Raw genomic sequence first — 56,443 nt, forward strand, 5'->3', positions numbered from 1 at the left:
GATTCACGCCAAGATAGCCAACCGCCGAAAAGACGAAATTCACAAGTTCACAACGAACCTTGTAAAAAACAACGCCGCCATTTTCGTGGGCGACGTGGCCAGTGCAAAACTTGTCAAAACCAGCATAGCCAAAAGCACGCTGGACGCGGGCTGGTCGTCATTGAAAACCGCTTTGGAATACAAGTGCCATCAGGCCGGAGTGGTTTTTGAGGAAGTGAACGAAGCGTATTCAACCCAGACCTGTTCGGCTTGTGGCGCGTTGCCACAGTCGAGGCCCAAAGGTATCGCAGGTCTTGGAATAAGAGAATGGACGTGCAGCGACTGCGGGGCGGTACACGAGCGCGACGTGAACGCAGCACGCAACATTCTCGCGGCAGGGCATTGCCGTCTCGCAGGAGGAATCTCATGCCTTTAGGCAGGGGAGGATGTCAAGTATCACCAGAGCGTGTCATCATGAAGGCGGGTGCCAGAACCTGCGGTTCACCTCGCGTTCGCATTGCACCATTTGGGGTTGCCACGACCACCAGAATAATGCACCACAAATGGGCGTTGTCCACACGGGTATATTCTCGGCTCCAAAACGGTGCAAGACCTCTGGGGCGGGATGGCCGAACGGATTGCGATGCCCAGCCTGCACCACCGCCACCGAAGGGCGCACCAAACGGATGAAACGGGCCGATGAGGAGCCACGGCTGCCGTGGTGTGGCACCAGCAGAAAATCTGCCCGCAAGCCGCTGGGGTGGCGCAAACCCAGGTCAAGCTCCTGCACATGGCCGATGTCGCCGGTCAGCAAGGCCACGGTTCCCGATGCCGCGCGTATCTGCAACACACAGCTTTGGGCATTGTCCGCAGTGGCCTGTTCGCTGGCATGCCGAGGCGGCTGGCCGGGTTGCCACGGCAGGGAAAGCGCGGCGGCAAAAGAGGCAGGCGCAATCCAGTCCTGCCACCGTTGTCCTGGCGGCAGAGGGTGCAGCACCGTGAACTGCACGCCATCCCACTCCCACTGCACGCGGGTGTCGCAGCCGGATGGGGCCGGTGCCTCCGGTCGGGACATGGCAGCAAAGTCGGGGGATACAAAAGGAGCCATCAACTGGGTGCGGGCAAAAGCCGTCAGTACATCGGCTGCACCGCCTGCGTGATCGGTGTCGCTGTGGCTCAAGACCAGCATATCGGGGGATTCGCCCAGGGCACGCAACAGCGGAACCAGCACGCGATTGCCAGCGTTGCTGTCGCTGCCTGCACTGCCACCATAGCGCGGACCGCTGTCGTACAACAGGCTGTGCTGCCGGGTTTGCACCAGCACGGCACTGCCCTGCCCCACGTCGGCGGCCAGCAACTGGAATTCACCACGCGCGGGTCGGGCCGGTTGCCAGAACCACAGCATGGCCAGCACCGGTACGGCCTGCGCCCGCCAATACCAGGGAGCAGGCAACACCAGCGCAATGGCTGCCCCCAATGACACGGCGGCCAGCGGCCACGGTACCCTTGGCAGATGCTGCATGGCTCCTGGCCAGTGCGCCATCCATTCCAGCACCACGCCCAGCCACTGCATGGCATGGGCGGCTCCCGTCCAGGCCAGCGGCAACACACTGCCCAACATGGCCCATGGCGTAATCACAAAGGTCACGACCGGAATCGCCAGCACATTCGCCAGCAAACCCACGATGGAAACCTGACCGAACAGCCATACCGTCAGCGGTGCAAGCACCAGCGAAATGCGCCATTGCAAACGCACCAGATCGGCCAGCCACTGCCCCACCGCCTGGCCGCCGCGCCACCATGCGGGTGCCTGCGGTTCCTGTGCCACGGCCTGTACCTGTGCAGGCAATGGGCGTTCGGCCATGACCAGCAACACTGCCACCGCCACAAAACTGAGCCAGAACCCCGCCTGCAAGAGTGCCAGCGGCTGCCAGACCACCACGGCCACCGCAGCCAGCAACAAGGTGCCGTGCCAGGGCCAGCGCACCCCTGCCAGATGCAGACACGCCCAACACGCCAGCATCAGGGTGGTGCGCTGGGCAGGCACGCCCCAGCCGCTGAAGATGGCATAGGTACTCGCCAGCAACACCCCGCCCAGCACGGCGGCCGTCGGCGCAGCCAGCCACTGCATCAGGCGGCGACTGCCACGCCACAGCCGCCCCACCAGTTGCATGGCCAGCCAGGCGAACATGGTGATGTGCAGGCCGGAAATGGCCATCAGGTGCGCCACGCCGGTGGTGCGAAACACCTCCCAGTCCTGTGCATCGATCAAACGCTGGTCGCCCGTCACCAGTGCCGCGACCACACCGCTGGCGCGTTGCCACTGTGCCGCATCCTGACCCGGCCCATTCTCGGCCAGATGCGCCAGAATCGCATCGCGCATGCGTTGCCGCGCACGCTCCACCTGCCAGTCCCATCGCCACCACGGCGGTGACTGCTGCCACACCGGCGGCTGCACCGCCTCGCCCAGGCGCACATACGCCGTGGCGTGAATCCCCTGCTCCCACAGCCAGAGCGCGTGGTCAAACCCGTGGGGGTTGAAGCTGCCGTGGGGTTCCCGCAACCGCACGGTCATCTCCCAGCGGTCGCCCGCCAGCAAGGCCGGGGGCATGGCCAGTGCGTCGGTCGGTGGCTGCTGCATGAAGCGGCTGCTGGCATACCAGCCTACATCCACCCGACGCGGCACAGCCACTGCCGTGGCATTGTCCACCCGACGCGCTTCTTGCACCGCCAGCCGAAACCGCACCCCATCGGGCTGTACGCGCGGCAAGGCATCCACCACACCGACGATGCGCACATCCACGCCTTCGAGTGCCGGGTCCAGGCGTTCCTGAGACTCCCCATGCGCACGCCAGCCAGCCCAGGCAAACAACAGCAGAGCACCCACCAGAAATGCCAGCACCCCGCTCCACGCCACAGACGGCTTGTGCTTGCGCCCCCACCATAACCATGCCACCCACACTACCAGCGCAACCCATGCCAGCACAGCATAGGTCGCCGCCGACCACAGTTGCGGCTGGCGCATCTGCCACAAGGCACCGGCCAGCACCCCCAGCCCCATGCCATAGCCTGCCACACCACGGGCTGCAAACCGTGCCTGCCAATCCTCCATGTGCCCCCATTGCCTTTCCCGGATGGGCCTGCTTGGCCATCCGACCAAATCCACACCTCCGCACATACCAGCCACGCATGATATAAAAGAAGCATTCGATCATTCTCAAGAAAGCCCGCCATGAGCATTTACGACAAACTCAACGAACTGAATATCCAGCTCCCCCCCGTCGCCACCCCGGCCGCTGCCTATGTGCCTTTTGTGCAGAGCGGCAATCTGGTGTTTTTGAGTGGCCATATCTCCCGCAGGGACGGCAAGCCCTGGGTGGGCAAGCTGGGGCAGGAGTTGAGCACCGAAGAAGGCCAGCAGGCCGCCCGCGCCACCGCCATCGACCTGCTGGGCACGCTGCACGCTGCCACGGGCGGCAACCTCGACCGCGTGGAACGGATTGTCAAAGTGCTCAGCCTGGTCAATTCCGCACCAGACTACACCGAACACCATCTGGTCACCAATGGTGCGAGCGAGCTGATCGCCCAGGTCTTCGGCGAGAAAGGCTCACATGCCCGCAGTGCCTTCGGCGTGGCCCAACTGCCACTGGGCGTGGCCGTGGAAATCGAGCTGATCGCCCAGTTGTCGCCCGAAACCCCGGCCTGACCGCCCACGGCATCCCCGCGAAGCAATTTCACACACTCCCGGCGAGATGCTGTCAAAATAGACCCCGATATTGTTTCTGTTTCAAACGAGTAAAAGAGTAGAAAAATGGCAAGTGAACTCATCAAACACGTCAGCGAAGACAGCTTCCAGAGCGACGTTCTGGACTCCAACGTTCCCGTCCTGCTGGACTTCTGGGCCGAATGGTGCGGCCCCTGCCGCCAGATCGCACCGGTTCTGGACGAACTGGCTGCCCTTTATGAAGGCAGGCTGCAAATCGCCAAGATCAACGTCGATGAAAACCGCGATATTCCCGCCCAGTACGGCATTCGCGGCATCCCTACACTGATCCTGTTCAAGAACGGCAAGCCCGCAGCCACCAAAGTGGGCGCGCAGAACAAGGCACAATTGACGGCATTCATTGATGGCGCACTGGCCTGAGTCTCGCACTCGTCTCATTTAAACCACAAACCGACCATTGCCAGCGGCTTCCCAGCCTCGCGGCAATGGTCTTTGGGTACCTTCATGGGGTTCACAGCCGCCAAAAACCAACCAATGGCTGCTGAAACGCAGCAACAGGGGCTGAACACACCCCAGCAGCGCAAAAACATGGCGAACGGAAAACATTTCCTGTCATAATTACCCCCCAGAATCAGCCAGACGCCACTCTCTCACCTCGCTGATCTCCCGGCAGTTCACGCATTCTCCCCACGCCAGCCGTTGCGGAACCTGCCAAAAACGCCTTCTTACCTGCATTCGCAGCGTCCGGGCATCCCCCCTTTTCAAGACTTTCTGTATTTTTCTTCTACATCCCCTCCAAGGGAGTCTTTTTCATGCACTTGAACGAACTCAAGGCACTGCACGTGTCTGAAGTATTGAAGCAGGCCGAAGCACTCGGCATCGAAAACACCGGACGCATGCGCAAACAGGAACTGATGTTTGCCATCATCAAGAAACGCGCCAAGGAAGGCGAACAGGTCTTTGCCGATGGCGTGCTGGAAATCCTGCCCGACGGTTTCGGTTTCCTGCGCAGCCCCGACACCAGCTTCACCGCCAGCACCGACGACATCTACATCTCCCCCAGCCAGGTGCGCCGCTTCAACCTGCACACCGGTGACATGATCGAAGGCGAAGTGCGCACCCCCAAGGACGGAGAACGCTACTTTGCCCTGACCAAGCTCGACAAGGTCAATGGCGGCCCGCCGGAGCAGAACAAGCACAAGGTCATGTTCGAGAACCTCACGCCGCTGTTCCCCAAAGAGCAGATGCGGCTGGAGCGCGACATTCGCGCCGAGGAGAACATCACCGGCCGCGTCATCGACATCATCGCGCCCATCGGCCGGGGCCAGCGCGCGCTGATCGTCGCGCCACCCAAGAGCGGCAAGACCATGCTGATGCAGCACATTGCCCACTCCATCACCGCCAACTACCCGGACGTGCACCTGATGGTGCTGCTGGTGGACGAGCGGCCCGAAGAAGTGACGGAAATGCAGCGCACCGTCAAGGGCGAGATCATCGCCTCCACCTTCGATGAACCGGCCACCCGCCACGTCCATGTGGCAGAAATGGTCATCGAACGCGCCAAACGTCTGGTGGAACTGAAAAAGGACGTGGTGATTCTGCTCGATTCCATCACCCGCCTGGCACGCGCCTACAACACCGTGGTGCCTTCATCGGGCAAGGTGCTCTCCGGCGGTGTGGATGCCAACGCCCTGCATCGCCCCAAACGCTTCTTCGGTGCGGCCCGCAACGTGGAAGAAGGCGGCTCGCTGAGCATCATCGCCACCGCACTGGTCGATACCGGCAGCCGCATGGACGAGGTGATCTTTGAAGAATTCAAGGGCACGGGCAACAGCGAAATCCACCTCAGCCGCCGCCTCTACGAGAAGCGCGTGTTCCCCGCCATCGACCTCTCCAAGAGCGGCACACGCCGCGAGGAACTGCTGCTGGCACCGGAAGTGTTGCAAAAATCACGCATCCTGCGCCAGTTCCTGTTCAACATGGACGAGATCGAATCCATGGAGCTGATGCTCAAGAACATGAAGCAAACCAAGAACAACTCCGAGTTCTTCGACATGATGCGCCGGGGCGGCTGAATTTCAACCAGGATTCAAACCATCCAGACACTACAATGCGCGGTGTTCTCATCCATCCACCCAGATTTCAAGTACAGGAGTTGAACCGACATGTCCGAAAACAAAGACAGTGAAACACGCATCGCCCTTTTGGTGGTATCCGCCTTGATCGCCGCCGTGGTGATCGGCGTGGTCTGGTTCGGGGCTGCACAAAGCTCCAAAGGCCAGAACCCGGCAGCAGTGGCTCTGCCTGCCGACGCACCGCCGCCCGTGGTGGCAGTGGAGTCCGTTACCGTGGTCACCGTTACAGAAGAAGCTCCCGTGGCACAGGCCGAAGAGGCCCGCGCAGATGAAGCCTATGTGGTGGTGGAAGATGCCGTCGTCAAGTTCTACTTTGCCACCGGCAAGGCCGAAATTCCAGCCAACGCCGCAGAAGCCCTGCTGGATATTGTGGCTGCCGCCAACTCCGGCAAGAAGATCGTGATTTCCGGCTTCACCGATGCCACCGGCAATGTTGAATTGAATGAAGAACTGGCCAAGCAACGTGCCTTCGCGGTGCGTGATGCCCTGACCGGACTGAATGTGCCCGAAGAAACCCTGGAACTGCGCAAGCCAGAAAACCTGACCGGCACCGGCAATCCAGCAGAAGCACGCCGCGTGGAAGTGCGCGTGACCGACTGAAGCGGTATGCGCTGATACCGATGGCGGACAGAGAGTGAATCACTCTCTTGCGCCACGCAGCAAACCAAAGAGCAAACCAAAGAAAAAGGCGGGTTCATCACCCGCCTTTTTCTTTGGCAACCTTTTGACAGATCATGCACATGGACTGCGGCCCGCGCAGTCCATGTGCAGTGCCATCAGCGGCCCACCATGTTTTCAGGCACGACCCACTGATCGAACTGCTCTGCCGTCAGGTGGCCAGATGCCACGGCGGCTTCGCGCAGGCTGCTGCCTTCCTTGTGGGCTTTCTTCGCAATGAAGGCCGCCTTGTCGTAGCCAATGTGTGGGTTCAGTGCCGTCACCAGCATCAGGGAGCTTTTCACCAACTGGTCGATGCGGGCAATGTTCGGCTCGATGCCCACCGCGCAGTTGTTGTTGAAGCTGATGATGCCATCGGCCAGCAGGCGCACACTTTGCAGGAAGTTGTGGGCCACCACCGGGCGGAACACGTTCAGCTCGAAATTGCCGGACGCGCCGCTGAAGTTGATGGCCACGTCGTTGCCGAACACCTGGGCGGACAGCATGGTTACAGCTTCGCTCTGGGTCGGATTGACCTTGCCGGGCATGATCGAGGAGCCAGGCTCGTTCTCGGGGATGGTCAGCTCGCCGATGCCGCTGCGCGGGCCGCTGGCCAGCCAGCGCACATCGTTGGCAATCTTGGTCAGGCTGGCGGCCAGCGTCTTGAGCGCGCCGTGGGCATGTACCAGCGCATCCTGCGAGGCCAGCGACTCGAACTTGTTGGGCGAGGTGATGAATGGCAGGCCGGTGATCCTGGCCAGTTCATCGGCCACCCCCACGGCATAGCCCTTGGGGGCGTTCAGGCCGGTGCCGACGGCCGTGCCGCCCAGTGCCAGTTCGTAGAGGTGCGGCAGTGCATCCTGCACATGCTTCTTGCCGTGTTCCAGTTGCGCCACCCAGCCGGAAATCTCCTGCCCCAGCGTCAGCGGCGTGGCATCCTGCAAGTGGGTGCGGCCAATCTTGACGATGTGATCGAACTCCTTGGCTTTCTGTGCCAGCGTGTTCTTGAGCACGTCAATGGCAGGCAGCAGCTTGTTGGTCAGGGCATCCACGGCCGCAACGTGCGAAGCGGTGGGGAACACATCGTTGGAAGACTGGCTTTTGTTCACGTCGTCATTGGGGTGTACCAGACGGCTTTCGCCCCGCTCGCCGCCCAGCAGTTCGCTGGCGCGGTTGGCAATGACTTCGTTCAGGTTCATGTTCGACTGGGTGCCGGAGCCGGTTTGCCAGACCACCAGCGGGAATTCATCGGGGTGCTGACCTTCGATGACTTCCTGTGCAGCGGCAATGATGGCATTGGTTTTCTTCTCGTCGAGCAGCCCCAGCGCGTGATTGACGGCAGCCGAAGCGCGCTTGACCTGTGCCAGTGCCTTGATGATTTCCTTGGGTTGCTTTTCGCCGGAGATATCGAAGTTTTGCAGCGAACGCTGGGTCTGCGCACCCCAGAGTTTGTCGGCAGGGACTTCGATGGGGCCGAAGGTGTCTTTTTCGATGCGGACGGCTTGCGTACTCATGGTTGGTTTGTCTCTTGGAAGTGGAACGAAATCAGGAGGAGGACGGCCTTTGCCCGCTCCTGCCATGCAGCAGGCGGCACAACAACGCGCCAGCCGGTGGCGGGCGCGTTGTGGTTCTGGGCGAGGTCATCCCGTGAGTCCGGTGGGGAGGAGCGACCTGATCCTTGCTGTGGGCTTCGGAGGATTCTCGCACCGGGGGTTGCAGGCTACGCACCAGAGAATGGCTGGCACAGAGTCCCTGCAACAGGTGTATGGTAATAAAAAAAGTTTGTGTTTCCACGCTGCCACGGGCTGTTTTGCAGAAATGCTGGCTGCGGCCCTTTGCTTTTTCACGATATGACAAATTTTTGCCAATTTGGCAAAGGTCCTGGTCTTTTACCTCAGAAATTCTATAATTAACGGCTTATTTCAATTTCGCTCGTGTTTGTGAGCCTGCCCGATGGGCGCAAGCACGAACCTTTCAACCGCCATGCACTGCGTTTTCTGCGCAGGCATGGACACCCCGATGGTCGTGTTTTCTCGACCCGATGCCCGGCGACTGCTGCGGTGCGTTGTGTTCAACGCCTTTCACAGCAATCGCTTGTGTGGCTTCAGATGCTTTCTGATGCCACCCGGCAGCCAGATTCCTTGCCGCTTCTGCGAAGAACGGCGGGTTTTTGACTGAAGGCTTTCGCTTGTTTTAGCGTCTTTTCTTCGCTGGCGTTTCCGTCGGCTCCCTGCTCCTGTTGGCTTGTTCATGCAGTCACAGGGTCTGCCACGGGGCGTGTGCTGCCAGAGGCATTGTGGCCTGCCTGCATTCGATGCGGCAGGCCCAGTGCGCGTATGCGTGCTGCATTTTCCACAGAAAGGAATGCTGAACGTGGCCAAAAGTATCCAGATCGAACATGTCTTCAAGGTCTTTGGCGAGCACCCGGAGCAGGCCTTAGCACTGGCGCGGCAAGGGCTGGACAAGAGCACCATCCTTGAAAAAACCGGCCATTCGATTGGTGTGTACGACGCACACTTCACCATTGAGGCCGGCGAGATTTTCGTCATCATGGGCCTGTCCGGTTCGGGCAAATCCACCCTGGTGCGCATGCTCAACCGCCTGATCGAACCCAGCAGCGGAGCCATCCGCGTGGAGGGCGAAGACATCCATTCCCTCAACGAGCGCGAATTGCGCGCACTGCGGCGCAAGGACATCAGCATGGTGTTCCAGTCGTTCGCCCTGATGCCACACATGAGTGTGCTGGACAACACCGCGCTGGGACTGGAGCTGGCCGGTGTGGACAAGGCCACGCGGCAGGCTGCCGCACAGGACGCGCTGGAGCAGGTGGGACTGGGCGGCTGGGCGGCCAGCTACCCGGACGAACTCTCGGGCGGGATGCAGCAGCGTGTGGGGCTGGCCCGCGCGCTGGCGGCAGACCCGTCGATCTTGCTGATGGACGAGGCGTTTTCGGCCCTCGACCCCATCATCCGCACCGAAATGCAGTCCGAATTGCTGCGTTTGCAGGAAATCCGCCAGCGCACCATCGTGTTCATCTCGCACGATCTGGACGAGGCCATGCGCATCGGCAACCGCATTGCCATCATGAAGGACGGCCATGTGGTGCAGGTGGGCACGCCGGAGGAAATTCTGCGCCAGCCTGCCAACGAGTATGTGCGCCACTTCATCAAGGGCGTGGATGCCTCGGTGGTGTTCAAGGCGGGCGACATTGTCAGCGGGGCGCACCCCGTCATGCAGGAGCAGGCCGGACACGGTGCGCGTGCCGCGCTGCGCATGTTGCAGGATCGGGATCGGGAATTTGCCTATGTGGTCTCGGCAGGCCACCGCTTCCGGGGCATCGTCTCCACCGATTCGCTGCGCAGTGCGCTGGAAGGGCACGAAGGGCCGCTGGCCTTGCAGCACGCCTTCCTGCCCGATGTCGCGCCAGTGCAAAGCGACGAGCTGGTGGCCGATCTGCTGGGGCGCGCTGCCACCCATGCCTACCCGTTGCCGGTAGTGGCTGGCGATGGCCGCTTTCAGGGGGCAATCAGCCGCACCCGATTGCTGCGTTTTCTGGATCGGGACACTCCACCCATTCCCCCCGGAGGTTTCGATGCCGCACACGCCGCCCCTGTTTCCGCTGAGAAAGGTTTCGCATGAGTTCTGCCATTTCCCCTGAATCCGCCCCCGCCGCGACGACCGACAATCCGTGGCTGTCGGCCAATACACCGGCCCCGTTTGACGATGCGGCGGGCAGCAATCCCTGGGGCAGCATGGCCGATGCCTCGAACGAACAGGCAAACACCCCGGCCACCAGCAACCCCTGGGGCACGGCCAGCGACACGCCAGCCACGCCCTCTGCCGATGCAGGAGCAGACTGGCTGTCTGCCGCGCCCGATCACACGCCTGCCGCAACCGGCTTTCAGTGGAGCCAGCTCTGGGATGGCAGCCTGCCGGTGCAGGACTGGATCAACCAGGCACTGGAATGGTTTGTGGCGCAGTTCCGCCCCTTCTTCCAGGCTGTGCGCGCCCCCATCGATGCCACCCTGGGCGGCATTCAGGACGCGCTGCTGTTTGCCCCCGCACCGTGGATGATCGCCCTGCTCACGCTGATTGCCTGGCAACTGGCCGGGCGCGGCATTGCCATCGGCTCGCTGCTGTCGTTGCTGGTGATTGCCGCGCTGGGCATCTGGCCGCAAGCCATGATTACCCTGGCACTGGTGCTGACCTCCCTGCTGTTCTGTCTGGCCCTGGGCCTGCCGCTGGGCATGGTGCTGGCACGCAGCGACCGGGCCGAGAAAATCGCCCGCCCCTTTCTGGATGCCATGCAGACCACTCCCGCCTTCGTCTATCTGGTGCCGGTGGTGATGCTGTTCGGCATCGGCAACGTACCGGGCGTGATCGTCACCATCGTGTTCGCACTGCCCCCGCTGGTGCGCCTGACCAGCCTGGGCATCCGGCAGGTACGGCCCGATCTGATCGAGGCTGCCAAGGCTTACGGCGCATCACCCTGGCAAATGCTGGTGAAAGTGCAGTTGCCACTGGCCATGCCCTCCATCATGGCGGGCATCAACCAGTCGCTGATGCTGTCGCTATCGATGGTGGTAATCGCTTCGATGATCGCCGTAGGCGGCCTGGGCCAGATGGTGTTGCGCGGCATTGGTCGCCTCGACATGGGGCTGGCGACCGTGGGCGGCGTGGGCATCGTGCTGCTGGCCGTCATGCTCGACCGCATCACCCAGAGTATGGGCCAGGCCCGGCGTGGCAGTGCAGCGCAACGCTGGTACCACAGCGGCCCGGTCGGGCTGGTGCGCCGCCTCCTGCAACGCGGCACTACCTCTACCAAGACCACCACACGTTGAATCCTCCCTTTTTCTTTCCTCTCGACCTTGCAAGGAGCCATTCCATGAAATTGCCATTTTCCCTTCGCCCGCTGCTTTCTTCCACCCTGCTGGCCGCCAGCCTCATCGGGCTGGGCGGTGCTGCCACAGCGCAGACCGCCACGGCTCTGCCCGGCAAGGGCATCACCGTGCAGCCCATCCAGAGTTCAGTGGCAGAGGAGACTTTTCAGACCCTGCTGGTCGCTCGCGCACTGGAGCGGCTGGGCTATACGGTATCGGGCATTCAGGAGACCGAATACGTCACCGGTTTTCTGGCCATTGCCAATGGCGATGCCACGTTCATGGCCGTGAACTGGCGGCCCCTGCACGACGACTTCTACCGCAATGCCGGTGGCGACGACAAGTTCTACCGCAAGGGCACCTACATCACCAATGCCCTGCAAGGCTATCTGATTGACCGCAAGACCGCCCAAGCGCACAAGATCAGCAACATCCAGCAACTCAAGGAGCCAGCGATTGCCAAACTGTTCGATGCCAACGGCGACGGCAAGGCCGACCTGACCGGCTGCAACCCCGGCTGGGGCTGCGAGGCCGTGGTGGAACACCATCTGGATGCCTACGGCCTGCGCGCCACCGTCAGCCACAACCAGGGCAGCTATTCCGCGCTGATTGCCGACACCATCAGCCGCTACCGCGCGGGCCAGCCAGTGCTGTACTACACTTGGGCACCGTACTGGGTCAGCGGTGTGCTCAAGCCCGGCTCCGACGTGGTCTGGCTGCAAGTGCCATTCTCCAGCCTGCCCGGCGAGCAAAAGGACATCCACACCGCCCTGCCGGATGGCTCCAACTACGGCTTCCCCATCAACACCCAGCACATCGTCGCCAACAAGGACTTTGCCGCGAAAAACCCCGCTGCAGCGAAATTGTTTGAAGTCATGCAACTGCCCATTGGCGACGTGAACGCCCAGAACCTGCGCATGCAGCAGGGCGAAAACAGCAGCGCGGCCATTGCCCGCCATGTGGACGGCTGGATCAAGGCCAACCAGGCCACTTTCGATGGCTGGATTGCCCAGGCACAGCAGGCCGGGCAATAACTCAGAACAGTTCGTGCTTCACGCGCTGTTCCAGCAACAGGTTCTGCACGAAGGTGTGGGCCTGTTCGTCGTCCAGTCCGCCGGACTGGCGGGCGATGTCGTGCAGGGCCTGCTCCACGGCCTGACCCAAATACGCCTTGTTGCCACAGACATAGACGCGTGCACCCTTGGACAGCAATGCCCAGAGGGAGTCGGCATGTTCCAGCATGGCGTGCTGGACATAGCGGCGCGGGGTGGCGGTGGCGGCACTGCTGGCCTGCCCCCCGGCATCCGTGGGGCTGTCGCCGCGTGAAAATGCCGTCACCACAGACTGGAGGATGCCCTGCCCTTGCCATTGCTCCAGTCGCTCCCGGTAGAGAAAATCGCTGTCGGCATGGCGGTCGCCAAAGAACAGGCTGGTGTGCGGTATGGGCTGGCCCTGAACGTGTGTCTGCTCCAGTTGCGCCAGAAAGCCAATGAATGGGGCAATGCCTACGCCGGTTCCGACCAGAATCAATGGTGCAGTATCGGTGGGCAGGTGAAAAGATGGATTGCTCTGGGTGAACACGCCCAGCGTGTCGCCCACCTGCACATGGCCGAGGTGGCCGGTGGCAATGCCCTGGTAGTCGCGCCCGCGTGCGTGGTAGGCGACATCGCGCACGCACAGGTCAATGTGGTCGGGGTCGCTGCTGGCAATCGAATAGGCGCGGGGCAGGCATTCGGGCAGCAGACGCACCAGATCGTTGAGGCGCACGGTGTCGGGCGAGCAGAAGTCTTGCAGCACGTCCAGTACATCGCGGCCATACAGGTAGGCATCGAGCTGTTTTTTCTGGCTGATTTTCAGCAGTTCCTTCAGCTCCTCGTTGCCGGACAGGCGAGCGAGTTCGCGCAGGCTGGCGCGGCCCAACTGGCGCAGCTCACGCCCGGCCAATGCCGTGCGATTGCGGTCATCGGGCAATGGCTGGGCTGAAGCATCCGGCTCCAGCCAAAAGAGGATGCGTTCGATGAGTTCGGGTGGGTTGTCCGGCACGACGTAGAGGGTGTCACCGGGACGGTAGAACATGCCACTGCCGCTGATGTCCAGCCGCAGGTGCGAAGCCAGTGGCGCGCGGCGATTCAGGGTTTCCCGCTGTACCACCACAGCCGGATAGCTGTTGTTCTCGCTGTAGGCCATGACCCGCAGATTCAATGCCTTGCCCGCCTTGGCATCGCCTTGCAGCACCTTGAACAGGGTTTCCCGCCAGAGCGGAAAAAAGACTTCATAGCTGGAGTCGGCATCGACGCGGTTCACGAAGGCGGTGGCGGCGCGGCTTTCCAGCGTTTCGTCCAGATCCTTGCTGAATCCGCAGAAGGTGGGATAGGCGGTATCGCCCAGCCCGAAGATGGCGTAATGCAGCTCGTGCAGGACATCGGCCATGCGCACGGCATCGAGAAAGTCGCTGGCATTGGCCGGCGGCTCGCCATCACCGAAGGAACTGGTGATGATGATGAGCCGGTCTTGCACCCCCAGACCATGGGGATCCACCATGCCAAGCTCCTGTAGCTCGACGCGTTCGCCCAGTGCCTGCATGAATGGCTCCTGTGCCAGGCGTTGCGCCAGATGCTGGGAGTTGCCCGATTCAGAACCGTAGCCGATGACGATGCGCCCGGTTGCCGTGACTTGACCGATGGATGCTGACATGCTGAAGTCTCTTATGCCTTGTCGTAATAGTTGTCGAACTGTTCCTTGGCAAACTCGACGGATTCAAAATCGGACATCAGGTCGTTGATGACGCGACGAATGCTGATGTAGGAGGTGATTTCGCCCTGTTCGTTGCGAAGGGGCTGCACGGTAGTGTCCACCACATAGAGTGCACCGCCCTTGCCACGGTTGGGAATGATTCCCGTCCATGTATTGCCTGCCTTGATAGTATCCCACATCTGCTTGTACACGGGCTTGGGCACGGAAGGATCGCGCACAATGCTGTGCGGCTGGCCCAGCAACTCTTCGCGGCTGTAGCCGGTGAGCTGACAGAACAGATCGTTCACGTAGGTGATGTGGCCTTGCAGGTCGGTGGTGGAGATCACCATGACTTTGTCAAGGGAGGCGAGAAGGGTCTGGGAGTCGAGGTTGCTCATGGCCGTAATCCTATGGAAAAAAACAGAAAAACCACATGCCCTACGCGATTCATGGGTCTATCGACATAAGGTACATTTATTGTACATCTTAAAAAAACACAGCCGAGACAAAAGATATAAATTCCGCACACCTTCAAGCATGAAACTGACACTTCGCACCGATTACGCACTGCGTACCCTGATGTACCTGGGTATGCAGCCTGAACGCATGGCCTCGATCCGGGAGATCGCAGCGGCCTATGGCATTTCAGAAAACCACATGGTGAAGGTGGTGCATGAGCTGGGGCGTGGCGGCTTTATCGAAACGGTGCGCGGCAAGGGCGGCGGCATCCGCCTGGGGCGAGCTGCCGAGAGTATCCACATTGGTGATGTGGTGCGCTGGATGGAGGAGGACATGGCCCTGGTGGCCTGTTTTGCGTCCAATGGCGCAGCGGACGCGGCCACAGGCAAGCACGCTGCCGTGCCCTGTGTGCTGGAGAATGCCTGTTCACTGCAATACCTGTTGCAGCGTGCGTTGGCCGCGTTTCTGGAAGTGCTCGATACGCACACGCTGGCCGATCTGCTGCACACCACGCACGGCGCAACCACCAGGAAACGGCAGGCAACGGAAGTGCTGCTGCAACGCCTGCAAATCGCCCCGGTCAGGGTTGAGCAGAAGTGACGATCTGCTCCAGCGGCCAGCGCGGGCGCACATCGAAAGCATAGTCGGTATCGGGCTGCTGCTGGCCTGCCTGTATGCGCATGGCTGCGGCCAGTGCGATCATGGCCCCGTTGTCGGTGCACAGGTGCAGCTCCGGGTAATGCACGCGCACCCCGGCACGCTGGCAACGCTGGTTCAACTGGCGGCGCAGTTCGCGGTTGGCTCCCACGCCACCGGCGACCACCAGACGCTTCAGCCCGGTGTGTTGCAGGGCCAGCATGGATTTTTTCACCAGCACTTCGACGATGGCCGCCTGGGTGCTGGCAGCCAGATCGGCCTTGTGTGGCTCCAGTGCCTCCGGGGTTTGGCCCAGTTTGCGGGTTTGGGTGAGCACGGCGGTTTTCAGGCCGGCGAAGGAGAAGTCCAGGTTCTTGCCCTTGAGCAGCGGGCGCGGCAAATCGAATGCCTGCGGGTTGCCCTGTTCGGCCAGGCGCGAGAGAATCGGCCCGCCCGGATACGGCAGGCCGAGCAGCTTGGCAGATTTGTCGAAAGCCTCGCCTGCGGCATCGTCAATGGTTTCGCCCAGCAGTTCATACTGCCCCACGCCCTCGACGCGCATCAGTTGCGTATGCCCCCCGGACACCAGCAGGGCAACGAACGGGAACTGCGGTGGGTCGGCACTGAGGAAAGGCGAGAGCAGATGCCCTTCCAGATGATGCACGCCCAGCACGGGTTTGCGCAATGCCATGGCCAGCGAACAGGCCACGCCCGCACCGACCAGCAGCGCACCCGCCAATCCGGGGCCTTTGGTGAAGGCAATGACATCAATCTGCTCCAGCGACACGGCGGCATCGGCCAGTACCTGGCGGGTCAGCGGCAGCACGCGGCGAATGTGGTCGCGGCTGGCCAACTCCGGCACCACTCCGCCATACAGGCGGTGCATGTCGATCTGGCTGTAGAGGGCGTGCGCCAGCAACTGCGGCACGGCAGGCTGCGCGGTGGTAGGGCCTGCCGTGGCTTCGTATTGCACCAGGGCCACGCCGGTCTCGTCGCAGGAAGATTCGATGCCCAGCACCCGCACGAGTCTGCCGCCCGGCCCGGCATCGATGGTGCTGGCAGCGAGTGAGGCAGCGGCAAGCGTCATGGCTTCACACCCTGGCGTTGCCCCGCCCAGAACCAGATGGCGGCACCGCCCACGATCATCGGCACGCACAGCCATTGTCCCATGCTCATGTTCAGCGGCAACAGGCCCAGGAAGCTGTCAGGCTCCCGGAAGAATTCGGCAATGAAGCGCAGTACCCCATAGCCCATCAGGAACACGGCGGCAACACGGCCCTGTGCCCGTTCCTTGCGGGAATACACCCACAGCAGAACGAACAACATCACACCTTCCAGCATGAACTGGTAGAGCTGCGAGGGATGGCGCGGCAACAGACTGCCGCTGTGTGGAAACACCATGCCCCAGGGCAGATCGGGCGGGGCGAAACGTCCCCAGAGTTCGCCATTGATGAAGTTGCCGATGCGCCCCGAGGCAAAGCCCAGCGGCACGCAGGGTGCGACGAAATCCGCCACCTGCCAGAACGGGCGTTTGCGCGTCAGCGCGAAGAACAGAATGGCGAAAATCGAGCCAATCAATGCGCCGTGGAAGCTCATGCCACCTGTCCATATCTGCACGATTTCCAGCGGATTCGAGAGGTAATAGCCTGGCTTGTAGAAGAATACATAGCCCAGCCTGCCCCCAATCAGGATGCACAGCACGCCAATGAACAGCAGGTCTTCCACATCGCTGCGCGTCCACACGCCCTGCTGCACCAGCCGGTCATACGGCGGCCGCCCAAGGCGCAAACGCCCCAGCACGATGAACAGCACGAAGCCGACGATGTAGGTCAGGCCATACCAGTGGATGGCCAGCGGCCCCAGTTGCAGGGCAATGGGGTTGATGTCAGGGTAGGTCAGCATGTTTCAATCCGTGCCCGTGCGGGCCGGGCGACAAGTGCGGGGGAGGAGGGGATTTCTGATAAAAGCACGACAATCGGCAAGCGCGTGAATCAGCGTCCCGTAGCCCAGAGTTGTTCCAGCGTTTGCAGTTCCGCATCGTACATGCTGTCGATGCGCTGTTGTTCGGTCTGCTGGTTGGCGATGAGTTTTTCCTGTTCGGCAATGTCCTGGCGGTTCTCGTCGAGCCTGCGTCGCAGTGCCGCCGGAGCCTTGCTGGCATCCCCGGCATAGAACTCCAGCTCCTGCTGGAACTTCTGTTGCAGCTGGTGCAATTCCTCCAGCCTTGTTTCAGCTGTGGCCACCACCTGTCCCACCTGTTCCTTGGCAGCAGTGCGTGCGCGATCATGGCTGGTCTTGTCGGGGTAGCGCATCAGCAGAATGCGGTGCCGCTGGCGCAGATCCCGTTCCTCCCGCTGCCGCTCCAGCCGCTCTTGTTCTTCTCTGCGCAATTGCGCACGCTCTTCTTCGGTATAACTGGGCGGCAACACGCCTTTTTCATGCCCCGTCTCGGCCCCCAGAATACGCTGTGGACGGTCAATGCAGGCGAGGATGGGCCGGTCGGAGGTCAAGGTACGTCCCTGTGCATCCACACAAGTGTAGATCACCCCAGTGGTAGCATGAACCAGCATTGGCAAGGACAGCACCAGCCCCACACCACCCGCCCGCACCGCACGCCATGTCATCGACAAGACGGGCTGGTGAAGGCATGTAGGAGCCGTGCTGCTTGCCACCATCCGCACTCCTGTTCTTGCAGTCACACGCCATCCACCCCGTAACGCTGGCGATACGCCTGCACCTGCTCGCGGTAAGGATGCAGCGGCGGCGCAGTGGCAGTGTCTGTCTGTACCGCCTGCAAATACCCCAGCACATCGGTCAGTGTGGCAATCGCGCACACTTGCAGGCCCATTTGCCTGCGGGCGTACTGCACGGCACTGTAGGGCACGTCCTGGCCGTTTTCAGTGGCTTTTTCCTGGCGATCCAGCGCAATGGCCAGTGCGTGCGGCGTAGCCCCGGCCGCGCGGATCAGGGCCATCGATTCGCGCACGGCCGTGCCGGCGGAAATGACATCGTCCACGATCAGCACCCGACCTTGCAGGGGCGCACCCACCAGCAGGCCGCCCTCGCCGTGATCCTTGGCTTCCTTGCGGTTGTAAGCAAATGGCACACTGCGGCCCTGGCGGGCCAGTTCTGCGGTGACAATCGCGGCCAGCGGAATGCCTTTGTAGGCGGGGCCGAAAACCATGTCGAACTCGACTGCGCCTTGCAGGATGGCATTTGCATAGAATTGCCCCAGGCGCACCAGTTGATGGCCCTGGTTGAACAGCCCGGCATTGAAGAAATACGGGCTTTTGCGCCCCGCCTTGGTGATGAACTCACCAAAACGCAGCACGCCGCTTTCGATGGCAAACTGCACGAAGTCCTGTGCCTGCGGCAACGGTTGCGGGGTGTGGGAATCGGTCATATTGTTTGGGAGTTTCATGAATCAATCGCTTTTCCGTCTCACCAGCCTGAACCTCAACGGCATTCGCTCCGCAGTCAGCAAGGGGTTGCCACAGTGGCTGGAACAGCATCGCCCCGATTGTATGTGCGTCCAGGAGGTCAAGGCGCAAGAGCCTGACCTGCGCAAAGCGCAACTGCTGCAACTGGGCGACATGCAGGGCTATTTTCAACTGGCGGACAAAAAAGGCTATTCGGGTGTGGGCATCTACACCCGCCATGCCCCCAGCGATGTGATCTATGGCTGGGACGGCAGCGAGTTCGATGCCGAAGGCCGCTGCATCGAACTGCGCTTCGATACCCCGCAGCGCAAGCTCTCCATCATCAGTGCCTACTTTCCCAGCGGCTCCTCTGGCGAAGAGCGGCAGCAGGCCAAGTTCCGGTTTCTGGACGGCTTTTTCCCCTATCTCGATGCACTGCAACGCCAGCGCGAGTTCATTCTGTGCGGTGACATCAACATCGCCCACCAGGCCATCGACCTGAAGAACTGGCGCGGCAACCAGAAAAACAGCGGCTTTCTGCCCGAAGAACGCGACTGGATGAGCCGCCTGCTCGGCGACAGCACCCACAGCCGCATCCCGCTGGTGGATGTCTATCGCCAGCTCCAGCCCGATGCCACCGATGCCTGCTACACCTGGTGGAGCAACCGGGGCCAAGCCTATGCCAACAACGTGGGATGGCGGCTCGATTATCATCTGGCCACCCCGGCACTGGCCACGCTGGCGCGCCACGAGCACATCTACAAAGAACAGAAATTCTCCGACCACGCCCCGATCACCATTGGCTATGACTTCCACCTGTGATGCGCACTCCCCTCTCCCTTCAGACCGACCACGCGCCTGACCGCCGCCTGTTCCTGCACCACGCCCTGCGCACCACTGCCGCCGCTGGCGCGTTGCTGCTGGGCGGCTGCGCCCTGCGCCCCGATACCGCCATGACCGACTCCCGCACTTTCTCCCCGCTGCCAACATCCCCGCTGGCCGACCACCCCATGCACCCCACGCAACTGCCCCTGTCGGGCTGGCTGGACTGGGAAGACCCGCGCTCCGGCCACACCTGGCGCGTCTGGCTGCAAATGCCGGAATTCCCGGCCCCGCCCGAGGGTTATCCCGCACTGGTGGTGATGGATGGCAATGCCATCTTTCCGCTGGCAGCACAATGGGCACGCTTGCAGCAGACCCGCCCGGTCTATGTACGCGGCGAACCCTGCGTCATCATCGGCATTGGCCATCCCGGTGACGCACTCTTTCACAGCGACAGCCGCAAGCGCGACTTCACCCCGCCCGCCCCGGATGTCAAGCCCCCCGAAGGCGGGGCCGATGTGCTGCTGGACTTTCTGCAAAACGTGTTGCTGGCCGACTGGATGGCACGCATTCCACTGAACCCGCAACGCCTGGGCCTGTACGGCCACTCCCTCAGCGGATTGTTCGTGCTGCACGCCCTGTTCACCCGCCCCGCGCTGTTCACCGATTACTACGCGGTCAGCCCCTCCATCTGGTGGCACGATGCCTGGCTGCTGCAAGAGCAGGCCCACTTCATCGCCAGCCAGCCGAACCATTATCGGCAAGGTGCAGACCAGCGTGCCAACGTCTTTCTCTACGCCGGATCGCTGGAAGAACCCAGCGGCGAACGCCCGGCCAATGCCCCGCCCACCGGCCAACGCCACACCGTGCGCCTGCAAATCACCCGTACACGCGAGATGGCGCAACAGCTCCAGGCCCTGCAATGGCCACAGCTCCAGTCCAGCTTCCACCTCTGGCCCGACCTGACCCACGGCGACACCATGATGCCCTCGCTGATGCAGGCCGTTGGCAACATGAGCATGCCCAAGGCCTGGAAAGATGCCGACTACGGCCTGCGCCGCGAATAACACCCTCACTACATCACACCCATCACCCCATGCTGAAACACCACACCATCCCCGTCACTCCCTTCCAGCAGAACTGCACGCTCGTCTGGGACGATGCGACGCTGCAAGCCGCCGTCATCGACCCCGGTGGCGAACTGCCGCGCATCCTGGCCGCCGTGCAGAAACTGGGACTGAAGCTCGAACAGATCTGGCTCACCCACGCCCACATCGACCATGCGGGTGCGGCCGGTGAACTGGCGCAAAGCCTGCAACTGCCCATCATCGGCCCGCACCCGCAAGACCAGTTCCTCATCGACAGCCTGCCCCAGCAAAGCATCTCCTACGGATTCCCACTGGCACAGAGCTTCACCCCCACCCGCTGGCTGGACGAAGGCGACACCGTGCAGATCGGCAGCGAAGTGCTGCATGTGCGCCACACCCCTGGCCACACCCCCGGCCACGTCATCTTCCACGCCCCGCAAATCCGCCATGCCTTCGTCGGCGACGTACTCTTTGCCGGCAGCATCGGCCGCACCGACTTCCCGCGTGGGGATCACGACCAGCTCATCGACAGCATCATCCACAAACTCTGGCCGCTGGGCGACGACACCCGCTTCACCCCCGGCCACGGCCCCGACAGCGACTTTGCCCGCGAACGCGCCAGCAACCCCTTCGTGCGCGGCACCTGAAGGCCCCAGGCAATGAACCCAAGCCAGCGTGTTCAAGTCGCCACCAGCAGGCTGCTGTGGATGGCGGTGGTGATCCTCTCGATCCCGCTGATCGCCATTTCTGCGATTCGGTTTCAGGCCCCACACCTGCTCATGCAAAGCAAGGTGCTGACCGATTTCGATGCCTTCCACATTGCCGGAACCATGGCCAACCAGGGGCAGGCGCATGCGACCTATCAGGCAGCCGCCACATTCGCCGCACAGCAGGAAATCACAGGCACCCAGAACTTCATGCCCTGGACCTACCCGCCCCCGGCCCTGCTGCTCACCCAAGGGCTGGCATCGTTGCCGATTGGTGTGGCCTATGCCCTGTTCATTTCGGCCAGTTTCTGCTGCTACCTGCTGGTATTGCGCCAGATGGCCAAGGAGTATCTGCCCGGTGTGCTGATCGCCACGATTCCCACGCTGGTGTTGACCCTGCGCACCGGCCAGAACTCCTTTCTGATTGCCGCGCTCGCGGGCAGTTTTCTGCTGGGTTTTCTCCGCCAACGCCCGGTCGCAGGCATTCCCCTGGGCCTGATGGTCATCAAGCCGCATCTTGCGGCGGGCTTTGCCCTGCTTTCGCTGCTGGGCCAACGCTGGAGCAGCATGCTGTGGGCTGCCTTGACCGTCATCCTGTCGCTGGCCATTGCCACCATCGCGCTGGGTACCGGCATCTGGCCCGCCTTTCTGGGAGGTGTTCGTGAAGCCGGTCAATTTCTGAGCGAAGGCTATTACCCTTTGTTCAGAATGATCTCCCTGTACGCTTTTTTCCGCTCCCTGGGAACTCCCGCTGATATCGCCTTTGCACTGCATGCCGTGGGAACCGTGCTGGCATTGGTCATGTTGGCCATCACATGGCGCAGTTCATTGCCGCCTCGCATGGTCGCGGCCACCGCATGCGTGGCTTCGCTGTTTGTCAGCCCCTATGGCTATGACTACGACCTGACGCTGCTGGGACTGGCCATGGCCCTGGTGATGCGCGACATCATCGAATACGCCACCTCCCGGGAACTGATCGCCCTGCTCCTGCTGTCGTGGTGGGCCACCGGCTATGGCTTCTTTTTCGGTGCATTCCAAGAATTGTCATCATCAGGCATCAACCACCTGGAACCATCCACCGAATGGTCATTGGCTGCGCCCGCGCTGCTTGCACTGGTCATCGGCAGTGCGCGCGTGCTGCGGCGAGCCACCCCCAGACCGATACCGGACGATCATCAGGCACGGCTACCCACCAAGGAAAGTTTGCCAAATTCTTGAGGCAAGCCCGCACCCGCCGGGGAAATGCAGCCCAGGTGGGATTTGGCAGACCTTCCCTCACCAGTTCCCAGACTGTACCCACCCCTGCCAAGGCCATGGACTACCCCACGGTCGGACTGTCGGAACGTCCATATAATGCGCGATTGGTTTTGACCAACATCGCACCTTGCGTGCCGGCTCCCTCCAGCAGTCCATCTCCGGGGTTATGCCAGCATTGCATCCAGAAAAATGACAGGTCTTTCGTGACACCAGCAGCCAACACCCAGCACAGCACCAGCACCCCGGAGACCGGGCTTCATCTGATTGCAGCAGACATGCAGGCGGTGGACGCGGTGATTGCCCAGCGGCTCACCACCAGCGTCCCCCTGATCGGGCAGGTGGCGCACTACATCATCTCTGCGGGCGGCAAACGCCTGCGCCCCGCCATGCTGCTGCTGGTGGCCAATGCCCTGGGTTATCAGGGTAGCCAGCACCACGCGATGGCCGCCGTCATCGAATTCATCCACACCGCCACCCTGCTGCACGACGACGTGGTCGATGAGTCCACCATGCGCCGCAGCAAACCCACCGCCAACTACACGTTCGGCAACCCCGCCAGCGTGCTGGTGGGCGACTTCCTGCACTCCCGTGCCTTCGAGATGATGGTGGCCACGCGCGAATTGCGCGTCATGGAAGTGGTGGCCGCTGCCACCAACATCATTGCCGAAGGCGAAGTGCAGCAACTGCTGAACATGCACGATGCCGCGCTGGACGAGCAGGGCTATCTGCACGTCATCCGCTCGAAGACCGCCAAGCTGTTCGAGGCCAGCACCCAGGTCGCGGCCATCCTCACCCAGTCCCCTCCTGCCCTGGAAGCCGCCGCCGCCACCTATGGGCAGGCACTGGGCACGGCCTTCCAGATCATCGACGACGTGCTGGACTACGACGGCGCGCCCGCCGAAATGGGCAAGAACGTGGGCGACGACCTGCGCGAAGGCAAGGCCACCCTGCCGCTGATTGCCGCCATGCAGCACGGCACAGCCGGGCAGGCCGCCATCGTCCGCCATGCCATCGAACAGGGCGAGACCGAACAGTTGCAGGCCATCATCCAAATCGTGCGCGAGACCGGAGCCATCGACCTGGCCCGCGAAGCCGCCCACCGCGAAGCCGAACGCGCCATTGCGGCCCTGGCTGCATTCCCGGACAATCCCTACAGTCAGACCCTGCGGGAATTGCCCGCACAGTTGCTGTTGCGGCGCAAGTGAGCAGGCAGTCTGGCAGGAACCCCGGCACACCGTCCGAACTCCATAGTGCATTCATTTCCACCAGCCGATTGACCCCTGTACCGACGAGGTAACACCATGTCCCTGCACTTTCCCTCTGCCAAAGCCTTCTGGAGCACCACTGCCGCTGTCGCGCTGGCCGCCTGCGCCAGCACCGCAGCATTTGCCGAAACCCTCAAGGGCCGGGTGGATGTGGTGAACCAGGGCAACAAAACGCTGGTCGTGGCCGGAATCACCTTCCAGACCACCGCAGAGACCCGCTACAACGAGGCACTGCAAACCTTCACCAACCTCAAGCAAGGCCAGAAAGTCACCGTCGAATTCGACCGCTCCGGCAGCAACCTCTACACCGCCAAGGCCATCGCACTGGAGCCTTGACGCAGGCTTTTGAGCCGCATATCGGCGGCGGTTGAAACGCATGGAATCCTCCGTGATCTTGACCGGTGCGGTAGTGGCCGCAACCATCGCCCTGTGGGCCACCGGCAGGTTGCCCGAATATCTGACCGCGCTGCTGTTCTTCGCCCTGGCCATGGTGCTGGGACTGGCTCCACCATCGGTGGTGTTTTCCGGTTTTGCATCGGCGGCGTTCTGGCTGGTGCTCAGCGGCTATGTCATCGGCCTGGCCATCAGCAAAACGGGGCTGGCTGCGCGCATGGCAGGGGTCTTCGCGGGAAGGCTGACTGTGTCGTACCCGGTCATGGTGCTGGGGGTGGTCGGGCTGGCCTACGCACTGGCTTTCGTCATGCCCTCGAACATGGGGCGCATCGCCTTGCTGATGCCCATCGTGCTGGCCCTGGCCGACCGCGTGGGGCTGACAGCGGGCCGTCCGGGCCGCACCGGAATGGCACTGGCGGTAGGCTTCGGCACCTTCCAGCTCTCTGCCTCCATCCTGCCCGCCAATGTGCCCAATCTGGTCATGGCAGGAGCCATTGAGGCCAACTATGGCCTGCACCTCTCCTACCTGCCCTACCTGATGCTGCACGCGCCGGTGCTGGGTGTGCTCAAGGGCATCGCGCTGTGGCTGTCCATCGTCTGGCTGTTCCATGACCGTCTGTCGGCACCCTCCATTGATGCGCCTGCCAAGCCGTGGACATGGGCCGAGAAGCGTCTGGCCTGCTTGCTGGTGGTGACGCTGGGGCTTTGGCTGACCGAGAGCCTGCATGGCATTGCACCGGCGTGGGTCGGGCTGGCGGCGGCATGTCTGTGCCTGCTGCCCTCCATCGGCTTTGTCAGTGGCGAGGCGTTCGGCAAGGAAGTCAATCACCGCATGACCCTCTATGTCGCCGCCATCCTCGGTCTGGCGGCACTGGTCGGGCACAGCGGACTGGGAGAGGCCATCGGTCAGGCATTGTTGCGCATGGCCCCGCTCGACCCACAGGCTCCGTTCACCAGCTTTGCCGCGATCACCGGCATCACGGCCCTGCTGAACTTCGTCGTCACGGCCAATGGCGTGCCCGCCATATTCTCGCCGCTCGCCCAATCCCTGGCCGATGCTGCGGGCCTGCCGCTGATGACCGTGCTGATGATTCAGGTGCTGGGCTTTGCCACCCCACTGCTGCCCTACCAGGCATCGCCCATCATCGTGGCCATGGGGCTGGGCGGCATCCCGCTCGCTGCCGCATTGCGCCTGGGACTGGTGTTGGCAGCCATCACCTTCGTATTGCTGCTGCCTTTGCAATACTGGTGGTTCCAAGCCTTGGGCTGGTTATAGAGAAGACCAAGTCATGCGCCATGCCAGGCACTCGCCAGTTCGCGGGCGGCCTGCTGCGCATCGGTTGCGGCGCAAATCGCACCAATCACCGCCACGCCATCGGCCCCGCTCTGGCGCAGACGCGGCACATCGGCCACAGTGATGCCGCCAATGGCCACAGCGGGCAGGTGCGTCTGCTGGCGCAGGCGTGCCCAGGCTTCATGCCCCAGCGGGGCGTAGGCATCGGCCTTGGAAGCGGTGGCGTGCAGCGGGCCGATGCCCACATAGTCCAGCCATGCCGCATATTGGTTAGCAATCAGCAGTTCCGAATCGCTGTCTGCCGTCAGGCCGACGATGGCCTGTTCGCCCACCAGTTGCCGCACCACCGGCACCGGAAATTCCGACTGCCCCACATGCACGCCATGCACCCGCGCGCCCTGCGCCCGTGCGGCCAGATACACGTCCACGCGGTCGTTCACCAGCAGCGTGACATGGGCAGGCAGCTGCTGGGCCAGAGCCAGCACCAGTTCCAGAAAATCCCGCGCAGTGGCAGTTTTTTCGCGCACCTGCACGGTGGTCACGCCCCCGGCCACGGCCTGCTGCACGGTGTGCAGCACACTGCGCCCCGCACGCTGGCACTTGGCGGTATCGGTGACGAGGTAGAGGGACAAATCCAGTGGAGAACGGGCAGGCATGGTCATGGTGTGGAGCATGGGTGAGAAACGACTTCAGGCGACGCGGATGTCCGCCCACTGGCGCAGATGCGAGGCTTGCACGCTGGCAAGTGCATCGAGAAACTGCACGGCAAAGCTGCCGGGGCGGTCTGCCTGTGCGGCGGCCATCTGCGCGGCTACCGTGTAAACCAGCACCGCTGCCACGCTGCTGGCCAGCCGGTCTTCGTGCAGCGCGGCAAAGGCCGCCAGCACCGCGCCCAGCGCGCAGCCACCGCCGGTCACACGGGTCAGCAAGGGTGTGCCATTGGCCAGACGCACCTGCCGCTGGCCATCGGTGAGAAAGTCCACGGCCCCGGATACCGCCACCACACTGCCGTACTGTTGCGCGAGTGCCATAGCAGCCTGCTCGGCCTGTGCCACCGAGTGGGTGGCATCCACACCCCGGCCACCCTGCCCCTGTCCGGCCAGTGCGAGAATTTCCGAGGGGTTGCCCCGGATGATGTCGGGGCGCAACTCCAGCAGTTGCCGCGCCAGTGCCGTGCGAATGGGCAGAACACCCACGGCCACCGGGTCCAGCACCCAGGGCGTACCGGCAGCACGGGCCGCCTGTGCCGCTTCCAGCGCAGCTTCGGCCTGCACCGGTGTGGGAGTGCCCAGATTGACCAGCAGGCACGATGCCATCTGCGCAAAAAGTCCAGCCTCGCCCGGAATGTCCGTCATGGCCGGGGTCGCTCCCAATGCCAGCAGCGCGTTGGCGGTGAAGTTGGTGACGACGTTGTTGGTGATGCAGTGCACCAGCGGAACCTGCTGGCGCAATTGCGTGAGTGCCGCTGTGGCGTGGTCGAGATAGGTGTTTGTTGTCATGTGACAATCCCTTCGCTAGTGCGAGATAGATCAGGTTCAACGGGTCTGCTCTCAGCTTTACCAGATGACGCATCCGGTAAGGCACCCCGTGTCACGGTCAATGGAAATCAGGCCAGGGCTGCGCGGTGGCGGGCAATCTGCGCACGCACCTGCGCCGGAGCCGTGCCGCCCAGGGTGTTGCGGGCATGCAGCGAGCCGTGCAGCGACAGCACCTCGAAGACATCGGCCTCGATGGCCGGGTTGAATTTTTGCAGATCGGCCAGAGCCAGTTCGCTCAAGTCCACCCCCTGCTCGATGGCAATGCGCACCGCATGTGCCACGGTTTCGTGGGCATCGCGGAATGGCAGTCCTTTCTTGACGAGGTAATCGGCCAGATCGGTGGCGGTGGCATAGCCGCGCAATGCCGCCTGCTGCATGGCTTCGGCATGGACGGTGATGCCGCCCTCCTTCTGGCCGGTCTGTGCATTGGGCTGGCCGCCAATCATTTCGGCGAAGATACGCAAGGTATCGCGCAGTGTATCGACGGTGTCGAACAGCGGCTCCTTGTCTTCCTGGTTGTCCTTGTTGTAGGCCAGCGGCTGGCCCTTCATCAGGGTAATCAGGCCCATCAGATGCCCGATCACGCGCCCGCTCTTGCCCCGCGCCAGTTCCGGCACGTCGGGGTTTTTCTTTTGCGGCATGATGGAGCTGCCGGTGGTGAAGCGGTCGGCAATGCGGATGAAGGCGAAGTTCTGGCTCATCCAGACAATCAGCTCTTCCGACAGGCGGCTGACGTGCACCATCACCAGCGCGGCGGCAGCGGCGAATTCGATGGCAAAGTCGCGGTCACTGACGGCATCGAGGCTGTTCTGGCAGATTTGTGGCTCGCCCTGCGCGTCCACCATGCCCAGAATCCGCGCCACCTGCGCCCGGTCCAGCGGGTAGCTGGTTCCCGCCAGCGCGGCCGAACCCAGCGGCAGCACATTGGTGCGGCGGCGCACGTCCTGCATGCGCTGCACGTCGCGGCCAAACATCTCCACATAGGCCAGCAGGTGGTGGGCAAAGCTCACCGGCTGCGCCACCTGCAAGTGGGTGAAGCCGGGCAGGATGACCTCGACGTTCTGCTCGGCCACGTCCACCAGCGCGGTCTGCACCTGCCGCAACAGGCCAATGATGCCGTCGATCTCGCCGCGCAACCACAGCCGCACATCGGTGGCCACCTGGTCGTTGCGGCTGCGGCCGGTGTGCAGGCGTTTGCCCGCATCGCCAATGAGCTGGGTCAGGCGTGCCTCGATGTTCAGGTGCACGTCTTCCAGATCAAGCTTCCACTCGAACTGCCCGGCCTCGATCTCCTGGGTAATCTGCGACAGACCATGCTGGATGTCGGCCTCGTCCTGTGCCGACAGAATGCCCACGCTGTGCAGCATCTGCGCATGGGCACGGCTGCCCGCAATGTCGGCCTGCCACAGCCGCTGATCGAAGAAAACGCTGGATGTGTAGCGTTTGACCAGATCGCTCATCGGCTCGGTGAACAGGGCGGACCAGCCCTGGGCCTTGCTGTCGAGTTGGTTGGCGGACGGGGAAGAAGCGTGATGGTCGGACATGCGCGAAGGGATAATAAGAGAATCAAAAGGCTGGATTCTAGCCCCCTGCCCCACTCGCCTGCGGCAATCTGGCCGTCATCCCTCTGCCACCCATGACACTTTCTCCCGCCCGCTCCCTGCTGTTCGATGCCTGCCAGATCGGCGTGGTGCTGCGTGCCATCGCCCTGGTGCAGGCCACCGTGGGGCTGGCTGGCCTGTTCGGCAGTACCGATCTGGACGACTGGCTGGGCCGCTTCGCCCTGCACACCGCAACCGCCCTGCCTGCCCTGCTGGCCTGGCTGCTGCTGGCCTGCGCCCTGAAGCGGCCCCTGCACCGGCTGCACCCGCCACTGCAATGGAGCGTAGGGCTGGCTCTGGGGCTGGCATGCGGGCTGATGGCCTGCGCCCTGTACCAGGCCATCATTGCCCAGCCGGTGCAACCCCTGAGCTGGCTGGCCAGCGCGCTGGCCGGCGTGGCACTGGCAGCCCTGCTGGTGAACATGCTGGCCCTGCGCCAGCGCGCGCAGTTGCCCGCCGAAACCACAGCCCGGCTGGCCGAACTGCAAGCGCGCATCCGCCCGCACTTTCTGTTCAACACCCTCAATACCGCCATTGCCCTGGTGGGCGAAGACCCGGCCCAGGCCGAGCGGGTGCTGGAAGACCTCAGCGACCTGTTCCGCCACGCCCTGCGCGATGGTGGCCGCAACCAATCCACGCTGGGCGAAGAAGTGCAAATTGCCCGCCAATATCTGGGCATCGAACAGATCCGCTTTGGCGAGCGGTTGCGCGTGGCCTGGAGCCTGGACGAAGATGCACTGACCGCCAGCGTACCGCCGCTGCTGCTGCAACCGCTGGTGGAAAACGCCATCCGGCATGGCATCGAACCCAGCCCCGATGGGGGAACCGTGCATGTGCTGGTGCGGCGCAAAGGCACACGCGTGCATGTGCGCATCAGCAACAGCCTGCCAGCCACACCTGCTGCGGCCCGCTCCGGTGGCCACGGCATGGCACTGCACAATGTACGCACCCGGCTGCGCCTGTTGCACGACCTGGAAACCGAATTGCAGACACGCAGCAGAAACGGCCTGTTTGAAGTTGCCTTCAGCCTGCCTGTTCGACCCACCCCCCGAAGCCCCAAGCCATGAATATCCTGCTCGCTGACGACGAGGCCCTGGCACGCAAACGCCTGCGCCACCTGCTGGAACAATGCTCCGGCATCACCCGCCTGCATGAAGCCGTCTCGGCAGAGCAGGTGCTGGAGCGGCTGCGCCAATCGGCCAGCGATCCGGTGGACATCCTGCTGCTGGACATCCACATGCCCGGCATGAATGGCGTGGGGCTGGCACGGCAACTGCGCGACAGCGACCACGCGCCCGTGGTGGTATTCGTCACCGCCGACCCCGATTTTGCCGTGCAGGCATTCGATCTGGCCGCCGCCGATTACCTGACCAAACCCGTGCGGCTGGAGCGGCTGCAACAGGCCCTGCAACGGGCCGCGCTGCTGCGCGGTGTGGCACAACGCCCTTCGGCCCGCGCCCCTACCGGACAGCACTTCATCCCCGTGCACCAGCATGGGGGCACCGAACGGGTCGCACTCGACAGCGTGCTGTTCTGCAAGGCAGAGCAAAAATACGTCAGCATTCACACGCCCCACAAAGCCTATCTGTACGATGGCTCGCTCAATGAGCTGGAAGCGGCCCACCCCCAGCTTTTCCTGCGCATCCACCGCAATGCACTGGCGACCCGGCAGGCCCTGCGCGCACTGCATCGCACTGTCGATGGCAACGACACCTGGCTGCTGAGCCTGCACGGCACCGAAGAATGCCTGAGCGTTTCGCGACGGCAACTGCCTGCCGTGCGTGCGGCCATTCAGGAGCGCACGCCCTGACATCCGCCCCATTGGCAACAGGGATTGCGCACGATGGTATAAACCCTTAGGGCATGTCATCATTGAGATTCGCCCACTCCACCGATTTTTTCACGCCCATGTTGATCTACCACTGCATCGAAAACTACCACGCCATTGCCCATCAGGTCTCCTGGCTGTCCACGCTGTGCCGGATCGACCTGAGCAACCCGGCCGTGCTGGACGCGGTCATCGACGGCGATGCGGCATTGCGCCAGGGCAATCCCGAAGCTTTCGACAAGATGCGCGGCCTGCTGGTGCTGGCCTTCCAGTTGGTGGAACGCTCGTCCCAGCTCCACGGCAGCACCCGCACTGCGGAATTCGTCGTCGCCACCATCACGGAAATCGAGAAGCGGCGCGCAGGCCACTGACCGGATGGTGAGTGCCGACCTTCCCTATGCCACGCGGCTGCGGGACTTCAGGCGGCGGTACAGGGTCTGGCGGCTGATGCCCAATTGCCGCGCGGCCTCGCTCATATTGCCCTGAGTGCGTTGCAGGGCCTGCACGATGGCCTGTTGGGAAAGGCTCTGCAAGTCCTGCACCAGCGGACGTGAGGCAAAAGCAGTTGCCGCAGTGGCCGCAGTGGTCGTTGCGGCAGGGGCATCACAGGTGCAATGAATGGCGCAGTGGCCGCTGCCAACCGCTGCGGCGGTTGTGCCACTGATCGGCTCGCAGTCCCCCACAGGCGGCTGCAATGCGCGTGGCGGGCGGCGCAGTTCATACAGCACATCGTCGGCCAGATGCTGCCAGTCGATGCAGGTTTCGCCCGGCTCCAGCATGGCGCAGGCGGTTTGCAGCACGCTGTTGAGCTGGCGCAGATTGCCCGGCCAATGGTAGCCCTGCAAGGCTTGCAACAAGGCTGGCTGCACTGCCGGAGGCTGCCGGGGGCAGGCATGTTCGAGAATCTTGGCGCACAGCAGCCCGAAATCATCGCGCTCGCGCAGGGCGGGCAACTGCACGGTCAGGCCATTGAGCCGGTAGTACAGGTCGCCACGAAACTGGCCGCGTGCCACAGCATCCTTGAGCTGGCAATGGGTGGCGGAGATGAGCGCGAAGTCTACCTCGACGGGCCGCCCGCCGCCCAGCGGCGTGACCTGGCGTTCCTGCAACACCCGCAACAACCGCGCCTGCATGGCCAGTGGCATGTCGCCAATCTCGTCCAGAAACAGCGTGCCCCCATGCGCCTGCCGCAACAGGCCGGGGCTGCCCTCGCGGCGCGCACCACTGAAGGCCCCCGGCGCGTAGCCGAACAGTTCGGCTTCAATGAGGCTTTCGGGAATGGCCGCGCAGTTGATGGCGACGAACGCCTGGCCCTTGCGCGGGCCGCTTTCATGCGCAGCGCGGGCGAACAATTCCTTGCCGGAGCCGGACTCGCCCTGAATCAGCAGGGCAATCGGTTTGTCCAGCACGCGCCGCGTTTTCTGCGCTGCCAGATGCCAGCGGCTGTCGCCGGTGTCCAGCAGTTCAAGTGCATCCCCTGCTGGTCTGTGTGGCGGCAGGGGAGGGATGCTGTGCGTGGATGCTCCGGCACTGCCTGCTGCCCGCCGTGCACTCGAGGCCGTGGTGGAAGCCGCATGCCAGACCGCTGGCGGATTCGCCACCTTGCTGCCACGCAGGCGCGCATGAAAGAACTGACCGTTCTCGTGCCGCAGACGCAGTGTGTTGCCCTGCTGGTGCTGAAGCTGCTCCAGAAGGCGCGGCCACGGCAGCTCGAACAGATGGCTCAGGTGCAGGCAGTCCAGATCGCTTCGCTCCAGCCCCAGCATGCGCATGGCTTCCGGGTTGGCCCCCATGAGAATGCCTTCGACCGAAGCCACCACAATGCCTTCGGCCACGGTGTCCAGCCCCTGCGGCTGGGGGTGCAGGTGCAGACGGATGTGGTGGCGGAAGTCCGATGCGATCCAGCGGTTCTCGATCATGCGGGCCGCCATGCGCACCAGCCCCAGCGCGTGGGCGTGATCCTGCCCGGTGTCGCCGGAAATGTCCAGAATGCCGACCACCGCACCCCGCGCCGACAGAATGGGTGCGGCCACACAGTGCAGAAAGCCATTGCGCTCCAGAAAATGCTCCCCACCGTGAACGCGGATGGGCTTCTGCTCGGCCAGGGCCAGCCCAACGGCGTTGGTGCCCCGGCTGTGCTCGTGCCAACTGGCCCCCGGACTGAGGGCCACGCGCTGGGCTTTTTCCAGAAAGGTGGGAGCACCCAGTGTATGCAGCAGGGTGCAGTCGCGGTCGGCCAGCACCATCATGCTGTGGCTCTGGCTGATCTGCTCGCCCAGGTAGTCCATCACGGGCTGGGCGTGTGCCAGCAGGTCATGGTTCTGGTCGCGCACCTGACGCAACTCGGCCAGGCTCAATGGCTCGGGGACACGGGCAGTATGGATGGGTTGCAGACCGGCACCCAGACTGCGCTGCCAAGACTGCGCCAACGGCTCCTGCAACATGCCGGGCAGGCATTCGCCAAATTCCAGCAGATGCCTGCGTGCGATTCGTATCACCTGCTCGGTTGCAACATGATGGCCCATTGGGTGTCTCCGTGCCGCTGTGGCTGCCTGCGGCTTATGGCTGATGGCTTGTGGTTTGATGACAGTTCTGCGACTGATTCAGGCCGATTATAGGGAGCCTGCCCACGATGCCGCCACGGCACTAACCCCTTGTTCGCCCAAGCCTTGCCATCGAGGCCAGACACTGTCACAACCAGTACGCGCCACCGTCTCAGGCTGTGACACCACAGTGTTCCACTCTGCAACACCCCGCCCAACGGCAATCCTCATCTCCATTTTTACTTATTCAAAATCAAATACTTGCATATCACCCCAAGTTGGCACGCAACTTGATTGTCTTCAGGCAACCGGCGCAGCAGACTGCACCCTCTGGCCGGTTCTTATCCCCTACAACGATCAAGGAGACCAACATGGCAGTATATGCAGCACCCGGCACCGACGGTGCCAAAGTGGCCTACAAGGCCCGCTACGACAACTTCATTGGCGGCAAATGGGTCGCCCCGGTCAAGGGACAGTATTTTGATGTGCTCACGCCCACCACCGGCGCGGTCTATACCCAGGCAGCCCGCTCCACCGCCGAAGACATCGAGCTGGCACTGGATGCCGCACACGCAGCCGCCGACAAGTGGGGACAGGCCTCGCCCACGGAACGCGCCAACGTGCTGCTGAAGATTGCCGACCGCATCGAGCAGCACCTGGAAACGATTGCATGGGCCGAGACCGTGGACAACGGCAAGCCCATCCGCGAAACGCTCAATGCCGACATTCCGCTGACCATCGACCACTTCCGCTACTTTGCCGGGGCCATCCGCGCCCAGGAAGGCGGCATCAGCGAGATCGACGCACAAACCTACGCCTACCATTTCCACGAGCCGCTGGGCGTGGTCGGGCAGATCATCCCGTGGAACTTTCCGATCCTGATGGCCGCCTGGAAGTTGGCCCCGGCACTGGCCGCCGGCAACACCGTGGTGCTCAAGCCCGCCGAGCAAACCCCCATCAGCCTGCTGATTCTGGTGGAGTTGATTCAGGACCTGCTGCCACCGGGCGTGCTAAACATCGTCAATGGCTTTGGCCGTGAAGCCGGTGTGCCGCTGGCCACCAGCAAGCGCATTGCCAAGATCGCCTTCACCGGCTCCACCAGCACCGGGCGGGTGATTGCCCAGGCCGCCGCCAACAACCTGATTCCGGCCACACTGGAGCTGGGCGGCAAGTCCCCCAACATCTTCTTTGAAAGCGTGCTGGATGCCGACGACGGCTACCTCGACAAGGCCATCGAAGGGCTGGTGCTGTTCGCGTTCAACCAGGGCGAAGTCTGCACCTGCCCATCGCGCGCACTGATTCAGGAATCCATCTACGACCGCTTCATCGAGCGCGTGCTGCCGCGCGTGGCAGCCATCAAGCAGGGCAATCCGCTGGATACCGAAACGCAGATCGGCGCGCAAGCCTCCAACGAACAGCTCACCAAGATTCTCTCCTACCTCGACCTGGGCCAGCAGGAAGGCGCAGAAGTGCTGATTGGCGGCGCACAGGCCCGGTTCGGCAACGAGCTGGATCAGGGCTTCTATGTGCAGCCCACGCTGTTCAAGGGCCACAACAAGATGCGCATCTTCCAGGAGGAAATCTTCGGCCCGGTGCTGGCCGTCACCACCTTCAAGGACGAAGCCGAAGCCCTGGCCATTGCCAACGACACCCTCTACGGCCTGGGCGCAGGCGTGTGGAGCCGCAACGGCAACCAGGCATTCCGCCTGGGCCGCGCCATCAAGGCCGGGCGCGTCTGGACGAACTGCTACCACCACTATCCGGCACACGCCGCCTTCGGTGGCTACAAGGAGTCGGGCATCGGGCGGGAGAACCACCTCATGATGCTCAACCACTACCAGCAAACCAAGAACCTGCTGGTGAGCTACAGCGAAAGCAAGCTGGGCTTCTTCTGAGGAACCCCCTCATCCCTTCACACAACCTGCCACAAGGAGACAAAGATGACACAGACCATGAAAGCCGCCGTGGTGCGCGAATTCGGCAAGCCACTGACCATCGAGGAAGTGCCCATCCCCACCCCCAATGACGACCAGATTCTGGTCAAGATCATTGCCACCGGGGTGTGCCACACCGACCTGCACGCAGCCGAAGGCGACTGGCCGGTCAAGCCCAACCCGCCCTTCATTCCCGGCCACGAAGGCGTGGGCACCGTAGTGGCAGCGGGCAAGAACGTGCGCAACGTGAAGGTGGGCGATGTCGTGGGCATCCCATGGCTGCACACCGCCTGCGGCTACTGCGTGCACTGTCTGGGAAGCTGGGAAACCCTGTGCGAATCGCAGCAGAACACCGGTTACTCGGTCAATGGCAGCTTTGCGGAATACGCGCTGGCCGACCCCAAGTACGTCGGGCACATTCCTGCCGGGGTCGATCCCATCGAAATCGCCCCCATCCTGTGCGCCGGTGTCACCGTGTACAAGGGCCTGAAGGTGCTCAACGCCAAGGCAGGTGACTGGGTGGCCATTTCCGGCATCGGCGGGCTGGGACATGTGGCCGTGCAATACGCCAAGGCCATGGGCTTCAACGTGGCGGCCATCGACGTGGACGATGCCAAGCTCGACCTTGCCAAGCGTCTGGGGGCCAGCGTGGTGGTCAATGCCCGCCAGCACAATCCGGCAGACTACCTGCAAAAGGAAGTGGGCGGAGTACACGGCATCCTGGTGACGGCCGTCTCGGAAAAAGCCTTTGAGCAGGCCATCGGCACCGTGCGCCGTGGTGGCACCATCTCGCTCAACGGCCTGCCTCCCGGCGACTTCCCGCTGCCCATCTTCAGCATGGTGCTCAAGGGCATCACGGTGCGCGGCTCCATCGTCGGCACGCGCCTGGACTTGCAGGAATCGCTGGAATTCGCAGCGCAGGGCAAGGTCAAGGCCACCGTCAAGGCCGACAAGCTGGAGAACATCAACGACGTGTTCGAGCGCATGCACAAGGGCCAGATCGAAGGCCGCATCGTGCTGGACATCGCCCAGGCCGCCTGATACGGCCTGCCCCGCCATCGCCCGCCCCTGCATGGGCAGGCAATGGCGGCCTCTTGAATGACGATCCGCAATCTCCTGGCACTTGGGAAAGTGCTTTTGACCGCGTACAGGCTCCGCCGCCAGACCGTGCTGCCCTGTTCTTAGAACGTGTTTACGTTCTTATGGGGGCAGACACTGTGGCAGAAACTCCTCGGGAAGGTCTGCCAAACTCTTGCGGTAAGCCCGCGCCCGCCAGTGGGATGCAGCGCAAGGCGGATTTTGCGGTCAATAGCGGGGCTATTGACCGCAAAAGCCAACGCAGCGATGCGCCCAGTGGCGGGATGCGGGCGGCGCAACGGGTTTTGCAGACCTTCCCTCGGTGCCTGTACGCTGTTTTTTTCCACCCACAGGAGGCCATCATGGTTGAAAAAGTCATTGCCACCCCTGCCGCACTGGAGCTGATCGAACAGCTCAAGGCCCAGCACGGCCCCGGACTGATGTTCCACCAGTCGGGCGGTTGCTGCGACAACAGCGCGGCCAACTGCTACCTGCTGGGCGAACTGACCATCGGCCAGGGTGACGTGTACCTGGGCGACATCGGCGGCTGCCCGTTCTACATCAGCACCAGCCAGTACGACACCTGGAAGCACACCCAGCTCATCATTGATGCCATCGACGGCAGCGGTGGCACGTTCTCGCTGGAAGGCGGCACCGGCAAAGCCTTCCACACGCGCTCGCGCGTATTCAGCGAAGCCGAACGGGCCGAGCTGGCGCAGGAGCCTGCGCCCACCCGGCCATAGAACCATCAGAACCCAGGCTCCAACCGCTCACGGCTTGCGCTGCTGCAACTTCGCAAAGGCCGACTGCATGGCCGATTGCGTCGGTGTGGTCGCCGCGCCCTTCGCGGCAGAGCGGGTATTGCGTCCCGCTGCCTCAAAACGGCCCGTGCGGCTGCTGGCATGGTCGGCAGCGCGGGTGTCAAGCTTCATCGTGAGGCTGATGCGCTTGCGCGGCACATCGACTTCCAGCACCTTCACCTTCACCACCTGCCCGGTCTTGACCACTTCGCGCGCATCGTTCACGAAGCGGTGGCTCAACTGGCTGACGTGTACCAGCCCATCCTGGTGTACGCCCAGATCGACGAACGCGCCAAACTGCGCCACATTGCTCACCGTGCCTTCCAGCACCATGTCGGGCTTCAGATCGGCAATGTCTTCCACACCTTCGTTGAAGCGTGCCACCACGAAGTCCGGGCGCGGGTCGCGGCCCGGTTTTTCCAGTTCGCCCAGAATATCTTTCACGGTAATGGCCCCGAAGCCATCACGGGCGAATTGTTCGGGCTGGAGGCTTTGCAGCAACGTGGTGTTGCCCATGAGCTGCGCCACGCTCTGGCCGGTGGTCTGCAAGATCGCCTGCACCACCGGATAGGTTTCGGGGTGCACGCCGGTCATGTCCAGCGGATTGTCGCCACCGCGAATGCGCAGAAAGCCCGCGCTCTGCTCGAATGCCTTGGGCCCCAGGCCCACCACCTTGAGCAGTTCCTTGCGGCTGCGGAATGCGCCGTGCTCCTCGCGCCAGCGCACCACCGACTTGGCCACCGTGCCCGACAGCCCGGACACGCGCGAGAGCAATGGCGCACTGGCGGTGTTCAAGTCCACTCCCACGCCGTTCACGCAGTCTTCCACCACGGCATCCAGCGTGCGTGCCAGCTCACTCTGGTTCACGTCGTGCTGGTACTGGCCGACACCGATGGACTTGGGATCGATCTTCACCAACTCTGCCAGCGGGTCTTGCAAGCGGCGCGCAATCGATGCGGCTCCGCGCAGACTGACATCGACATCAGGCATTTCCTCGCTGGCATAGGCACTGGCGGAATAGACGGACGCCCCCGCCTCGCTGACCACCACTTTCTGCATGGCATGTGCGGCCTTGTCGCCCAGCAGCTTGATGAGTTCGGCGGCCAGCCTGTCGGTCTCGCGGCTGGCCGTGCCATTGCCAATCGCCACCAGAGCCACCTTGTGGCGGGCGCACAGCGTGGCCAGCGTGTGCAATGCGCCCTGCCAGTCGCGGCGCGGCTCGTGCGGATAGACCGTGGCCGTCTCCAGCAGTTTGCCGGTGGCATCCACCACGGCTACCTTCACACCGGTGCGGATGCCGGGATCCAGCCCCATGACGGTGTGCGCCCCGGCAGGCGCGGCCAGCAGCAGATCGCGCAGATTGTCGGCAAACACCTTGATGGCCACAGCTTCGGCGGCTTCACGCAGCCTGCCGAACAGATCGCGCTCCAGCGAGAGGCCGAGCTTGACGCGCCAGGTCCAGGCCACGGCGCGGCGAATCCAGTCATCGGCAGGACGCTGGCGGTGGCTCCAGCCCAGATGGTTGGCAATCCGGCCTTCGGCGAGGCTGGGTTTGCCAGGCTCCGGCTCCACTTCCTGCGCCAGCCGCACATTCAGCAAATCCTGCGCCCGCCCGCGAAACACCGCCAATGCGCGATGCGACGGCACCGTGTGCACCGGCTCGTCGTACTCGAAATAATCCTTGAACTTGGCCACTTCGGCATCGTCGGGGTTCTTGCCGTCGGTCAGGCGGCTGACCAGCACACCAGTGTCCCACAGCCACTGGCGCATGGACTGCACCAGCGTGCTGTCTTCGGCCCAGCGTTCGGCGAGGATGTCGCGTGCGCCATCCAGCACGGCAGGTACGGTGGTGAAGTCGCTGCCGTCTTCGCCCTTCTCCGGTTTGACGAAAGCCTGCGCCACCTGCTGCGGATCGCCTTCGGGCGCACCAAACAGGGCATCGGCCAGCGGCTCCAGCCCGGCCTCACGCGCAATCTGGGCCTTGGTGCGGCGTTTGGGTTTGTAGGGCAGATACAGGTCTTCCAGTTCCTGCTTGGTGCTGGCCTGCAACAGGCCGGCCTGCAAAACGGGAGTGAGCTTGCCCTGCTCCTCGATGCTGCGGCAGATGGTGGCGCGGCGGTCTTCCAGCTCACGCAGATAAGCCAGGCGTTCGTCCAGCGTGCGCAGTTGCGCATCGTCCAGCCCGCCGGTGGCCTCCTTGCGGTAGCGGGCAATGAAGGGCACGGTCGCCCCCTGCCCCAACAGGGCCACGGCAGCTTCCACCTGCCGGTCGGCCACGCCCAGTTCACGGGCAATGGTCTGGTTGATCTGGTGGGCGGTTGTTACGGCATCGAAGACAAGGGTCATGGAGCGTCTGGGCAAAAATGGTAAAAGCAGCGAGGGAAGGTCTGCAAAATCCAACGCGGCGATGCGCCCAGTGGCGGGATGCGGGCGGCGCAACGGTTTTGCAGACCTTCCCGAGTGTGCCACATTCGTGCGGGGGCGTATCGGGCCTGCAAATCCATCGACACCATGGCAACGCGAAACCCCTGCCAGACGGATGGTGTCTGGCAGGGGTTTCAGTAAGGGAGCGGCAAGGCTCAGCGGCTTTTGAGCCAGCGGACGTAGCGATCACCGGCAAACTGCACCACGGTGACCAGTGCCACCAGTACGGCGATGACGATGACCATCACCTGGGTGTCGAATCGCTGGTAGCCGTAGCGGATGGCCAGATCGCCCAGTCCGCCTGCGCCCACGGCTCCGGCCATGGCCGAGGAGCTGATGAGGGCCACCAGCGTGATGGTGAAGCCGCCGACGATGCCGGGCAGGGCTTCGGGCAGGTACACATGGCGCACGATGTCCCATTTCTTGCACCCCATGGCCTGGGCGGCCTCAATCAGGCCGGCATCGACTTCGCGCAGGCTCACTTCGGCAATGCGGGCAAAGAATGGCGTGGCACTGATGGCCAGCGGCACGATGGCCGCCCACACACCGATGGTGGTTCCTGCAACCAGGCGGGTGAACGGGATCAGCGCGACCAGCAGCACGATGAAGGGCGTGGCACGAAAGCCATTGACGATGCCGCCGACGATGCGGTTGAAGGCAGGCGACTCCAGAAAGCCACCGGGCGCGGTGACGATGAGCGAAATGGCCAGCGGAATGCCCGCGATAAAGGCAATGCTGCCCGACACGCCCACCATCATCAGCGTATCGGCCAGTGCCTGCCAATAGCGTTCAAGCGGTATGGAGAGCGTCAGTGACATAGCCGATTACCTCGATCTGGTGTGCAATGGCCTGGGGGCCTTGGGTGAGTGTGGAAAATTCCGGCAGGCTGGCCGTGCCGGGCACAGCCAGCAGCAAGCGGCCGTGGGCGTGTCCCTGGATGCGATCCACGCCGCCATGCACCAGCCGCGTGCGGGCGGGGAAGGCATGGGCGATGCGGACAAAGTCCGGCTCCAGCGAGGCTTCGCCGGTATAGGAGAGTTGCACGATCTGTTCGTGCGCCACTGCCGCGCTGGGCTGTGTGGTTTGCAGGCGTTGCTGCAAGTCATCGGGCAGGCCGTGCTGCAAGGGGGCCAGCAGGGCCTTGGTGGCTTCGTGCCGGGGCGCGCCAAAGACTTTCCAGACTTCGTCCAGTTCGGCAATGCTGCCCTTCTCCAGCACCAACACCCGATCGGCGATTTCGCGGATGACGCTCATCTCGTGTGTGATGAGGATGACGGTGATGCCCAGCCGCCGGTTGATGTCGCGCAGCAGTTGCAGAATGGATTGGGTGGTTTCCGGGTCGAGTGCCGAGGTGGCTTCGTCGCAGAGCAGGATTTCCGGCGCGGTGGCCAGTGCCCGCGCAATGCCCACGCGCTGCTTCTGCCCACCCGACAGGCGCGATGGATAGGTGTTGTGCTTGTCCTGCAAGCCCACCAGGGCCAGCAATTCCTTCACGCGCTGGTCGATCTGCGCCGCACTGGCTCCGGCCACTTTCAGCGGCAGGGCCACGTTGTCGTACACGGTCTTGGCCGACAGCAGGTTGAAGTGCTGAAAAATCATGCCGATGCGCCGACGCAGGGCCACCAGATCGCGTTCGTTGAGCTGGCCGATGTCGATGCCATCGACCACCACCCGACCGGAAGTGGGTTTTTCCAGCCGGTTGATGGTGCGCAGCAGGCTGGACTTGCCCGCGCCACTGCGGCCGATGATGCCAAAGATGCTGCCCGCCGGAATCTCCAGGCTGATGTCGTGCAAGGCATAGACCGGCCCGGCGGAAGATTGATAGACCTTGGCAACCTTCTCGAAACGCACCGACCCGACCGCATTCTGGGCTGCCGTGCCACCTGCCGGTGATGCCACGGCGGCAGATGATGCTTGCGTTGTTGCAGTCGGGGCGGAAGGAGCTGTCGTGCGCAATGCAGACGAATGGCTCATGCAGAAAATTCCTTTTTCGCGGTAATCACGGAAGTCTGGGTTGTGCGGTGTTCAGGAACGCCGCTGAGATCGTAAACACGTTCTTACTGCTTCCAGGGCAGGGTGTAGAGTTTGGCGTCGCTGGCATAGGACTTGTGGATCTGTGCCTTGACTGCGTCCGAGTTCTGGTAGAGCTGCACGAACTTCTGCACCACCGGGTCTTCGGCACGGCTTTCGTGTGCCACGAAACGCAGTGCAAACTGGATGTCATCGATGCCGGTGTACAGCAGCGCGGAACCGGCATCGAACGCCTTGGAGGCGACGATGAAATGCGGGTAGCCCTGCGCCAGATCCACATCGTTGGTGATGCGCGCCAGTTGCGGGCCTTCCACTTCCACAAAGCTCAGCTTGCGTGGGTTTTCCACCACGTCATCCACGGTTCCATTGGAGCCTACACCGTCGCGCAGCTTGATGAGGCCCGCTGTTTGCAGCAGAGCCAGGCCACGCCCCTGGTTGATGGGGTCGTTCGCAATGGCGACCTTGCCGCCCTTGGGAATGTCGTCGAAGCTTTTGTGGCGCAGCGAATACAGGCCGATGTTGGGCAGCACGCCCAGCCCCACGTCCTTGAGCTTGTAGCCACGGTCCTTGACGGCGTTATCGAGGAAGGCGCGGTGCTGGAAGTAGTTCAGGTCGATGTCGCGGGCATCGAGTGCCACATTGGGCGTAGTCCAGTCGGTGAATTCCACCACCTGCACGTCAATGCCCTGCTGCTTGGCATCGGCCACGGCAGCGGCAATCGAGTCCGCAAAGGCTCCGGGGGTCACGCCGATGCGCAATTTGTCGGCGGCATGGGCGGGAAGCAGCACCAGCGCGGTGGCAGCCGCAGCAATCCAGTGCTTGAATGTCTTGGACATGGTGTATGGCTCCTGAAAATTTTCAAAAAAGAGAGCGAATCACATCGGCGATTCGGGCAAAGCGATAAGAACCTGTTTCACGTCATTCCGGGCTTGACCCGGAATCCAGTGAGAAAGCAAACCAAGAGAAACGAATGTGTTTTTTCTCCATGTCGTCACTGGATTGCGGCCTTCGCCGGAATGACGGCGTTAAGTAAGCGGCATTCGTTCTAAGGGGGCTTATTACAGTGCTGCACTGCAAAAAACTCAACAACTTTTATCGCATTTGTTTATGCAATAAAGTTATTTGAAATAGCTTTACATGGCAATAAATACCATAAAAAGCCTTCCCCCTTCCCGCAACCCTGCCATAGACCGTTACCGGGCCACCACACTGGCACTGGCGACCATGTCCTTGAGAAACGCCAATGCGGAAACCGCCGTCCAGTGTTCCGGCTGGGGCGGCCACTGCGGAATGTACTTGAGAATGGCCGAGGGGTTGAGGCTTTCCAGGTTCACGCGCCCCAGGGGCCAGTGGGCGAATGTGCGCTCGCTGATCTCGGAAAAATACAGCAGTTGCGCATGGGCATGTCGTTCGTCGCGCAACACTTCGGCGTAGATGCGGTTGATCTGGCTGCGCTCGCCCTCCATCGCTCCCAGGTAAATGCCATAGCCATAGCAGAGCGCGCCGGTGATGGCACTGTCGGCATTGTGTTTGCGGGCCTGTTGCAGAATCGCTTCCTGGGTCTGGGAACAGGGTTGCGTTGCCACACTGGCAAAAACCAATTGCACCAGCATCGGGTCAGTCCTTTGGAATGAGGGCGAGGAATTCACGGCGCAGGCTGGGATCCTTGAGGAACACGCCGCGCATGACCGAATTGAGCATTTTGCTGTTCATCTCCTTGACCCCGCGCCAGGACATGCAGAAATGGCTGGCCTGCATGACGATGGCCAGTCCGTCGGGGCGGGTTTTTTCCATGATGAGGTCTGCCAGTTGCACCACGGCCTCTTCCTGAATCTGCGGCCTTCCCATGACCCAATCGACCAGCCGGGCGTATTTGGACAGGCCGATAACGTTGGTGTTCTGGTTGGGCAGCACACCAATCCATATTTTGCCCATGACCGGGCAGAGGTGGTGGCTGCAAGCACTGCGCACCGTGATGGGGCCAACGATCATCAGTTCATTCAGATGCTCGGCATTGGGAAACTCGGTAATGGCAGGGGGGGCGGTGTAACGACCCCGGAACACTTCCTGAAGGTACATTTTTGCCACGCGCCGCGCGGTGCTGCGGGTGTTGTGGTCGGCCTCGGTATCGATCACCATGCTCTCCAGCACCGCCTGCATTTTCTCCTCGACCTCGTCCAGCAAAGCGTCCAGCTCACCGGGGCGGATGACATCGGCTATATTGTCGTTGGCAAAAAAGCGGCGTTGCTGCGCCGTCAGGCGTTCACGAATCTTGGCCGAAACAGGCACGCCTTCATCGTCGGCAGCCACGTCGGTCGTGGAATGGGGGGACAGGTTGGTTTGCGTCATGGATGAATGGTAGCAGCGAACGCAGACCCTGACAGGGCTGGGGAAGATCTTCGCAAGCCCTGCCCTGAACCACAGAGCCTTGCGCCCTGGTGCAAACTCCATGCGACCGCACCCCATCCACCATCCACGCCATGAAGCTGAAGCAGGAAGACATTCAAAGAATTTTGCTGGCCAAGGCCATCGAAACCCAGCCCCCCGAAACCGCCTTGCTGGACGCGCAGGCAGGCGAGGCCGCCACGCGCAACGCGCTGTACCAGATTCGCACCGGCACACACGGCAAGAGCGACCCGGCACACCGGCAGGCCCTGCTGGAACGCCGCGCCGGGCTGCTGCTGGAGCAGGCATGGCGCAAGGCCCCCGACCTGAAACGCCTGCTGCACCGCCAGTCCAACACCAGCCTGTGGCTCTGGGTGTTTCCGCTGGCTGCACTGCTGCTGGGTTTTGCGGGCGACCGCATTGCCGATCCGTATCGCATCAACCTGCTGTCTGCGCCGTTTCTGTTGATTGTGCTGTGGAACGTGCTGGCCTACCTGTGGCTGCTGTCTGGGCCGCTGCGGCGCAAGAGTGCCCAAAACACGGCCCACGCGGATGCAACGTCCCTCCTCCCAACGGGCCTGTCGGGCTGGCTGTTACGCCCCTCCTGGAATTCACATGCAGACAAGGCCGCCGAGAAAGCCATTGCCCACCGCTTCTGGGCAGACTGGCAGCCGCATGTGCGCCCACTGCAAGGGCTGCGCCTGCAAGCGAGCCTGCACCTGGGTGCTGCCGCGCTGTCGCTGGGTGTGCTGGCCTCGCTCTGGTTCACCGGCCTGTTCACCGCCTACCGCGTGGGTTGGGAAAGCACGTTTCTACATGCCGCTCAAGTCCATGCCCTGCTCAATGGGCTAAGCCTGCCTGCGCAATGGCTGCTGGGGCTGGCTCCGTGGACGCTGGAACAGGTGCAGCAACTCCAGACCTGGCCACAGAGCGACGAACATGCCGGATTGCGCTGGGTGCAAATCTACAGCGTGCTGCTGGCCACACTGGTAATCGTGCCGCGCACCGTGCTGGCCGCCGTCTGCCTGGCACGCCTGCGCTGGGGACGCGACCACATGGAACTGCCGCTGAACACCCCCTACTTCCAGCAACTGCTGCGCGATCTGGGCAGCGAAGCCACCACCGTCGTGGTACACCCCTATCACCTGCCCATGGACGAGGCCCGGCGTGAAGCCGTATCAGCGCATGTGCGGCGCGTCTATGGAGCGGCCGCGCAATATGAACTGACCGCGCCCATCACCTACGGCAAGGAAGAAGCGTTCAGCCCTACGCCTGCCCCGGACGGGCAGGCCCCCACGCTGCGCACCCTGCTGTTCAATCTGGCCGCCACGCCCGAACCGGAAAACCACGGCAAGGCCATGCGGCGGTTGAACGAATCCAGCGGCACCGGGGCCAAGGCCGTCTGGCTGCTGGGGCATGACTACGCCCAGCGCATCGGCAGCACCGCCGATGGCCAGTTGCGGCTGGCCGAACGCCTGCGCCTGTGGCAACAATTCGCGCACGAATACGGGCTGGAAGCCCAGCGCGTGGACGGTTGATCCATTTTTTTCCTGCACCCCTGACCCGACCGACCGCCATGCCCGACTCCACATCCACGCCCCCAAGCCCTGCCGTCACCGTGCAGTGGTGCCTGATCTCGCATACCAACATCGGCAAGACCAGTCTGGCGCGCACTCTGCTGGGGCAGGACGTGGGCGACATCCGCGATGCAGCCCACGTCACCGACTCCGCCGATTCGTACCTGCTGCTGGAGACCGACGCAGGCCACCGCCTGCAACTGTGGGACACGCCCGGCTTTGGCGATTCGGTGCGGCTGCAACAGCGGCTGGCCCAGCAGGGCAACCCGCTGGGCTGGTTTCTCAGCCACATCTGGGATCGCTGGCGTGACAAGCCCTTCTGGATGAGCCAGCGTGCCATGCGCGCCGCACGCGACCATGCCGACATCGTGCTCTACCTCGTCAATGCCGCCGAAAACCCCGAAGATGCCGGTTATCTGGAGGCGGAAATGGGCATCGTCCACTGGCTGGCCAAACCCGTCATCGTGCTGCTCAATCAGGTAGGGGCGCACCAGACCCCACAACAGGCCCGGCAAGACCTGCTGCGCTGGCAGCAGGCCATGCAAACCCATGCGGCGGTACGGCAGGTGCTGGTGCTCGATGCCTTCACCCGAAGCTGGGTGCATGAGCAGGTGCTGTTCCGCGCGGTGGGCGAAGTCATCGACAAAAGCAAACAGGCCGCCTGGCAAGCCATCATGCAGGCCTGGGAACAGCGCAACCTGGAGCGGCTGCACGCCAGCCTGGAGATTCTGGCCGAACAGCTCTGGCTGGCTGCCACTCAGCAGATGCAACTGACCACCCCGACAGCCAGCGGCTGGCAGCAACTCAAACGGCTGGCAGGACTGCCGGATGGAGCACGCCAACAGGCCGAAGAACAGGCCATGCAGCAGATCATGCAAACCCTGCACCGCCACGGCCAGTCCAGCACCGCACGGCTGCTGCACCTGCACGGGCTGGATGGCCAATCCGGCGCGCAAATCCAGCAGCAATTGCGCGAACACTTCCAGATCACCCAGCCCCTGGACGTGGCCAAGGCCAGCCTGTGGGGGGCGATTGCCAGTGGCGCGGCCACCGGCGCAGGAGCCGATCTGGCCACCGGTGGCCTCAGCCTGGGGGCCGGCGCGGTGCTGGGTGCGGTAGCGGGGGCACTCGGCTTTGCGGGCCTCTCCTGGGGGCTGAATCAGGCCCGCACCCCGCAAGGCCATCAGGTGCAACTCTCGCCGGAATTTCTCGATCAGGTGCTCAAGTCCTGCCTGTTGCAGTATCTGGCCATCGCCCACTTTGGCCGGGGCAGAGGCAGCTTTAGCAACTCGGAAGCCCCACAGCACTGGCAGGCCGCCATCGATTCCAGCCTAGCAGCCCAACAGGCGCAGTGGCACAGCCTCTGGACAGACATTCAGCAGCAGCACACACTGCCTGCCGAAATCGCCGATGTTCACGGCACAGAGCTTGCTTCTTCTGCGGCAGAATCAGGGAAATCCCTGATTCCATCCCTGCCGCAACGGCTGGCCCTTCAGCTTCAGGACACCATGCAGCAAGTGCTGCACACCCTCTACCCCGATGCCCAAGTGCCATCACTTGCAGCTTCCTCCAGCCCCGAACCCCAGGAGCCACAGCCATGAACACCCAGACACTGGAAAAACTGCGGGAAAAACTCCACGACAACGCCAATATTCTCGGCAACCTGCTGGTGGAAACCTTCCACTACATCGGCCTGTTCGCCATCGGAGCCGTCACCGCCTGGGCGGGCGCACTCACCTGCTGGGAGATGCTGCACCAAGGCACCATCACGGTCGATGACATTCTGCTGCTGTTCATCTACCTGGAGCTGGGGGCGATGGTGGGCATCTACTTCAAGACCAACCACATGCCCGTGCGCTTCCTGATCTATGTGGGCATCACGGCACTGACACGCTACCTGATCTCGGATGTCTCGCACCACCACCGCCCGGACATGGGAGCCGTGTACATCTCGGCAGCCATCCTGCTGCTGGCCTTGGCGGTACTGGTGGTGCGCTACGCTTCATCGCGTTTCCCATCGAGCAATACCCCACAGGGAGCCAACGCCACGGATGACCCGGAGCGGGCCGAGCCATAGAACCGAGTCATCAATCAAGCAGTTTGGCGCGACCGACGCTGAGGCGTATCAGTTCGGGTTTGCCTGCGGCATGGATGCCATGCACGGCAAAGATGTTTTTGGCCAGGTCGATTCTTACAGTGATAATTGCCATTTTCTTTCCCCTTCCTGCTGCAAAGTGAATCGGGTGAGTGCGTGTGCTCCCCGGCTGGACACCATGATGGCGGTTTTGCGATTCTGTTGCTTGTATCGCTTGGGATGGGGAGGGCCCTTTTATTCGTTAGACGTCATGAACGTTAGGCGTCATGAACTCCACCCGCTCTTAGCACATGCTCACCAATAGCCACCTGCTCAGTCTTTCGCCTTCGAAACAATTTGAGGCCCTTGCCCTCGCCTACTTGGAATCGGCGCAGAGCCTGTGCGATGATCTGGCTGAAGACCCTTACGGTGCCACGTTCGAGAAGGGTGCTGTAGTTCTATATCTATCAGCGCACGCAGTTGAACTTTTTCTCAAAGGCAGAATTCTCCGTAAGGCACCGAACGAGTCCTTCACCCATGACATTCAACACATTTATAGCCGCTATAAGACCCTCTTCCCTGCCAAGCGATTTGCATTCACGGACATGCCGTTTACTACGGAGTATCCGGGTATGACCAAGAAAGAAATTGCCGAGGTGAAACGTGAACAGCCAGATCCGAGCGAACTCTATCGCTACGCCATGAACAAGGCCGGAGACCCATGGCAAGCCGCTCTTGGGTTCGAGGCCAGTAGCTTTTCAAGGTCACTGGCAACACTGCACACAGACTTTCGCCGCATCAGTGCCGAACATGACACCTAACCACTCGTTCGAGCCGACCCGCTACGGCAGCCACCGTCTGGCCGCTCCGGGGTGCAGTGGTCATCATCCCTCCGCAGCCAGCCGGCACCTGCCTCCGCAGACGTCTCAACTCGAACTACAAGGACTTCCCCACCGTAGCAAGCAATAACTCCCCCCTGAATGATTGCCATGCAATGGCTCAGGCCCGTTTACTTGCCTGTTTTTCACTTCCACCCATACGCTGTTTGGGGCCTGGGTCGATGATGTCTCGGTAAAGGGCTGTGGACGGCGTGACTACAAACGGTCATGGACACAGCATTCTTTTCCTGGCTGCAAACCCTGATGAAAGACGCGCAGCCACGAGCCATTGAGCTACTACCCAAGACCGCCACGGTTGTGCTCATGCCCAGCGTTGGGCAACTTTGATTGATGACACGCCCCAGTCGCCAGCCGTGTGCACTCCATCGGCATCAGGATAAAAACACGAATCGAATTCAGGACTATTGTGTTTCTATAAGTAAGCAACGTATACTGATGCGGTTTTTAGCAACTTGACGGAGACAAGCCATGAATGCCAGCAGTCTTTTGGCAGGATTGATCGAGGCTTTCCAACACCCCATCGACCCGGAGGCCGCCAAAATCGCCTTCACACCGGAACAATGGCGGCTGCTGGAGGGCTTCCTCACCCCCTTCCCCTTGCGTGAAAGCCAGCTCATCTACTCGCGTGGCAACGAGGACAAAAGCCTGTTCCTGCTGGAGAGCGGCCGCGTCACCATCCACTACGAAAATTCCGAAGGCAAGGTGCGCCTGTGCCTGATCTCGCCCGGCAACCTGTTTGGCGAGGCCAGCTTTCTGGGACGTCTGCCACGCAAGTCCAGTGCCCAGGTTGCCAGTGCGGGCAAGGCCTGGATGCTGGGCCGCATCAAATTCAGCGAAATGATGCAACGCAACCCGGAACTGGCCGTGGCCGTCACCCAAACCGCCGCCGAAGTGCTGGCCAACCGGGTTTTCAACGGCAAACGGCGCGTGGCAATTTCCTGACACCGCACTCAATCACCCCTTGATGGCACCAGAATGTCGCGCTGGCCGCTGCTGGTGAGGGGGCTGACGAGTCCGGCCTTTTCCATGTCTTCCAGCAGGCGGGCCGCACGGTTGTAGCCGATGCGCAGCTTGCGCTGCACATAGGAAATGCTGGCCTTGCGATCTTTGAGCACCACTTCCACGGCCTGGTCGTACATCGGGTCTTTCTCGCCCCCTTCGCCACCGGCGGCTCCATCGAAGTCCACGGCCCAGTCGCTTTCGGATTCGGCACTGACACCTTCGAGCACACCATCGACATAATCGGGTTCGCCCTGGGACTTGAGGTACTCGACCACACGGTGGACTTCGTTGTCGCTGACAAACGCGCCGTGTACGCGCACCGGCTGGCCGGTGCCACCCTTCATGTAGAGCATATCGCCCATGCCCAGCAGGGTTTCCGCACCCATCTGGTCGAGAATGGTGCGGCTGTCGATCTTGCTGGAAACCTGGAAGGCAATCCGGGTCGGCACGTTGGCCTTGATGAGGCCGGTAATCACATCCACACTGGGGCGTTGCGTGGCGAGAATGAGGTGAATGCCTGCGGCACGCGCTTTCTGGGCCAGCCGGGCAATCAGTTCCTCGATTTTCTTGCCCACCACCATCATCAGGTCGGCCAGTTCGTCGATGACGATGACGATATGCGGCAGTTCGCCCAGCGGTTCGGGGTCTTCCGGCGTGAGGCTGAAGGGGTTGCCGACGGTTTTCCCGGCATTCTGGGCGGCCTTGATCTTGGCGTTGTAGCCTGCCAGATTGCGCACGCCCAGCTTGCTCATGAGCTTGTAGCGGCGTTCCATTTCGGCCACGCACCAGTTCAGCCCCTGTGCGGCCTGCTTCATGTCGGTGACGACCGGGCACAACAGGTGCGGAATGCCTTCGTAGATGGCCATTTCCAGCATCTTGGGGTCGATCATCAGCAGGCGCACATCCTTTGGCTCGGCCTTGTAGAGGATGGACAGGATCATGGCATTGATGCCCACCGATTTGCCCGAGCCGGTCGTGCCCGCCACCAGACAGTGCGGCATCTTGGCCAGATCGGCCACCACCGGCTGGCCCACAATGTCCTTGCCCAGTCCCACGGTGAGCAGGGAGCCGGAGTTGAGGTACACGGGTGAAGACAGGATTTCCTTGAGCTGGATGGTCTGCCGCCGCGCATTGGGCAGCTCCAGTGCCATGCAGTTCTTGCCGGGAATGGTCTCGACCACGCGAATGGACATCAGCGACAGCGAACGCGCCAGGTCCTTGGAGAGATTGACGATCTGCGCACCCTTCACCCCCACCGCAGGCTCGATCTCGTAGCGCGTGACCACGGGGCCGGGCAGGGCTTCGACCACATGCACTTCCACGCCGAAATCCATGAGTTTTTTCTCGATCAGGCGGCTGGTCATCTCCAGGGTTTCGGGCGTGACCGTCTCCTGCCGAACGGCCAATGAGTCCAGCAACTCGGTCGCAGGCAGCAGGCCCCTGCCACCGGCCGTCACCACGGAGTCGCTCCCATGTGCCGCAGCGGCAGGCTTGCTTTTGGAAGCTCCCGCCTTGGCAGGTGGGGATACCAGCGAAGGTTTGAAGCCCGTGCCTGTGCTCGTATCTTTCCAGGGCGCGCCCAGTTCCGGCTCGTTGGCATGGGTTCTGGCCACTGGGGCCGCCACTGCCTCTGCGGGCACGGCAGCACCCGTGCGCCCTTTGCCCGATGCACTGTCTGAATCCCGCGTTTCGGGCCTGGCTGTATCGGTGCGCCCGGCTCGTGTGCCCTCCCCTTCCGGCAAACGGCGTTCGATGCGAATGGTGAAGCTGCTCTTCTTCTTGACAGGTTTGGGTTCCGATGCTGGCGCATCGGTCTCTGCCATCAGTTCAGGCTCTGAAGGAATGGAGAAACCGCTTTTCTTCTGGGTTCTGGCCGGTGCTTCCGGGGTATTCCACGGCCCGTTGGCCACCTTGCCAGCCCACCATGCCCGCGCATTCAGGCTCCAGGGTTGCGAAGGGTCGGCGACGCGCGCCACCCAGATGCCGATGCGCTCGGCCACACGTCCCCAGGAAAAACCCAGAATCCACGACACCAGTGCCAGGGCCACCGCGAGGGCCGCGACGGTTGAGCCGGTATCGCCCAGCCAGCGCATCATCAGCGGCCCCATCCAGTAGCCCACGGCCCCACCGGAATGATTGGGCAGCAGATGCTCCAGGCTGTAGAGGCGGCTCCACTCCAGCACCGTGCTGGCCACCAGCAGGCCAGCCAGCCCCAGCATCCAGAGCAGCCTGCGCGTCCACAGGCGCAGCATCAGCAAACTGGCATCGGGCGCAGGCAGGCCGCCTCCACGCATCCAGTTGCGAAAGGAACGCCACCAGAACACCGCCAGCACTGCCACCAGCACCCAGACGGAAAAGCCCAGCAGGAAGTAGCTGACATCGGCCAGATACGCCCCGGCCTGCCCCAGCCAGTTGGCAGGCCGCGCCGCCGTGGCCGCAGTGCCCGACGACGACCAGGCGTGATCGGCGCGCGAGTAGCTCAGCAGCGCGCAGACCCAGCCCACCCAGGCCACCAGAGCAGCGAACAGAAGGGCATCCTGCCCGAAGCGACTGAAGATGCCGCGCTGCGGCAGGTACGTGGTTGAATTGAAGGTGTTATTGGAAAATCGCATAGTGGATAGAGAATCTCTCGCTGCGCGGACAAAATCCGCAACCGGATACTGCACCCCTCACAAATGACATGATGACCATGGCAACAACTATGGCACCTTTGATTGACAAAATGACACATGCGGCAGAACCGGTATATGCTTGCGTCCGGCAGACCGCCATGTACCCTGCATGGACCTGTGCCTGCTCCTGACTTTTGTTGCAGTGCACATTATTACTGAAGGAAGGTCTGCATTCGTTTGCAACCCAGGTAGAACAGAGAAAGAAGAGACCATGAGCCAATCCAACCCCGTTCACAGCAAAGTGCTTATTTTAGGTTCTGGCCCGGCCGGCTACACCGCTGCCGTCTATGCCGCACGCGCCAACCTGAACCCGGTGCTGATTACCGGCATGGCCCAGGGCGGCCAGCTCACCACCACCACCGACGTGGACAACTGGCCTGCCGATCCCGCAGGCGTGCAAGGCCCCGAGCTGATGGAACGCTTCCTCCAGCACGCGCAGCGTTTCAATACCGAAATCATCTTCGATCACATCCACAGCGTCGATCTGAAGCAGCGTCCCTTCGTGCTCAGCGGCGACTCGGGCACTTACACCACCGATTCGCTCATCATTGCCACCGGCGCGTCGGCCCGCTACCTCGGCCTGCCCTCGGAGAGCGAATTCATGGGGCGCGGCGTATCGGCCTGTGCCACCTGCGACGGCTTCTTCTACCGGGGCCAGGAAGTGGCCGTGGTCGGCGGCGGCAACACCGCCGTGGAAGAAGCCCTGTACCTCTCCAACATCGCCAGCAAGGTCACGCTGATCCACCGCCGCGACAGGTTCCGCGCTGAACCCATCCTCATCGACAAGCTCCACGCCAAGGTCGCCGAAGGCAAGATCGTGCTCCAGGTCTTCCATGTGCTCGACGAAGTGCTGGGCGACGACAGCGGCGTGACCGGCGTGCGCGTGCGCAATGTACAGACCGATGCCACCGAGGACATCGCCTTGCAGGGCGTGTTCATCGCCATCGGCCACAGCCCCAACACCGACATCTTCCAGGGCCAACTGGAACTGAAGGACGGCTACATCGTCACACAGGGCGGCAGCAACGGCTTTGCCACACAGACCAGCGTGCCCGGCGTGTTCGCAGCGGGCGACGTGCAGGACCACATCTACCGCCAGGCCATCACCAGTGCCGGAACCGGCTGCATGGCCGCGCTGGATGCGCAACGCTTTCTGGAACAGCAGGACTGATCGCCCTGAAAATCAGCCCAAATTGCTTGCCGGAGCAGCCAGATCAAAATATAATCAGCGGTTTTTCCGAAAACGCACAGGGTTTTTCTGTGCAAGGGACACCGCCACCCTGAATCTGGCGAGGTGAGGCAGACGGGTCTTCACAGCGCGTCTGCTGCCTATAAACAACCGGAAGCTATCATGGCACGAGTATGTGATGTCACGGGCAAACGCCCGCAAGTGGGGAACAACGTTTCCCACGCCAACAACAAAACCAAACGCCGTTTCCTGCCCAACCTGCAATACAAGCGTTTCTGGGTAGAAAGTGAAAACCGCTGGGTTCGCCTGCGTGTTTCCAGCGCAGCACTGCGTCTGATCGACAAAAATGGCATCGAAGCCGTGCTCGCCGACCTGCGCGCACGCGGCCAAGCATAAGGAGTAAGCACCATGGCAAGCAAAGGCGGACGCGAAAAGATCAAGCTGGAATCCACAGCCGGCACCGGTCACTTCTACACCACGACCAAGAACAAGAAAACCACCCCGGAAAAGCTGTCCTTCAGCAAGTTCGACCCCAAGGCTCGCAAGCACGTCGAGTACAAGGAAGTCAAGCTGAAATAAGCTGAAAGAAAGTCCTGAACTTTCTGATCCCAAAGGCCATCTGGTATAACCCGATGGCCTTTTTTACGCCCCTCACGTCCCTCTGTCAGTCACTCACATGATCGAACACATTCACCCCTCCCAGTTTGCCGCATGGGTTCAGCAGCACCAACAACACCCCGAGCAGCCGCTGCTGATCGACGTGCGCGAACCCTGGGAATGGCAGGTCTCCAGCCTGCCCGCCGACGTACTGGACGGGTGCGAATTCCGGCAACTGTCCATGGGACAGATTCCTTCCGAACTCGACCGGCTCGACCCCGACCGCCCCACCGCCATCCTCTGCCACCACGGCGTGCGCAGCCACAGCGTGGCACTGTACCTGCAAGAAAACGGCTTCGAGCAACTGGCCAACATCGCTGGCGGCATCGATGCCTGGGCACAGGTGCAGCCCGGCATTCCCGGCTACTGACCCCCTCTGAACGGACACGGCATGGCATCTCCTCCCATTCTTTCCCTTGGCTGGCGCAACCTGCGGCGCGATCTGCGTGCAGGCGAACTGACCGTGCTGCTGCTGGCCGTGACCCTGGCAGTGGCCGCCCTCACCGCCGTCGGATTCTTTGCCGACCGGCTGCAAGGCGGCCTCAGCCGCGATGCCCGCCAGTTGCTGGCCGGGGATGCCGTGCTGGCCAGCGACCACGGCATCCCGCCCGCCTACCGCCAGCAGGCCGACCGTCTGGGGCTGCAAACTGCCGTCACCGTCGTGTTCCCCACCATGGCGCGCGCCGACGATGCACAGGGGGGAGCCAGTCGGCTCGTCTCACTCAAGGCCGTCGAACCGGCCTACCCGTTGCGCGGAGCCGTGCGTACCAGCGACCACTGGAATCCAGACATGGACACCAGCACCCTCACCGCCAGCGGACGGGACACACCCGGTGGCCCGGCGCAGGGTGAAGTATGGGCCGATGCCGCCTTGCTGGCGGGTCTGGAAATCGCACTGGGCGATACCCTGCACCTGGGCGATGCCGCACTGCGCCTGACGCGCATCATCACATTGGAAGCCGACCGGGGCACGGGCTTCATGAGCTTCTCGCCACGCGTCATGCTGCACATGGACGATCTGCCTGCCACCGGTCTGGTGCAACCGGCCAGCCGACTGAACTGGCGTTTGCTGGTGGCCGGAGACGATGCCAGCGTGCAGCAATTCACCGACGCGCTCCAGCGGCAATGGGATGGCCAGCCCGAACGCGGCATGCGGCTGATGACGCTGGAGAGCGGCAGCCCGCAAATGCAGCGCACCATCGACCGCGCCGAAGGCTTTCTGCGCCTGGTGGCCCTGCTCACCGCCCTGCTCTGCGCCGTGGGCGTGGCACTGGCCGCGCGTTCATTTGCACAACGCCACCTCGACGGCGCGGCCCTGCTGCGCGTGCTGGGGCTGAGCCAGCGCGCCATCATCGGCAGCTACGCGCTGGAATTCGCGCTGGCCGGACTGGGTGCCAGTCTGGCGGGGGTGGCCATCGGCTTCGCGCTGCACCATGTCTTCATCGCCCTGCTGGCCAACCTGTTGCAGGTCGCCCTGCCAGCGGCCAGCTTCTGGCCCGTGCTGCTTGGGCTGGGCATGGGGCTGACACTGCTGCTGGCATTCGGTCTCGCCCCCGTACTGCAACTGGCACAGGTGCCACCACTGCGCGTACTGCGCCGCGACCTGGGCGAACTCAAGCCCGCCTCGCGCGGCGTGATTGCCGCCGGCGTGGGTGGCTTTGCCGTGCTGCTGCTGGTCATCAGCGCGGACTGGCGGCTCGGCGGCATTGCCGTCGGTGGCTTCGCGGTTGCCGTGCTGGTGTTTGCTGCCCTGGCCGCGCTGGGCATCCGGCTGCTGCGCACACTGGTGAATGAAGCCACCGCGCCGCGCCCGCTGGTGCTGGCCACCCGGCAGATGGCCGCACGCCCGGTATTCGCCATCGTGCAGGTCAGCAGCCTGGCAGTCGGACTGCTGGCCCTGGTGCTGCTGATTCTGCTGCGCACCGACCTGGTTTCCAGTTGGCAACAGGCCACCCCTGCCGATGCCAACAACCGTTTTGTCATCAACATCCAGCCCGATCAGGCAACAGACTTTCAGACCGCCCTGCAACAGGCAGGGGTGCATGACTACCAGTGGTATCCGATGATTCGGGGCCGCCTCAGCCACATCAACGGCAAGCCCGTCAGCGGCAGCGACTACGAAGACTCGGATGCGCGTCGGCAGGTGGAACGCGAATTCAACCTCAGCCACGCAGCCCAATTGCCACGCGACAACGAAATCACCGCCGGACGCTGGACGGCCGAAGAAGCGCAGGGCCTGAGCATGGAAGCCGAAATTGCCGAACGCCTGCGCGTAGGCCTGGGTGACGAGCTGACATTCCAGATCGGCGGACTGGAACACCGCGCCACCGTCACCTCGCTGCGCAAGGTCGATTGGGGCAGCATGAACGCCAACTTCTTCGTCATCTACCCGGTCGGCCAGATGCCCGAGCTGCCCGTGACCTATCTGGCCGCCTACCGCGCCCCGGACCACGCCAGTTTCGACAACGCACTGGTGCGCCAATTCCCCAACATCACCAACGTCGATATGACCGCCACACTGGCGCAAATCCAGCGCGTGCTGGCACAGGTGGTTCGCGCCGTCGAATTCCTGTTCGCCTTCGCCCTGGCCGCCGGGCTGGTGGTGCTGTTTGCCGCCGTCACCGCCACACGCGAAGAACGGGCACGGGAATACGCCATCATGCGGGCACTGGGCGCGAGCCGTCGCCTGCTGGCACGGGTGCAACGCACCGAACTGGCCGGCATCGGCGCACTGGCCGGACTGCTGGCCAGCAGCGTGGCCATG

General features: G+C 62.7%; 51 protein-coding genes and 1 pseudogene (1 of these 52 cut by a window edge). 32 read left to right on the forward strand and 20 right to left on the reverse strand.

The features are described 5' to 3' along the window. Positions 1-415 (forward strand): RNA-guided endonuclease InsQ/TnpB family protein (locus tag BUE21_RS02790; protein ID WP_143164391.1); only part of this gene is annotated, 415 nt, incomplete at its 5' end. Positions 416-451: 36 nt separating this feature from the next. On the opposite strand, the gene BUE21_RS02795 is transcribed toward BUE21_RS02790, so the two are convergent. Continuing rightward, positions 452-3,091, reverse strand: coding sequence for a DNA internalization-related competence protein ComEC/Rec2 (locus BUE21_RS02795; protein ID WP_073354489.1), 2,640 nt, complete (start codon positions 3,089-3,091; stop codon positions 452-454). A 120-nt stretch (positions 3,092-3,211) separates the two neighbouring features. Here BUE21_RS02795 and BUE21_RS02800 point away from each other — a divergent pair, with 120 nt between their 5' ends. The 4 genes from BUE21_RS02800 (at position 3,212) to BUE21_RS02815 (ending at position 6,438) form a co-directional block, all read left to right on the forward strand. After that, positions 3,212-3,685 (forward strand): RidA family protein, encoded by a 474-nt coding sequence (locus tag BUE21_RS02800; protein ID WP_073354491.1) that lies wholly within the window; start codon positions 3,212-3,214, stop codon positions 3,683-3,685. A gap of 105 nt (positions 3,686-3,790) precedes the next feature. Beyond that, positions 3,791-4,123 (forward strand): thioredoxin TrxA, encoded by a 333-nt coding sequence (gene trxA / locus BUE21_RS02805; RefSeq protein ID WP_073354493.1) that lies wholly within the window; start codon positions 3,791-3,793, stop codon positions 4,121-4,123. Between the two features lie 392 nt (positions 4,124-4,515). Then, positions 4,516-5,778 (forward strand): transcription termination factor Rho, encoded by a 1,263-nt coding sequence (gene rho / locus BUE21_RS02810; RefSeq protein WP_073354494.1) that lies wholly within the window; start codon positions 4,516-4,518, stop codon positions 5,776-5,778. A gap of 90 nt (positions 5,779-5,868) precedes the next feature. Continuing rightward, entirely contained in the window at positions 5,869-6,438 is a 570-nt protein-coding gene (locus BUE21_RS02815; protein ID WP_073354495.1) for an OmpA family protein, read from the forward strand. A gap of 176 nt (positions 6,439-6,614) precedes the next feature. On the opposite strand, the gene fumC is transcribed toward BUE21_RS02815, so the two are convergent. Beyond that, positions 6,615-8,009, reverse strand: coding sequence for a class II fumarate hydratase (fumC, locus tag BUE21_RS02820; protein WP_073354497.1), 1,395 nt, complete (start codon positions 8,007-8,009; stop codon positions 6,615-6,617). A gap of 859 nt (positions 8,010-8,868) precedes the next feature. Here fumC and proV point away from each other — a divergent pair. The 3 genes from proV to proX are packed head-to-tail and all read left to right on the forward strand — an operon-like array spanning position 8,869 to position 12,409. Then, positions 8,869-10,134, forward strand: coding sequence for a glycine betaine/L-proline ABC transporter ATP-binding protein ProV (gene proV / locus BUE21_RS02825; protein WP_073354672.1), 1,266 nt, complete (start codon positions 8,869-8,871; stop codon positions 10,132-10,134). Continuing rightward, positions 10,131-11,336, forward strand: a complete 1,206-nt coding sequence (gene proW / locus BUE21_RS02830; RefSeq protein WP_073354499.1) for a glycine betaine/L-proline ABC transporter permease ProW — start codon at positions 10,131-10,133, stop codon at positions 11,334-11,336. The genes proV and proW overlap by 4 nt, the downstream gene beginning before the upstream one ends. A 44-nt stretch (positions 11,337-11,380) precedes the next feature. After that, positions 11,381-12,409: a glycine betaine/L-proline ABC transporter substrate-binding protein ProX gene (proX, locus tag BUE21_RS02835; protein WP_073354501.1), complete on the forward strand. Its 1,029-nt coding sequence runs from the start codon at positions 11,381-11,383 to the stop codon at positions 12,407-12,409. Between the two features lies 1 nt (position 12,410). On the opposite strand, the gene BUE21_RS02840 is transcribed toward proX, so the two are convergent. Both BUE21_RS02840 and BUE21_RS02845 read right to left on the reverse strand, forming a co-directional pair. After that, positions 12,411-14,069 (reverse strand): diflavin oxidoreductase, encoded by a 1,659-nt coding sequence (locus BUE21_RS02840; RefSeq protein ID WP_073354503.1) that lies wholly within the window; start codon positions 14,067-14,069, stop codon positions 12,411-12,413. An 11-nt stretch (positions 14,070-14,080) separates the two neighbouring features. Continuing rightward, positions 14,081-14,506: a PAS domain-containing protein gene (locus BUE21_RS02845; protein ID WP_073354505.1), complete on the reverse strand. Its 426-nt coding sequence runs from the start codon at positions 14,504-14,506 to the stop codon at positions 14,081-14,083. A 139-nt stretch (positions 14,507-14,645) separates the two neighbouring features. On the opposite strand from BUE21_RS02845, the gene BUE21_RS02850 reads away from it, so the two are divergent. Then, on the forward strand, positions 14,646-15,167 hold the full coding sequence (locus tag BUE21_RS02850) for an Rrf2 family transcriptional regulator (protein WP_073354506.1): 522 nt from the start codon (positions 14,646-14,648) through the stop codon (positions 15,165-15,167). On the opposite strand, the gene tsaD is transcribed toward BUE21_RS02850, so the two are convergent. From tsaD to pyrE, 4 genes are all read right to left on the reverse strand, one after another. Beyond that, a complete protein-coding gene (tsaD, locus tag BUE21_RS02855) occupies positions 15,148-16,290 on the reverse strand; it encodes a tRNA (adenosine(37)-N6)-threonylcarbamoyltransferase complex transferase subunit TsaD (RefSeq protein ID WP_084522747.1) in 1,143 nt (380 codons plus the stop codon). The two genes, BUE21_RS02850 and tsaD, sit on opposite strands and share 20 nt — an antisense overlap. Further along, positions 16,287-17,105: a prolipoprotein diacylglyceryl transferase gene (lgt, locus tag BUE21_RS02860; RefSeq protein ID WP_073354507.1), complete on the reverse strand. Its 819-nt coding sequence runs from the start codon at positions 17,103-17,105 to the stop codon at positions 16,287-16,289. The genes tsaD and lgt overlap by 4 nt, the downstream gene beginning before the upstream one ends. 89 nt (positions 17,106-17,194) lie before the next feature. Continuing rightward, positions 17,195-17,827, reverse strand: coding sequence for a DUF4124 domain-containing protein (locus BUE21_RS02865; protein WP_084522749.1), 633 nt, complete (start codon positions 17,825-17,827; stop codon positions 17,195-17,197). Positions 17,828-17,898: 71 nt separating this feature from the next. Then, a complete protein-coding gene (gene pyrE / locus BUE21_RS02870; RefSeq protein WP_073354509.1) occupies positions 17,899-18,606 on the reverse strand; it encodes an orotate phosphoribosyltransferase in 708 nt (235 codons plus the stop codon). 16 nt (positions 18,607-18,622) lie between these two features. Here pyrE and BUE21_RS02875 point away from each other — a divergent pair, with 16 nt between their 5' ends. From BUE21_RS02875 to BUE21_RS02905, 7 genes are all read left to right on the forward strand, one after another. Continuing rightward, on the forward strand, positions 18,623-19,444 hold the full coding sequence (locus BUE21_RS02875) for an exodeoxyribonuclease III (RefSeq protein ID WP_073354511.1): 822 nt from the start codon (positions 18,623-18,625) through the stop codon (positions 19,442-19,444). Next, complete coding sequence (locus BUE21_RS02880; RefSeq protein ID WP_073354513.1) at positions 19,444-20,511, forward strand: alpha/beta hydrolase; 1,068 nt, start codon at positions 19,444-19,446, stop codon at positions 20,509-20,511. Before BUE21_RS02875 ends, BUE21_RS02880 begins: the two co-directional genes overlap by 1 nt. Positions 20,512-20,540: 29 nt before the next feature. Then, positions 20,541-21,179, forward strand: a complete 639-nt coding sequence (locus BUE21_RS02885; protein ID WP_073354515.1) for an MBL fold metallo-hydrolase — start codon at positions 20,541-20,543, stop codon at positions 21,177-21,179. 12 nt (positions 21,180-21,191) lie between these two features. Beyond that, the gene (locus BUE21_RS02890) at positions 21,192-22,457 is read left to right on the forward strand and encodes a glycosyltransferase family 87 protein (RefSeq protein ID WP_073354517.1); all 1,266 of its coding nucleotides are present in this window, start codon (positions 21,192-21,194) and stop codon (positions 22,455-22,457) included. Positions 22,458-22,771: 314 nt separating this feature from the next. Continuing rightward, the gene (locus BUE21_RS02895; protein WP_073354677.1) at positions 22,772-23,701 is read left to right on the forward strand and encodes a polyprenyl synthetase family protein; all 930 of its coding nucleotides are present in this window, start codon (positions 22,772-22,774) and stop codon (positions 23,699-23,701) included. 96 nt (positions 23,702-23,797) lie between these two features. Next, positions 23,798-24,097: a DUF5666 domain-containing protein gene (locus BUE21_RS02900; RefSeq protein ID WP_073354518.1), complete on the forward strand. Its 300-nt coding sequence runs from the start codon at positions 23,798-23,800 to the stop codon at positions 24,095-24,097. A 40-nt stretch (positions 24,098-24,137) separates the two neighbouring features. Then, entirely contained in the window at positions 24,138-25,430 is a 1,293-nt protein-coding gene (locus BUE21_RS02905; RefSeq protein ID WP_073354519.1) for an SLC13 family permease, read from the forward strand. Between the two features lie 11 nt (positions 25,431-25,441). On the opposite strand, the gene thiE is transcribed toward BUE21_RS02905, so the two are convergent. The 3 genes from thiE to argH form a co-directional block, all read right to left on the reverse strand. Next, a complete protein-coding gene (gene thiE / locus BUE21_RS02910; RefSeq protein ID WP_234971031.1) occupies positions 25,442-26,110 on the reverse strand; it encodes a thiamine phosphate synthase in 669 nt (222 codons plus the stop codon). 27 nt (positions 26,111-26,137) lie between these two features. Beyond that, positions 26,138-26,947: a hydroxyethylthiazole kinase gene (gene thiM, locus BUE21_RS02915; protein WP_073354521.1), complete on the reverse strand. Its 810-nt coding sequence runs from the start codon at positions 26,945-26,947 to the stop codon at positions 26,138-26,140. A 107-nt stretch (positions 26,948-27,054) separates the two neighbouring features. Next, on the reverse strand, positions 27,055-28,530 hold the full coding sequence (argH, locus tag BUE21_RS02920; protein WP_073354523.1) for an argininosuccinate lyase: 1,476 nt from the start codon (positions 28,528-28,530) through the stop codon (positions 27,055-27,057). 92 nt (positions 28,531-28,622) lie between these two features. Between argH and BUE21_RS02925 the strand changes: the two genes are divergently transcribed. From BUE21_RS02925 to BUE21_RS02935, 3 genes are all read left to right on the forward strand, one after another. Next, complete coding sequence (locus BUE21_RS02925; RefSeq protein WP_073354525.1) at positions 28,623-29,654, forward strand: sensor histidine kinase; 1,032 nt, start codon at positions 28,623-28,625, stop codon at positions 29,652-29,654. Next, a complete protein-coding gene (locus BUE21_RS02930) occupies positions 29,651-30,397 on the forward strand; it encodes a LytR/AlgR family response regulator transcription factor (RefSeq protein WP_073354526.1) in 747 nt (248 codons plus the stop codon). The genes BUE21_RS02925 and BUE21_RS02930 overlap by 4 nt, the downstream gene beginning before the upstream one ends. Before the next feature lie 98 nt (positions 30,398-30,495). Continuing rightward, positions 30,496-30,786, forward strand: coding sequence for a hypothetical protein (locus BUE21_RS02935; protein WP_073354529.1), 291 nt, complete (start codon positions 30,496-30,498; stop codon positions 30,784-30,786). Positions 30,787-30,810: 24 nt separating this feature from the next. Here BUE21_RS02935 and BUE21_RS02940 read toward each other — a convergent pair whose 3' ends face one another. Then, positions 30,811-32,940 carry a sigma-54-dependent Fis family transcriptional regulator gene (locus tag BUE21_RS02940; protein WP_200796680.1) on the reverse strand — a complete coding sequence of 710 codons (2,130 nt, stop codon included), beginning with the start codon at positions 32,938-32,940 and terminating at the stop codon, positions 30,811-30,813. A 389-nt stretch (positions 32,941-33,329) separates the two neighbouring features. Here BUE21_RS02940 and exaC point away from each other — a divergent pair, with 389 nt between their 5' ends. The 3 genes from exaC to BUE21_RS02955 all read left to right on the forward strand — a co-directional run bounded on the left by exaC (position 33,330) and on the right by BUE21_RS02955 (position 36,712). Further along, entirely contained in the window at positions 33,330-34,853 is a 1,524-nt protein-coding gene (exaC, locus tag BUE21_RS02945) for an acetaldehyde dehydrogenase ExaC (protein WP_073354531.1), read from the forward strand. 45 nt (positions 34,854-34,898) lie between these two features. Beyond that, complete coding sequence (gene adhP / locus BUE21_RS02950; RefSeq protein WP_073354533.1) at positions 34,899-35,933, forward strand: alcohol dehydrogenase AdhP; 1,035 nt, start codon at positions 34,899-34,901, stop codon at positions 35,931-35,933. Between the two features lie 398 nt (positions 35,934-36,331). Beyond that, positions 36,332-36,712, forward strand: coding sequence for a DUF779 domain-containing protein (locus BUE21_RS02955; RefSeq protein ID WP_073354680.1), 381 nt, complete (start codon positions 36,332-36,334; stop codon positions 36,710-36,712). A 27-nt stretch (positions 36,713-36,739) separates the two neighbouring features. Here BUE21_RS02955 and BUE21_RS02960 read toward each other — a convergent pair whose 3' ends face one another. From BUE21_RS02960 to folE, 6 genes are all read right to left on the reverse strand, one after another. Further along, on the reverse strand, positions 36,740-39,115 hold the full coding sequence (locus tag BUE21_RS02960; protein ID WP_073354535.1) for a Tex family protein: 2,376 nt from the start codon (positions 39,113-39,115) through the stop codon (positions 36,740-36,742). 233 nt (positions 39,116-39,348) lie between these two features. Further along, entirely contained in the window at positions 39,349-40,011 is a 663-nt protein-coding gene (locus BUE21_RS02965; RefSeq protein WP_073354537.1) for a methionine ABC transporter permease, read from the reverse strand. Continuing rightward, a complete protein-coding gene (locus tag BUE21_RS02970; protein ID WP_084522751.1) occupies positions 39,983-41,167 on the reverse strand; it encodes a methionine ABC transporter ATP-binding protein in 1,185 nt (394 codons plus the stop codon). Before BUE21_RS02970 ends, BUE21_RS02965 begins: the two co-directional genes overlap by 29 nt. 83 nt (positions 41,168-41,250) lie before the next feature. Next, a complete protein-coding gene (locus BUE21_RS02975; RefSeq protein WP_073354539.1) occupies positions 41,251-42,060 on the reverse strand; it encodes a MetQ/NlpA family ABC transporter substrate-binding protein in 810 nt (269 codons plus the stop codon). A gap of 357 nt (positions 42,061-42,417) precedes the next feature. Continuing rightward, on the reverse strand, positions 42,418-42,837 hold the full coding sequence (locus BUE21_RS02980) for a BLUF domain-containing protein (RefSeq protein WP_073354541.1): 420 nt from the start codon (positions 42,835-42,837) through the stop codon (positions 42,418-42,420). A 4-nt stretch (positions 42,838-42,841) separates the two neighbouring features. Beyond that, on the reverse strand, positions 42,842-43,573 hold the full coding sequence (gene folE, locus BUE21_RS02985; protein ID WP_073354543.1) for a GTP cyclohydrolase I: 732 nt from the start codon (positions 43,571-43,573) through the stop codon (positions 42,842-42,844). Between the two features lie 131 nt (positions 43,574-43,704). Between folE and BUE21_RS02990 the strand changes: the two genes are divergently transcribed. From BUE21_RS02990 to BUE21_RS03000, 3 genes are read left to right on the forward strand one after another with little or no spacing between them, the layout of a single operon-like run. Then, positions 43,705-45,147 carry a DUF2868 domain-containing protein gene (locus tag BUE21_RS02990; protein WP_073354544.1) on the forward strand — a complete coding sequence of 481 codons (1,443 nt, stop codon included), beginning with the start codon at positions 43,705-43,707 and terminating at the stop codon, positions 45,145-45,147. A gap of 38 nt (positions 45,148-45,185) precedes the next feature. Further along, complete coding sequence (locus BUE21_RS02995) at positions 45,186-46,787, forward strand: DUF3482 domain-containing protein (protein ID WP_073354546.1); 1,602 nt, start codon at positions 45,186-45,188, stop codon at positions 46,785-46,787. Continuing rightward, a complete protein-coding gene (locus tag BUE21_RS03000; RefSeq protein WP_073354549.1) occupies positions 46,784-47,263 on the forward strand; it encodes a phosphate-starvation-inducible protein PsiE in 480 nt (159 codons plus the stop codon). Before BUE21_RS02995 ends, BUE21_RS03000 begins: the two co-directional genes overlap by 4 nt. A 13-nt stretch (positions 47,264-47,276) precedes the next feature. On the opposite strand, the pseudogene BUE21_RS14895 reads toward BUE21_RS03000, so the two are convergent. Continuing rightward, a pseudogene (locus BUE21_RS14895) lies at positions 47,277-47,396 on the reverse strand (IS110 family transposase); the annotation flags it as partial. A 175-nt stretch (positions 47,397-47,571) separates the two neighbouring features. Here BUE21_RS14895 and BUE21_RS03005 point away from each other — a divergent pair. Then, positions 47,572-48,081, forward strand: a complete 510-nt coding sequence (locus tag BUE21_RS03005; RefSeq protein WP_073354551.1) for a hypothetical protein — start codon at positions 47,572-47,574, stop codon at positions 48,079-48,081. 546 nt (positions 48,082-48,627) lie between these two features. Further along, positions 48,628-49,101 carry a Crp/Fnr family transcriptional regulator gene (locus tag BUE21_RS03010; RefSeq protein WP_073354553.1) on the forward strand — a complete coding sequence of 158 codons (474 nt, stop codon included), beginning with the start codon at positions 48,628-48,630 and terminating at the stop codon, positions 49,099-49,101. A gap of 8 nt (positions 49,102-49,109) precedes the next feature. Here BUE21_RS03010 and BUE21_RS14105 read toward each other — a convergent pair whose 3' ends face one another. Further along, positions 49,110-51,773 (reverse strand): DNA translocase FtsK, encoded by a 2,664-nt coding sequence (locus BUE21_RS14105; RefSeq protein WP_084522753.1) that lies wholly within the window; start codon positions 51,771-51,773, stop codon positions 49,110-49,112. A gap of 271 nt (positions 51,774-52,044) precedes the next feature. Between BUE21_RS14105 and trxB the strand changes: the two genes are divergently transcribed. The 5 genes from trxB to BUE21_RS03045 all read left to right on the forward strand — a co-directional run. Continuing rightward, entirely contained in the window at positions 52,045-53,004 is a 960-nt protein-coding gene (gene trxB, locus BUE21_RS03025; protein ID WP_073354554.1) for a thioredoxin-disulfide reductase, read from the forward strand. A gap of 180 nt (positions 53,005-53,184) precedes the next feature. Then, positions 53,185-53,418, forward strand: a complete 234-nt coding sequence (rpmB, locus tag BUE21_RS03030; RefSeq protein WP_073354555.1) for a 50S ribosomal protein L28 — start codon at positions 53,185-53,187, stop codon at positions 53,416-53,418. Between the two features lie 12 nt (positions 53,419-53,430). After that, positions 53,431-53,601 carry a 50S ribosomal protein L33 gene (gene rpmG, locus BUE21_RS03035; protein ID WP_073354557.1) on the forward strand — a complete coding sequence of 57 codons (171 nt, stop codon included), beginning with the start codon at positions 53,431-53,433 and terminating at the stop codon, positions 53,599-53,601. 97 nt (positions 53,602-53,698) lie between these two features. Further along, on the forward strand, positions 53,699-54,049 hold the full coding sequence (locus BUE21_RS03040) for a rhodanese-like domain-containing protein (RefSeq protein WP_073354558.1): 351 nt from the start codon (positions 53,699-53,701) through the stop codon (positions 54,047-54,049). A gap of 21 nt (positions 54,050-54,070) precedes the next feature. Next, positions 54,071-56,443, forward strand: partial view of an ABC transporter permease gene (locus BUE21_RS03045; protein WP_073354560.1) — the 5' portion only. 177 nt of this gene lie beyond the right edge of the window; 2,373 of the gene's 2,550 nt are visible here — the first part of the coding sequence; the start codon lies at positions 54,071-54,073; its stop codon lies off the right edge, out of view.

This window comes from Lampropedia hyalina DSM 16112 (genome assembly GCF_900129055.1).
Lineage (GTDB): Bacteria > Pseudomonadota > Gammaproteobacteria > Burkholderiales > Burkholderiaceae_C > Lampropedia > Lampropedia hyalina.

Excerpts from the sequence above, each read along its gene's own strand:
- proW (WP_073354499.1), top strand. The coding sequence starts at position 10,131 with ATGAGTTCTGCCATTTCCCCTGAATCCGCCCCCGCCGCGACGACCGAC.
- BUE21_RS03005 (WP_073354551.1), top strand. The coding sequence starts at position 47,572 with ATGCTCACCAATAGCCACCTGCTCAGTCTTTCGCCTTCGAAACAATTT.
- argH (WP_073354523.1), bottom strand. The coding sequence starts at position 28,530 with ATGTCCGACCATCACGCTTCTTCCCCGTCCGCCAACCAACTCGACAGC.
- fumC (WP_073354497.1), bottom strand. The coding sequence starts at position 8,009 with ATGAGTACGCAAGCCGTCCGCATCGAAAAAGACACCTTCGGCCCCATC.
- BUE21_RS02905 (WP_073354519.1), top strand. The coding sequence starts at position 24,138 with ATGGAATCCTCCGTGATCTTGACCGGTGCGGTAGTGGCCGCAACCATC.
- thiM (WP_073354521.1), bottom strand. The coding sequence starts at position 26,947 with ATGACAACAAACACCTATCTCGACCACGCCACAGCGGCACTCACGCAA.
- BUE21_RS02865 (WP_084522749.1), bottom strand. The coding sequence starts at position 17,827 with ATGACATGGCGTGCGGTGCGGGCGGGTGGTGTGGGGCTGGTGCTGTCC.
- tsaD (WP_084522747.1), bottom strand. The coding sequence starts at position 16,290 with ATGACGCTTGCCGCTGCCTCACTCGCTGCCAGCACCATCGATGCCGGG.
- BUE21_RS03040 (WP_073354558.1), top strand. The coding sequence starts at position 53,699 with ATGATCGAACACATTCACCCCTCCCAGTTTGCCGCATGGGTTCAGCAG.
- BUE21_RS02795 (WP_073354489.1), bottom strand. The coding sequence starts at position 3,091 with ATGGAGGATTGGCAGGCACGGTTTGCAGCCCGTGGTGTGGCAGGCTAT.
- BUE21_RS02940 (WP_200796680.1), bottom strand. The coding sequence starts at position 32,940 with ATGGGCCATCATGTTGCAACCGAGCAGGTGATACGAATCGCACGCAGG.
- BUE21_RS03010 (WP_073354553.1), top strand. The coding sequence starts at position 48,628 with ATGAATGCCAGCAGTCTTTTGGCAGGATTGATCGAGGCTTTCCAACAC.
- BUE21_RS02990 (WP_073354544.1), top strand. The coding sequence starts at position 43,705 with ATGAAGCTGAAGCAGGAAGACATTCAAAGAATTTTGCTGGCCAAGGCC.
- pyrE (WP_073354509.1), bottom strand. The coding sequence starts at position 18,606 with ATGACCGATTCCCACACCCCGCAACCGTTGCCGCAGGCACAGGACTTC.
- rpmG (WP_073354557.1), top strand. The coding sequence starts at position 53,431 with ATGGCAAGCAAAGGCGGACGCGAAAAGATCAAGCTGGAATCCACAGCC.
- BUE21_RS02970 (WP_084522751.1), bottom strand. The coding sequence starts at position 41,167 with ATGAGCCATTCGTCTGCATTGCGCACGACAGCTCCTTCCGCCCCGACT.
- BUE21_RS02960 (WP_073354535.1), bottom strand. The coding sequence starts at position 39,115 with ATGACCCTTGTCTTCGATGCCGTAACAACCGCCCACCAGATCAACCAG.
- proX (WP_073354501.1), top strand. The coding sequence starts at position 11,381 with ATGAAATTGCCATTTTCCCTTCGCCCGCTGCTTTCTTCCACCCTGCTG.
- rho (WP_073354494.1), top strand. The coding sequence starts at position 4,516 with ATGCACTTGAACGAACTCAAGGCACTGCACGTGTCTGAAGTATTGAAG.
- folE (WP_073354543.1), bottom strand. The coding sequence starts at position 43,573 with ATGACGCAAACCAACCTGTCCCCCCATTCCACGACCGACGTGGCTGCC.
- BUE21_RS02995 (WP_073354546.1), top strand. The coding sequence starts at position 45,186 with ATGCCCGACTCCACATCCACGCCCCCAAGCCCTGCCGTCACCGTGCAG.
- BUE21_RS02955 (WP_073354680.1), top strand. The coding sequence starts at position 36,332 with ATGGTTGAAAAAGTCATTGCCACCCCTGCCGCACTGGAGCTGATCGAA.
- BUE21_RS14105 (WP_084522753.1), bottom strand. The coding sequence starts at position 51,773 with ATGCGATTTTCCAATAACACCTTCAATTCAACCACGTACCTGCCGCAG.
- BUE21_RS02890 (WP_073354517.1), top strand. The coding sequence starts at position 21,192 with ATGAACCCAAGCCAGCGTGTTCAAGTCGCCACCAGCAGGCTGCTGTGG.
- BUE21_RS02895 (WP_073354677.1), top strand. The coding sequence starts at position 22,772 with ATGCAGGCGGTGGACGCGGTGATTGCCCAGCGGCTCACCACCAGCGTC.
- BUE21_RS02885 (WP_073354515.1), top strand. The coding sequence starts at position 20,541 with ATGCTGAAACACCACACCATCCCCGTCACTCCCTTCCAGCAGAACTGC.
- BUE21_RS02875 (WP_073354511.1), top strand. The coding sequence starts at position 18,623 with ATGAATCAATCGCTTTTCCGTCTCACCAGCCTGAACCTCAACGGCATT.
- BUE21_RS03000 (WP_073354549.1), top strand. The coding sequence starts at position 46,784 with ATGAACACCCAGACACTGGAAAAACTGCGGGAAAAACTCCACGACAAC.
- BUE21_RS02840 (WP_073354503.1), bottom strand. The coding sequence starts at position 14,069 with ATGTCAGCATCCATCGGTCAAGTCACGGCAACCGGGCGCATCGTCATC.
- trxA (WP_073354493.1), top strand. The coding sequence starts at position 3,791 with ATGGCAAGTGAACTCATCAAACACGTCAGCGAAGACAGCTTCCAGAGC.
- BUE21_RS02815 (WP_073354495.1), top strand. The coding sequence starts at position 5,869 with ATGTCCGAAAACAAAGACAGTGAAACACGCATCGCCCTTTTGGTGGTA.
- BUE21_RS02845 (WP_073354505.1), bottom strand. The coding sequence starts at position 14,506 with ATGAGCAACCTCGACTCCCAGACCCTTCTCGCCTCCCTTGACAAAGTC.
- lgt (WP_073354507.1), bottom strand. The coding sequence starts at position 17,105 with ATGCTGACCTACCCTGACATCAACCCCATTGCCCTGCAACTGGGGCCG.
- rpmB (WP_073354555.1), top strand. The coding sequence starts at position 53,185 with ATGGCACGAGTATGTGATGTCACGGGCAAACGCCCGCAAGTGGGGAAC.
- BUE21_RS02800 (WP_073354491.1), top strand. The coding sequence starts at position 3,212 with ATGAGCATTTACGACAAACTCAACGAACTGAATATCCAGCTCCCCCCC.
- exaC (WP_073354531.1), top strand. The coding sequence starts at position 33,330 with ATGGCAGTATATGCAGCACCCGGCACCGACGGTGCCAAAGTGGCCTAC.
- BUE21_RS02975 (WP_073354539.1), bottom strand. The coding sequence starts at position 42,060 with ATGTCCAAGACATTCAAGCACTGGATTGCTGCGGCTGCCACCGCGCTG.
- BUE21_RS02965 (WP_073354537.1), bottom strand. The coding sequence starts at position 40,011 with ATGTCACTGACGCTCTCCATACCGCTTGAACGCTATTGGCAGGCACTG.
- BUE21_RS02935 (WP_073354529.1), top strand. The coding sequence starts at position 30,496 with ATGTTGATCTACCACTGCATCGAAAACTACCACGCCATTGCCCATCAG.
- BUE21_RS02980 (WP_073354541.1), bottom strand. The coding sequence starts at position 42,837 with ATGCTGGTGCAATTGGTTTTTGCCAGTGTGGCAACGCAACCCTGTTCC.
- adhP (WP_073354533.1), top strand. The coding sequence starts at position 34,899 with ATGACACAGACCATGAAAGCCGCCGTGGTGCGCGAATTCGGCAAGCCA.
- trxB (WP_073354554.1), top strand. The coding sequence starts at position 52,045 with ATGAGCCAATCCAACCCCGTTCACAGCAAAGTGCTTATTTTAGGTTCT.
- BUE21_RS02900 (WP_073354518.1), top strand. The coding sequence starts at position 23,798 with ATGTCCCTGCACTTTCCCTCTGCCAAAGCCTTCTGGAGCACCACTGCC.
- BUE21_RS02925 (WP_073354525.1), top strand. The coding sequence starts at position 28,623 with ATGACACTTTCTCCCGCCCGCTCCCTGCTGTTCGATGCCTGCCAGATC.
- BUE21_RS02880 (WP_073354513.1), top strand. The coding sequence starts at position 19,444 with ATGCGCACTCCCCTCTCCCTTCAGACCGACCACGCGCCTGACCGCCGC.
- BUE21_RS02930 (WP_073354526.1), top strand. The coding sequence starts at position 29,651 with ATGAATATCCTGCTCGCTGACGACGAGGCCCTGGCACGCAAACGCCTG.
- thiE (WP_234971031.1), bottom strand. The coding sequence starts at position 26,110 with ATGACCATGCCTGCCCGTTCTCCACTGGATTTGTCCCTCTACCTCGTC.
- BUE21_RS02850 (WP_073354506.1), top strand. The coding sequence starts at position 14,646 with ATGAAACTGACACTTCGCACCGATTACGCACTGCGTACCCTGATGTAC.